The sequence below is a fragment of the Massilia brevitalea genome (assembly GCF_030711405.1).
GTDB classification, from domain to species: Bacteria; Pseudomonadota; Gammaproteobacteria; order Burkholderiales; family Burkholderiaceae_D; genus Telluria; species Telluria brevitalea.
On the sequence record NZ_JAULSI010000043.1, the window covers coordinates 1 to 43,601 of the forward strand.

The 43,601-nt window shown below is 66.5% G+C and carries 37 protein-coding genes and 3 pseudogenes; 16 read left to right on the forward strand and 24 right to left on the reverse strand.

The window, feature by feature from the left end:
• Positions 1-195: 195 nt before the first annotated feature.
• Together QWL29_RS21875 and QWL29_RS21880 are read right to left on the reverse strand one after the other, a co-directional pair.
• On the reverse strand, positions 196-471 hold the full coding sequence (locus QWL29_RS21875; RefSeq protein ID WP_305824972.1) for a hypothetical protein: 276 nt from the start codon (positions 469-471) through the stop codon (positions 196-198).
• A 31-nt stretch (positions 472-502) separates the two neighbouring features.
• Positions 503-1,150, reverse strand: coding sequence for a zinc ribbon domain-containing protein (locus tag QWL29_RS21880; RefSeq protein WP_305824973.1), 648 nt, complete (start codon positions 1,148-1,150; stop codon positions 503-505).
• A gap of 224 nt (positions 1,151-1,374) precedes the next feature.
• Between QWL29_RS21880 and QWL29_RS21885 the strand changes: the two are divergent.
• A pseudogene (locus QWL29_RS21885) lies at positions 1,375-1,818 on the forward strand ((2Fe-2S)-binding protein); the annotation flags it as partial.
• Positions 1,819-1,952: 134 nt separating this feature from the next.
• Positions 1,953-4,184: a xanthine dehydrogenase family protein molybdopterin-binding subunit gene (locus QWL29_RS21890; RefSeq protein ID WP_305824974.1), complete on the forward strand. Its 2,232-nt coding sequence runs from the start codon at positions 1,953-1,955 to the stop codon at positions 4,182-4,184.
• 66 nt (positions 4,185-4,250) lie between these two features.
• Here QWL29_RS21890 and QWL29_RS21895 read toward each other — a convergent pair whose 3' ends face one another.
• The 5 genes from QWL29_RS21895 to QWL29_RS21915 are packed head-to-tail and all read right to left on the reverse strand — an operon-like array spanning position 4,251 to position 9,525.
• Positions 4,251-4,601 carry a hypothetical protein gene (locus QWL29_RS21895; RefSeq protein WP_305824975.1) on the reverse strand — a complete coding sequence of 117 codons (351 nt, stop codon included), beginning with the start codon at positions 4,599-4,601 and terminating at the stop codon, positions 4,251-4,253.
• A 57-nt stretch (positions 4,602-4,658) separates the two neighbouring features.
• The gene (locus QWL29_RS21900; RefSeq protein WP_305825009.1) at positions 4,659-5,063 is read right to left on the reverse strand and encodes a RidA family protein; all 405 of its coding nucleotides are present in this window, start codon (positions 5,061-5,063) and stop codon (positions 4,659-4,661) included.
• 8 nt (positions 5,064-5,071) lie between these two features.
• Positions 5,072-6,250 (reverse strand): acyl-CoA dehydrogenase family protein, encoded by a 1,179-nt coding sequence (locus QWL29_RS21905; RefSeq protein WP_305824976.1) that lies wholly within the window; start codon positions 6,248-6,250, stop codon positions 5,072-5,074.
• Positions 6,251-7,105 (reverse strand): enoyl-CoA hydratase family protein, encoded by an 855-nt coding sequence (locus QWL29_RS21910; RefSeq protein ID WP_305824977.1) that lies wholly within the window; start codon positions 7,103-7,105, stop codon positions 6,251-6,253.
• A gap of 14 nt (positions 7,106-7,119) precedes the next feature.
• Complete coding sequence (locus tag QWL29_RS21915) at positions 7,120-9,525, reverse strand: bifunctional salicylyl-CoA 5-hydroxylase/oxidoreductase (protein WP_305824978.1); 2,406 nt, start codon at positions 9,523-9,525, stop codon at positions 7,120-7,122.
• 190 nt (positions 9,526-9,715) lie between these two features.
• On the opposite strand from QWL29_RS21915, the gene QWL29_RS21920 reads away from it, so the two are divergent.
• A complete protein-coding gene (locus tag QWL29_RS21920; protein ID WP_305824979.1) occupies positions 9,716-10,870 on the forward strand; it encodes a pyridoxal phosphate-dependent aminotransferase in 1,155 nt (384 codons plus the stop codon).
• Positions 10,867-13,153: pseudogene (locus QWL29_RS26845) on the forward strand (hybrid sensor histidine kinase/response regulator); the annotation flags it as partial. The gene QWL29_RS21920 and the pseudogene QWL29_RS26845, both read left to right, overlap by 4 nt.
• A gap of 121 nt (positions 13,154-13,274) precedes the next feature.
• Here QWL29_RS26845 and QWL29_RS21935 read toward each other — a convergent pair.
• Complete coding sequence (locus QWL29_RS21935) at positions 13,275-14,012, reverse strand: SDR family NAD(P)-dependent oxidoreductase (RefSeq protein WP_305824981.1); 738 nt, start codon at positions 14,010-14,012, stop codon at positions 13,275-13,277.
• 11 nt (positions 14,013-14,023) lie between these two features.
• Positions 14,024-15,115: pseudogene (locus QWL29_RS21940) on the reverse strand (family 1 glycosylhydrolase); the annotation flags it as partial.
• On the opposite strand from QWL29_RS21940, the gene QWL29_RS21945 reads away from it, so the two are divergent.
• From QWL29_RS21945 to QWL29_RS21955, 3 genes are all read left to right on the forward strand, one after another.
• Entirely contained in the window at positions 15,112-15,468 is a 357-nt protein-coding gene (locus tag QWL29_RS21945) for an arsenate reductase/protein-tyrosine-phosphatase family protein (protein ID WP_305824982.1), read from the forward strand. The pseudogene QWL29_RS21940 and the gene QWL29_RS21945 sit on opposite strands and share 4 nt — an antisense overlap.
• Complete coding sequence (locus tag QWL29_RS21950) at positions 15,468-16,712, forward strand: carboxylate--amine ligase (RefSeq protein WP_305824983.1); 1,245 nt, start codon at positions 15,468-15,470, stop codon at positions 16,710-16,712. Before QWL29_RS21945 ends, QWL29_RS21950 begins: the two co-directional genes overlap by 1 nt.
• Positions 16,713-16,819: 107 nt before the next feature.
• Entirely contained in the window at positions 16,820-18,451 is a 1,632-nt protein-coding gene (locus QWL29_RS21955; RefSeq protein WP_305824984.1) for a Na+/H+ antiporter, read from the forward strand.
• Between the two features lie 674 nt (positions 18,452-19,125).
• On the opposite strand, the gene QWL29_RS21960 is transcribed toward QWL29_RS21955, so the two are convergent.
• Positions 19,126-20,379 (reverse strand): type II toxin-antitoxin system HipA family toxin, encoded by a 1,254-nt coding sequence (locus QWL29_RS21960; RefSeq protein WP_305824985.1) that lies wholly within the window; start codon positions 20,377-20,379, stop codon positions 19,126-19,128.
• A complete protein-coding gene (locus QWL29_RS21965; protein ID WP_305824986.1) occupies positions 20,363-20,695 on the reverse strand; it encodes a helix-turn-helix domain-containing protein in 333 nt (110 codons plus the stop codon). The genes QWL29_RS21960 and QWL29_RS21965 overlap by 17 nt, the downstream gene beginning before the upstream one ends.
• Before the next feature lie 278 nt (positions 20,696-20,973).
• On the opposite strand from QWL29_RS21965, the gene QWL29_RS21970 reads away from it, so the two are divergent.
• Entirely contained in the window at positions 20,974-22,104 is a 1,131-nt protein-coding gene (locus tag QWL29_RS21970; RefSeq protein WP_305824987.1) for a DNA topoisomerase IB, read from the forward strand.
• A gap of 19 nt (positions 22,105-22,123) precedes the next feature.
• Positions 22,124-23,200, forward strand: a complete 1,077-nt coding sequence (locus QWL29_RS21975; RefSeq protein WP_305824988.1) for an L-dopachrome tautomerase-related protein — start codon at positions 22,124-22,126, stop codon at positions 23,198-23,200.
• Between the two features lie 30 nt (positions 23,201-23,230).
• On the opposite strand, the gene QWL29_RS21980 is transcribed toward QWL29_RS21975, so the two are convergent.
• Entirely contained in the window at positions 23,231-23,689 is a 459-nt protein-coding gene (locus tag QWL29_RS21980; RefSeq protein ID WP_305824989.1) for a DUF4019 domain-containing protein, read from the reverse strand.
• A 142-nt stretch (positions 23,690-23,831) separates the two neighbouring features.
• On the opposite strand from QWL29_RS21980, the gene ppk1 reads away from it, so the two are divergent.
• Complete coding sequence (gene ppk1, locus QWL29_RS21985) at positions 23,832-26,012, forward strand: polyphosphate kinase 1 (protein ID WP_305824990.1); 2,181 nt, start codon at positions 23,832-23,834, stop codon at positions 26,010-26,012.
• The gene (locus QWL29_RS21990; protein ID WP_305824991.1) at positions 25,963-26,430 is read left to right on the forward strand and encodes a SixA phosphatase family protein; all 468 of its coding nucleotides are present in this window, start codon (positions 25,963-25,965) and stop codon (positions 26,428-26,430) included. The genes ppk1 and QWL29_RS21990 overlap by 50 nt, the downstream gene beginning before the upstream one ends.
• Positions 26,431-26,640: 210 nt before the next feature.
• Here QWL29_RS21990 and QWL29_RS21995 read toward each other — a convergent pair whose 3' ends face one another.
• The 6 genes from QWL29_RS21995 to QWL29_RS22020 all read right to left on the reverse strand — a co-directional run bounded on the left by QWL29_RS21995 (position 26,641) and on the right by QWL29_RS22020 (position 34,073).
• Positions 26,641-27,180, reverse strand: coding sequence for an REP-associated tyrosine transposase (locus QWL29_RS21995; protein WP_305824992.1), 540 nt, complete (start codon positions 27,178-27,180; stop codon positions 26,641-26,643).
• Between the two features lie 308 nt (positions 27,181-27,488).
• On the reverse strand, positions 27,489-28,949 hold the full coding sequence (locus tag QWL29_RS22000) for a Ppx/GppA phosphatase family protein (protein WP_305824993.1): 1,461 nt from the start codon (positions 28,947-28,949) through the stop codon (positions 27,489-27,491).
• Between the two features lie 103 nt (positions 28,950-29,052).
• Positions 29,053-31,719 carry a bifunctional diguanylate cyclase/phosphodiesterase gene (locus QWL29_RS22005; protein ID WP_305824994.1) on the reverse strand — a complete coding sequence of 889 codons (2,667 nt, stop codon included), beginning with the start codon at positions 31,717-31,719 and terminating at the stop codon, positions 29,053-29,055.
• A 99-nt stretch (positions 31,720-31,818) separates the two neighbouring features.
• Entirely contained in the window at positions 31,819-32,364 is a 546-nt protein-coding gene (locus QWL29_RS22010) for a hypothetical protein (RefSeq protein ID WP_305824995.1), read from the reverse strand.
• Positions 32,361-33,566 (reverse strand): nicotinate phosphoribosyltransferase, encoded by a 1,206-nt coding sequence (gene pncB / locus QWL29_RS22015; protein WP_305824996.1) that lies wholly within the window; start codon positions 33,564-33,566, stop codon positions 32,361-32,363. Before pncB ends, QWL29_RS22010 begins: the two co-directional genes overlap by 4 nt.
• A gap of 18 nt (positions 33,567-33,584) precedes the next feature.
• Positions 33,585-34,073 (reverse strand): SET domain-containing protein, encoded by a 489-nt coding sequence (locus QWL29_RS22020; RefSeq protein WP_305824997.1) that lies wholly within the window; start codon positions 34,071-34,073, stop codon positions 33,585-33,587.
• 184 nt (positions 34,074-34,257) lie between these two features.
• Between QWL29_RS22020 and QWL29_RS22025 the strand changes: the two genes are divergently transcribed.
• The 3 genes from QWL29_RS22025 to QWL29_RS22035 all read left to right on the forward strand — a co-directional run bounded on the left by QWL29_RS22025 (position 34,258) and on the right by QWL29_RS22035 (position 35,224).
• Positions 34,258-34,575: a nuclear transport factor 2 family protein gene (locus QWL29_RS22025; protein WP_305824998.1), complete on the forward strand. Its 318-nt coding sequence runs from the start codon at positions 34,258-34,260 to the stop codon at positions 34,573-34,575.
• Entirely contained in the window at positions 34,575-34,823 is a 249-nt protein-coding gene (locus tag QWL29_RS22030; protein ID WP_305825010.1) for an MmyB family transcriptional regulator, read from the forward strand. Before QWL29_RS22025 ends, QWL29_RS22030 begins: the two co-directional genes overlap by 1 nt.
• A gap of 92 nt (positions 34,824-34,915) precedes the next feature.
• Positions 34,916-35,224: an MmyB family transcriptional regulator gene (locus tag QWL29_RS22035; protein WP_305825000.1), complete on the forward strand. Its 309-nt coding sequence runs from the start codon at positions 34,916-34,918 to the stop codon at positions 35,222-35,224.
• A 3-nt stretch (positions 35,225-35,227) separates the two neighbouring features.
• On the opposite strand, the gene QWL29_RS22040 is transcribed toward QWL29_RS22035, so the two are convergent.
• A complete protein-coding gene (locus tag QWL29_RS22040; protein WP_305825001.1) occupies positions 35,228-35,701 on the reverse strand; it encodes an AtaL-like protein in 474 nt (157 codons plus the stop codon).
• A 27-nt stretch (positions 35,702-35,728) separates the two neighbouring features.
• Positions 35,729-36,598 (reverse strand): SDR family oxidoreductase, encoded by an 870-nt coding sequence (locus QWL29_RS22045; protein ID WP_305825002.1) that lies wholly within the window; start codon positions 36,596-36,598, stop codon positions 35,729-35,731.
• 117 nt (positions 36,599-36,715) lie between these two features.
• Here QWL29_RS22045 and QWL29_RS22050 point away from each other — a divergent pair, with 117 nt between their 5' ends.
• Positions 36,716-37,603: a LysR family transcriptional regulator gene (locus tag QWL29_RS22050; RefSeq protein ID WP_305825003.1), complete on the forward strand. Its 888-nt coding sequence runs from the start codon at positions 36,716-36,718 to the stop codon at positions 37,601-37,603.
• A gap of 7 nt (positions 37,604-37,610) precedes the next feature.
• Here QWL29_RS22050 and QWL29_RS22055 read toward each other — a convergent pair whose 3' ends face one another.
• A complete protein-coding gene (locus tag QWL29_RS22055; protein WP_305825004.1) occupies positions 37,611-38,525 on the reverse strand; it encodes a LysR substrate-binding domain-containing protein in 915 nt (304 codons plus the stop codon).
• A 111-nt stretch (positions 38,526-38,636) separates the two neighbouring features.
• Here QWL29_RS22055 and QWL29_RS22060 point away from each other — a divergent pair, with 111 nt between their 5' ends.
• Positions 38,637-39,506: an aldo/keto reductase family oxidoreductase gene (locus tag QWL29_RS22060; protein ID WP_305825005.1), complete on the forward strand. Its 870-nt coding sequence runs from the start codon at positions 38,637-38,639 to the stop codon at positions 39,504-39,506.
• A 185-nt stretch (positions 39,507-39,691) separates the two neighbouring features.
• Here the strand turns inward: QWL29_RS22060 and QWL29_RS22065 are convergent, their stop codons facing one another.
• The 3 genes from QWL29_RS22065 to QWL29_RS22075 form a co-directional block, all read right to left on the reverse strand.
• Complete coding sequence (locus QWL29_RS22065) at positions 39,692-41,365, reverse strand: AMP-binding protein (protein ID WP_305825006.1); 1,674 nt, start codon at positions 41,363-41,365, stop codon at positions 39,692-39,694.
• A gap of 107 nt (positions 41,366-41,472) precedes the next feature.
• Positions 41,473-42,024, reverse strand: a complete 552-nt coding sequence (locus QWL29_RS22070; RefSeq protein WP_305825007.1) for a hypothetical protein — start codon at positions 42,022-42,024, stop codon at positions 41,473-41,475.
• Positions 42,025-42,028: 4 nt separating this feature from the next.
• Complete coding sequence (locus QWL29_RS22075; protein ID WP_305825008.1) at positions 42,029-43,264, reverse strand: RCC1 domain-containing protein; 1,236 nt, start codon at positions 43,262-43,264, stop codon at positions 42,029-42,031.
• Positions 43,265-43,601 lie beyond the last annotated feature (337 nt).

The following is a 43,601-nucleotide window of genomic DNA, read 5'->3' on the forward strand; positions in this document are numbered from 1 at the left end:
GGTGGAGTCCATCACATTAGGGTGGGCACTCCGTGCCCACGCGGTAGGTTCGTACCCTTGCACCTCTGGCGGTGAATATTCGCTCGCGAAATGGGCCATGGCCACGCCAAGCAAACCAGCGTCTGGCCTGTCCGCTCAACGAATCTCAGCCGACCCAGATACGCATCAGGATCGCCTTGCAATACCAGCCAGCATTCAGCCTGCTGTCGACAATGCCCGTTTCAAATTGACCATGCTCGAATGTGTTGCGCCGGAAAAGTCTCCAGAAACCTCCAACACCTTGCCGTCTGCACCGACAAACACAAAGATCCCGTAGTGATTATCGACGTCATCAAACCCGACGAATTTGACCAATTGGTCCTTTTTCAAGTGACCCACATCCTCTAATACGAGATACTCGGCGTTCAGCTTCAGGTTAAGTTCCTTTACCGTCCATGAATCACTGAAGTTGTAATCGCTAATTTTCTTCATCCGTTAAGCCCTCCGTGTTCCTGCATTGGCATCAGCTCTGCCGCGTCCCACACTCCGTACAAAACCTGGTACCCGGCTGCAGCAGCGTCGGGCAACTGATGCACGACACCTGCTGCGCCATCTTGAACCCGCATTCAGGACAAAACTTGGCGCCATGGGTCTCCGCCCGGCATTGCGGACAAACCAGCTGCATAGCCTGGGTCACATCACGCCGCGCCCCGCGCACCTTGCCTTCATCGTTCGCAATCTCCGATGCAGCGCTGACTTCGCCCTGCGCCCGTGCCTGCGAAATCTTGACATTGACGTTGGGCGCGCAGTTGTAGCACAGCCCGTTCTGGCCGTCGAAACAGGTGGCGCACACATAATCATGGCAATTGCCGCAGCGGTTGAAGTGAGCCTTGCCGGCCGCAATGGCTTCCGTAAACGCTTCATCGCGCGCACTGTGCCAGCCGGCCTGTGCCATGCCCGACAACACGCTGCTGGCATTGCCCAGCATGCCACCGAACATGCTCGCGCCTTTTTGCAGCCAGCCCGAGGCCTGCGCACTGCGATAAGGCTTGAAGTGCGTGCGCCAGCGGTCGCTGCAGCGCTCACAATAAAACTCGAACTGGAATCCGGCATCCACGCCTTGCGAATCGCTCAAGTCACGGTAATTGTTTGAGAACTGCATTTCCGACATATCAGTGGCCGCTTGTCTGTACAGGGAGAAGCCGATTATATCCACTTAGCAAAAAAACAGCAGCTTTCAGCTGAGCCTGGCAATGAGGCGTCGTATGTCCGCCACGTATCGCCGCGACCGTCGTGAATGCAACAATTTGCCAACAATAAACTAGCTTCCATGTATTTTTTTCCTGCCGGCTTTTGGTAGCATGCTCGGGTTTATCATCCGGCAAGGAACGGTTCATGAGTAAATTTACGCTGAATATCAACGGCAAGCGCCAGCAAGTCGATGTCGAACCCGATACGCCGCTGCTCTGGGCCCTGCGCGATACGCTCGGATTGGTCGGCGCCAAGTATGGCTGCGGCGCCGGCATGTGCGGCGCCTGCACCGTCCATATCGACGGCGTACCTACCCGTTCCTGCCTAATGCCTGTTTCCAGCCTGACCACGCAAAAGATCACTACCATCGAGGGCCTGGACAAGCACCACCAGCACCCGCTGCAGCAAGCCTGGCAGGAACTCGACGTGCCGCAATGCGGCTACTGCCAGTCCGGCCAGATCATGACGGCCTGCGCCCTGCTGAAACAGCATCCAAAGCCGAGCGACGCCCAGATCGATGAAGCCATGGCCGGCAACCTGTGCCGCTGCGCCACCTATACCCGCATCCGCGCCGGCATCCACCGCGCCGCCGAGATCGCGAACGTAGAGCGTGTTAAAAAAACTCCAGGGCAAGGCGCATCGACGAAGACAGTACGGCTGTACGACGAGGCGATGCAACGCCGCCATGGAGAAATTTTTAACACGCTCGGAAAGGGCAAGGCATGAACGCGCCGGCCAACTCTTCGCGCCGCCGCTTCCTTGGCACGAGCGCCATCGGCGCCGGGGCCCTGGTCATCGGCTTCGGTCCGACCGGCGCGCTGGCTGCGCCAAGTGCATCGGGCGCTGCCACCTTCGCCCCGAGCGCCTTCATTTCCATCGACCGCAAGGGCATCGTCACCCTGGTGTCGAAGCAGCCGGAAATCGGCCAGGGCATCAAGACCTCGCTGCCGATGGTGATCGCCGAGGAACTGGAGATCGACTGGAAGGACGTGCGCATCGTCCAGGGCGATTTGAATCCGGCCTACGGCAGCCAGGGCGCCGGCGGCTCGACCTCGACGCCGACCAACTACGAAAACTTCCATCGCCTGGGCGCGGCGGCACGCACCGTCCTGGTGCAGGCCGCGGCCCAGACCTGGAAGGTTCCGGTCAGCGAGTGCAGCGCCGCGCATGGCGCCGTCGTCCACGGCCCGAGCAAACGCAAGCTCGGCTACGGCGCCCTGGTGCCGCTGGCCGCGACCCTGCCGGCGCCGGAAGCGGCGCAGGTGCAGCTGAAGGACCCGGCCAGCTACACGCTGCTGGGCACGCGCATCGGCGGCGTCGACAACGCGGCGATCGTCAGCGGCAAGCCGCTGTTCGGCATTGACGTCCAGTTGCCCGGCATGCTGTACGCGGTGTACGCCAAGTGTCCGGTGTTCGGCGGCAAGCCGGTGAGCGCGAATCTGGATGCGATCAAGGCCATGCCGGGCGTAAAGCACGCCTTCATCATCGACGGTACCGACAACCTGAACGGCCTGCGTCCGGGCGTGGCCATCGTCGCCAGCTCGACCTGGGCCGCCTTCAAGGCGCGCCGCGCGCTGGAAGTGAAATGGGACGAAGGCGTGGGCGCCGGCCACAGCTGGGCCGATTTCGCCGCCCAGGCCCAGGCCGCCGCCGGCAAGCCGGGCGCGACCACCCTGCGCAAGGATGGCGACGTTGCCGCTGCCTTTGCCGGGGCCGCCAAGCTTGTGGAGGCAAGCTACCGCTACCCCTTCATCTCGCATGCCAGCATGGAGCCGCAGAACTGCACCGCCTGGTTCAAGCCGGCGGACGGCACGCTGGAACTGTGGGCGCCGACCCAGAACCCCGGTTCGGGCCAGGCCCTGGTGACCACGACCTTCGGCATTCCGAAGGAAAAGATCACGCTGCACATCATCCGCAGCGGCGGCGGCTTCGGACGGCGCCTGAGCTCGGACTTCATCGTCGAGGCGGCAGCCATCGCGCAAAAGGTTAACGCTCCGGTGAAGCTGACCTGGACCCGTGAAGACGACTTGCAGCACGACCATTTCCGCCCAGGCGGCTTCCACCACCTGCGCGGCGGCGTCGACGCCAACGGCAAGCTGGTCGGCTGGCAGAATCACTTCGTCACCTTTGCCAACCGCGTCGAGCGCGAAGGCAAGAGCATCCTGCAGCCGGGCAGCGGCGGCAGCTTGTCGGGCGACGAGTTCCCGGGCCGCTGGCTGGCCAACTGCCTGCTGGAACAGACCGCCCTCGAATGCCGGATTCCGATGGGGCCGTGGCGTGCGCCGGGCAGCAGCGTGTTTTCCTGGGTCTTCCACAGCTTCATCGACGAACTGGCCCATGCGGCCGGGCGCGATCCGGTGGACTTCCGCCTGGAACTGCTGGGCGACAGGGACATCATGGCGGGCACCGGCGAACGCGGCCAGCCGTACAGCGTGGCGCGCATGCGCAATGTGCTGAAGGAAGTGGCGGAGAAGTCGGGCTGGGGCAAGAAGACCTTCGCCAAGGGGCAAGGCGCGGGTGTGGCCTTCCACTTCAGTCACCGCGGCTACGTGGCGGAAGTGGCCGAGGTCACGGTGTCGAAGACGGGCCAGCTGAAGGTCGACCGCGTGGTGGTGGTGACCGACATTGGCGCCCAGATCGTCAACCTGAGCGGCGCCGAGAACCAGGTGCAGGGCTCGGTGATCGACGGCTTGTCGACCTTGATGTATCCGGAGCTGAACATCGAGAAGGGGCGCGTCGTGCAGAGCAACTTCCACGACTACAATTTGCTGCGCATGCCGGACACACCGACCAGGATCGACATCCACTTCCTGAAGACGGATTATCCGGTGACGGGCCTGGGCGAACCGGTGCTGCCGCCGCTGGCGCCGGCCGTGTGCAATGCGATTTTTGCGGCGACCGGCAAGCGGGTGCGTGAACTGCCGCTCAGCAAGACGGATTTGAGCTGGAGCTGATTGGCGTTTGTTCCGGCGGTTTCATACGGAAACCGACCGGACACACATGGGGCTATGTCATTCGCCCTATGCCAACGACGAGCCGCTGCGCTGGGCCGCGGCGTGCGCCGGATCGTTGTCCTTGCCGCCGTGGTGTTCGATGATCTGGGCCGCGCGGGCTGCCTGCGCCGCATCCGCGGTGGTAACGGTGATGATGCACTTGCCGATCTCCAGCCCCGGCGTGTACACATCCTTGTAATCGGTTCCGCCCTTCACCTCGGGCGAATCGCCCACCGTGAAATTCGCTTCCGAGGGACCGGCTTCGTCGCCGGTATGGCTGATCTCGATGCCGTTCGCATCGAATCCTTCGCCCAGCAGCGCCTGGCGTGCGCGCTCGGCTTCTTCCACAGTTTCCACTACACGTACGATCTGGTTCATGGCTGCTCCATTGTTACGGTTAAAACAACCGTACCAGAATCGCGGAGCCGGCGGCGCTCAGTCCAGGCTCACCTGCGGGATCACTGCGGTGACCTCGATCTCCACCCGCGCCCGGTCTTCCATCAAGGCCGCCACCTGCACCGCGCTCATCGCCGGATAGTGGCGCCCGATGACCTCCCGGTAGGCCGCGCCCAGCGCCGCACCGGCATCCAGGTATTCGCGCTTATCGAGCACATACCAGGTCATGCGCACGATGTGCTGCGGCCCGGCCCCGGCCTCGGCCAGCACCGCCAGGATGTTCGCCAGGGCCTGGCGCGCCTGGCCGACGAAATCGTCGGTCTGGAAGCGCCCCTCGGCATCCCAGCCGACCATGCCGCTGACGTGCACCTGCACCCCGCGCGCGGCGACGCCGTTGGCATAGCCTTTCGGGCGTGGCCAGCCTGGCGGTTGCAGTATCCGCAGCAGCGCGCTCATGGCGCGCTCCCGGCCACGGCTTCGCCCAGCAGCTCGCGCGCGATGATCAGTTGCTGCACTTCGCTCGCGCCTTCGTAGATGCGCAGCGCGCGGATGTCGCGGTACAGCATCTCCACCGGCTGGCCGCTGACCACGCCCAGGCCGCCGAACAGCTGCACGGCGGCGTCGATCACGGCTTGCGCATGCTCGGTGGCGGTCAGCTTGGCCATGGCCGCGGCCTTGGTCACCCGTTGCCCGCGGTCGCGTTCCCAAGCGGCACGGTAGGTCAGCAGCGCGGCAGCGTCGATTTTCGTCGCCATGTCGGCCAGCCTGGCCTGGGTCAGCTGGAAGTCGGCCAGGGTCTTGCCGAACATGCGGCGCGACCTCGTCCGCGCCAGGGCTTCGTCGAAGGCGCGCCGGGCGAAGCCGAGGGCGGCGGCGGCCACCGAAGTGCGAAATACATCCAGCGTGGCCATCGCCACCTTGAAGCCCTGCCCGCCCGCGCCGATGCGCTGGGCCGCAGGAACCCGGCAGCCCTCGAAACGCAAGCGCGCCAGCGGGTGCGGCGCGATCACCTCGATACGTTCGGCAACCGTAAAGCCGGGCGTATCGGCGTCGATAATGAAGGCGGAAATGCCGCGCGCGCCCTCGGCCTCGCCCGTGCGCGCGAACACGACATAAAAATCGGCGATGCCGCCGTTCGATATCCAGGTTTTTTCGCCATCGAGCACATAATCGTCGCCATCGGGCCGTGCTGCGCATGCCATGGCGGCGACATCCGAGCCAGCGTCCGGCTCGGACAAGGCAAACGCCGCAATCGCGGAACCGGCAGCCACGCGCGGCAGGTAGCGCGCCTTTTGTTCCTCGCTGCCGAACAGCGCGATGGCGCCGCTGCCCAGGCCCTGCATGGCAAACGCAAAGTCGGCCAGGCCGGCATGGCGCGCCAGGGTTTCGCGCACCAGGCAGATGCTGCGCGTGTCGATGGCGTCCAATGTCCCGCCGTAGTCGCGCCCGCCGACCGCATGGCGCAGCCAGCCGGCTTCGCCCAGCTCGGCCACCAGCGCGCGGCAGGCGGCGTCGACGTCGTGGCCGTGCGCCATGCTCAGGTGTGCACCGGCCCAGGCATCGAGCTCGCGTGCCAGCGCGGCGTGGCGCGGCTCGAAAAAGGGCCAGTCGAGATAGCTCGTATCCGTCATTTAATCCCCTTCAAAGCGCGGCGTTTCGCGCGCCACGAACGCGTGGTAGGCGCGGTGGAAATCGTTGGTCGCCATGCAGATCGCCTGCGACTGGGCCTCGGCCTCGATGGCTTCGTCCACGCCCATGTTCCATTCCTGCTGCAGCATCTTCTTGGTCATCGCGTGGGCAAAGGTGGGGCCGGCGGCCAGCGCGGCGGCAAAGGCCTGGGCCTCGCCCAGCAGTTCATCCGGCTCGATCAGGCGGTTCAAAAAGCCCCAGCGCTCGGCCTCTTCGCCACGCAGAGTGCGCCCGGTGTAGAGCAGTTCGGCGGCCCGGCCCTGGCCGATCACGCGCGGCAGCAGCGCGCAGGCCCCCATGTCGCAGCCGGCCAGGCCGACGCGCGCGAACAGGAAAGCGGTCTTGCTGCGCGCGGTGCCGTAGCGGATGTCCGAGCCCAGGGCCAGCATGGCGCCGGCGCCGGCGCAAACGCCGTCGATGGCGGCAACGATCGGCTGCGGACAGGCGCGCATGGCTTTCACCACGTCGCCGGTCATGCGGGTAAAGGCCAGCAGGCCGGGCATGTCGAGTTCGGTGAGCGGCCCGATGATCTCGTGTACATCGCCGCCCGAGCAGAAATTCCCCCCGCTGCCGGCCAGCACCACGGCGCGTACGTCGTCGGCCAGCGCCAGCGCGCGGAACAGCGCGCGCAGCTCGGCATAGGAATCGAAGGTGAGCGGATTCTTGCGATCGGGCCGGTCCAGGGTGAGCGTGGCCACGCCCTCCTCTACCTCGAACAGGAAATGCTGGGCCGGATAGCCGGCCAGGCTGCCGCGGTGACCAGGCAACGCGTGCGGCTCGCCCCTCAGGTAACGCATGGTGTGCTCCTCATTCATGTATCGGATGGCCGCGCCGGCGGCACGGCGGCCTGCTGGCGCTCGCGCTCCAGATTGCGCTCCAGCTGCAGCTTGCCGGCCCGGTACTGCTTGGGCCAGGCCGCGCCGGTATAGCCGATGCGCGCCGCCTCGGTCAGGGTCCAGGCCGGATTGGCCAGGTGCGGCCGCGCCACCGCGCACAAGTCGGCGCGGCCCGAGGCGATGATGCCGTTGGCGTGGTCGGCCTCATAGATCGAGCCCACGGCAATCGTCGGGATGCCCGCCTCGTTGCGGATGCGGTCGGCAAACGGGGTCTGGAACATGCGCCCGTACTGCACCTCTTCCAGGCGGCTGACCTGGCCCGAGGAACAGTCGATCATGTCGGCCCCGGCATCGCGGAACAGGCGCGCGATCGCCACCGCGTCGTCCGGGGTGATCCCGCCCTCGACCCAGTCGTGGGCCGAGATGCGCACGCTGATCGGCAGCTCTTGCGGCCAGACGGCGCGCAGGGCCGCGAACACCTCGAGCGGGAAGCGGCAGCGCTTGTCCAGGCTGCCGCCGTAGTCGTCCTCGCGGCGGTTGGTCAGCGGCGAAATGAAGCTCGACAGCAGGTAGCCGTGCGCACAGTGCAGCTCCAGCCACTCGAAGCCGGCCTCGCGCGCCGCCAGCGCCGCGCGCACGAAGTCGGCGCGGATGCGCACCATGTCGGCCCGGCTGGCCTGCGCCGCCCATTGCGATACGCCGGCGATGTACTGCTGGCTTGATGCCGCCACCAGCGGCCAGTTACCCGTGATGAGCGGCTGGTCGATGCCTTCCCAGGCCGGCCGGGTCGAGCCCTTGGCGCCGGCGTGGCCGAGCTGCACGCCGATCCTGGCATCCGAGTTCAGGTGCACGAAGTCGACGATGCGGCGCCAGGCCGCCGTGTGCGCCGGCGCATATAAACCCGGGCAGCCCGGCGTGATGCGGGCGTCGGCCGAGACACAGGTCATCTCGGCCATCACCAGCGCCGCACCGCCCATGGCGCGCGCGCCCAGGTGCATCAGGTGGAAGTCGCCCACCAGCCCGTCGACTGCCGAATACTGGGCCATGGGCGAGACCACGATGCGGTTCTTCAGCACCACGCCGCGCACCCGGTAGGGCGTGAACATCGGCGGCGGCGCAGGATCATGGTCCAGCGCCTCGCCCAGTGTGTCGCAGCGCGGCGGCTGCCCGGCCTGCTCGCAGGCGCGCCGCGCCAGCCAGCGCTCGAAGCCGGCCACATAGGCCGGGTCGCGCAGGCGCAGGTTTTCGTGCGACAGGCGCTGGCTGCGCGTGAGCAGCGAATAGGCGAACTGCTCGGCTTCCATGGCGCTGTAGCGCGCCACGTTCTCGAACCATTCCATCGAATTGCGGGCCGCGCTCTGCAATTTGAGCACCTCGACCGAACGCGCGGCGCGGTAGCCGTCGAGCACGGCGGGCAGCTCGGCCGCCGTGCGGCCGCGGCAGCGCACGGCCAGCTCGATCGCGTCTTCCAGCGCCAGCCTGGTGCCCGAGCCGATCGAGAAGTGGGCGCTGTGGGCGGCGTCGCCGAGCAGCACGACCGGCAGACGGCGGCCATCGGCGTCTTCCCAGTGCACCCACTCGCGGCACACCAGGCGCGGAAAGCGCGCCCACATGGCCGCGCCGCGGCTGTCAGGGCAGTCCTGGCCGCCGGCGGCCAGCAGCGGGTGCCCGTCCAGGTGGCGCGCGAACAGGCGCTCGCAAAAGGCCAGCGTCTGCCCCACATCCAGCCCCTCCATGCCGGCGGCGCGCCACACGCTTTCCGGCGTCTCGACGATGAAGGTCGAGGTCGTGCCGTCGTAGCGATAGGCGTGCGCCTGGAACCAGCCTTCTTCGGTATGCTCGAATGCGAAGGTAAAGGCATCGAAACGCTTGGTGGTGCCGAGCCAGACATAGCGGCAATGGCGCTGGTCGATCTGCGGCTGGAAGGTGGCCGCGTGGCGCGTGCGGATGCGGCTGTGGATGCCGTCGCCGGCGAGCAGCAAGTCGGCATCGTACTGGCGCGCCAGGGCCAGCTCGTCGTCCACCGGGGCATCGAACAGCAGGCGCACGCCCACTTCCTCGCAACGCGCCTGCAGGATGGCCAGCAGGCGCCGGCGGGCGATGCCGCAGAAGCCATGGCCGCCGGAAGTCACGCTGCGGCCCTTGAAGTGGATGGCGATGTCGTCCCAGTGATTGAAGGCGCCAAGGATGGCGTCGGCGCTGGCGGCATCGGCGGCCTGCAGCTTGCCCAGGGTCTGGTCCGAGAACACCACGCCCCAGCCGAAGCTGTCCGCGCGGCCGTTGCGCTCGACCACGGTCACCTCGTGCGCCGGATCGTCCTGCTTGAGCAGCAGCGCAGCGTACAGGCCGGCCGGTCCACCTCCCACGCACACGATCTTCATTGCAGCTCCGGTAGTCGATCCTGCCGCATATTAGATGAGCAATTAGTTTAGATGTCAAATAGTTCGATGAACCAGGACTGCTTTTCGATTGGATGCCTTGATTGGTCGGGAATTTAGTACAATCAGGAAATGTTGTGCCGGCCAGCACACTGAGACACATTTGAAATCGCCTTTTCCTCTTATAAGAACGATGAAGATCTCACAAAGGATTGCCCACTCCCGCCCATTGGCCACCACCGCCATGCACGGCCGCGTCGAAAGCATGCGCCACGCAGGCGAGGAAGTCATCGATTTCTCGATCGCGATCTCGCATTTCCCGGCGCCGGCCGCCGTGCTCGACGCCGTCGGCGCCGCCGTCGGCAACGTGCGCACCATGCCGTACACCAGCGTGGCTGGCGCCGTCGAGGTGCGCGAGCGCCTGTGCGGCAAACTCGCGCGCGAGAACGGCATCGCCGCCGGCGTCGACGAAGTCATCGTTACCAACGGCGCCAAGCAGGCCCTGTACGAAGCCCTGTATGCGATGAGCGACCCGGGCGACAGCGTCCTGATCTTCAAGCCGCACTGGCCGGCCTACGTGGCCACCTGCCAGCTGCTCGGCCTGCGCCCGGTGCTGGCCGACCTGCCCGGAGAAGTCACCCCGGCGTACCTGGCGGCTTGCGAGCCGGCGCGCATCGTCATCATCAACAACCCGCACAACCCGACCGGCAAGGTGTACAGCCGCGCCGAGCTCGAAGCCATCCGCGACTGGGTGCAGGCAAGCGGCGCCCAGGTGATCGTCGACGAAAGCTACGAACACCTGTCGTTCGGCCCGGCGCACACCAGTTTCGCTTCCCTCTGCGACTGGCGCGCGCTCGGCGTGGTGACCATCTTCTCGGCTTCGCAGAGCTACGCCATGATGGGCTGGCGCGTCGGCTTCGCGCTGGCGCCGGCGCCGCTGGTGAGTGCGATGCAGACCCTGCAGGGGCCGATCACCGCCGCCGCCGGCCACCTGAGCCAGGTGGCGACGGCCGCTGCGTTCGAGGCCGGCGTGCAGCGCCACATGATCGACGACTACCGCGAGCGGCGCGACATGGTGGTCCGGCGCTTCGGCGACGTGCCCTGGATCGACATGCACAGCCCGGATTCCGGCCCCTACCTGTGGGGCGACGTGCGCGCCCTCACCCACGACACGGTGGCCTTTGCCGAAGCCCTGATCGAGGAAGAGCAGGTCGCGATCATGCCGGGCGACGCCCTCGGCGTGCCGGGCCATATCCGGATCGGCTACATCTCGGACGACGTCGCCACGCTGCTCGAAGGCGTGCGCCGCGTGATCGCCTTTGGCGACCGCCGGGCCGCGCTCCAATGAAGCCGTCCGCTCCCTTCCTGAAGCTGAGCAGCCTGCGCAGCCGGCTGATGCTGCTGGTCGCGCTGGCGATCCTGCCGCTGGCGGTGATGACCGTGGTCGGCGGCATGCGCGAGCGCGAGCAGGCGGTCCAGGCTTCCGAGGAAAACCTGCGCCGCCTGACCAACCTGGCTGCGGCCAACGAGGCCCAGTCGATCGAGCGCGCGCGCCAGATCCTGGTCGACCTGTCCAGCGTGCCCGACCTGCTCGGCTCCACATCCGGCTGCAACGCCCTGCTGGCCGACGTCCTCGACCGCAACGAAGGCTACGTGAACTTCGGCCTGATCCAGCTGAACGGCGACGTCAGCTGCAGCGCGGTGCCGATGCTGCACCCGGTGAACCTGGGCGACCGCAGCCACTTCAAGCGCGCCATCTCGGAACGCCGCTTCATCGCCGGCGACTATGTATTCGGCCGCGTGATCCGGCGCCACACGATCAACCTCACCTACCCGGTGATCGACCGCGCCGGCAACGTGGCGGCGGTGGTGTTCGCGGCCATGGACCTGGCCGGCCTCGATACCTTCGTGAACGACATCAACCTGCCGCCCGGCTCGGTGCTGGTGACGGCCGACGCCAACGGCACCATCATCTCGCGCCGTCCCGACCCGGAACGCTGGTTCGGCTTGCGCGTGCCGGCCCGCCTGCGCGAAGCGATGCAGAGCGCGGGCCGGCGCGCCGTGGTGATCCAGGACGAGGACGGCATCGAGCGCCTGCACACCTTTGCCCGCGTCGGCGCCCCGACCCTGACCGACTATACCGTGACGATCGGGATCCCGACCGAGATCGTCACCGCCGGCGCGCGCCGCGCCCAGCTGATGTCGCTGGTCGGCCTGGCCGCGACCACCATGCTGGCCCTGCTGGCCGCCTGGCTGGCCGGCGACGTGCTGATCGTGCAGCGCGTGCGCAAGCTGAAGGACACCGCCACCCGCATCGCCGCCGGCGAGCTCGATGCGCGCTCGGGCATCGGCTACGAGCGCGAGGAAATCGGCCAGCTGGCCGAAGCGCTGGACGGCATGGCTTCCATCCTGCAGAAGAAGGAAGCCGCGCGCGGCCTGGCCGAACGCGAGCTGCGCGCCGCCGACCAGCGCAAGGACGAGTTCCTGGCGATGCTGGCGCACGAGCTGCGCAACCCGCTGGCGCCGATCAGCACCGGGGCGCACCTGCTCAAGCTGCTGCACTCGGATAACGCCCAGATCACGCAGACCTGCGCCATCATCGCGCGCCAGGTCGAGCACATGACCGGCCTGGTCGACGNGCACCGGGGCGCACCTGCTCAAGCTGCTGCACTCGGATAACGCCCAGATCACGCAGACCTGCGCCATCATCGCGCGCCAGGTCGAGCACATGACCGGCCTGGTCGACGATTTGCTGGACGTGTCGCGCGTGACGCGCGGCCTGGTCTCGCTGTCGACCCAGGTACTCGACCTGCGCAAGGTGGTCGACGACGCGGCCGAGCAGATCCGGCCCCTGATCGCCACGCGCCGCCACACCGTGGTGCTCGACCTGCCGCTGGAAGCCGCCACCGTCAAGGGCGACCACAAGCGCCTGGTGCAGGTGGTGGCCAACCTGCTGAACAACGCCAACAAGTACACGCCCGAAGGCGGCCGCATCGAACTGCGCCTGCGCCAGGACGACGGCGAATACGTGTTGACCGTCACCGACGACGGCATCGGCATGGAGCCGGCGCTGGTGGCGCGCGTGTTCGATCTGTTCAGCCAGGCAGAGCGCACCCCGGACCGCTCCCAGGGCGGCCTGGGCCTGGGCCTGGCGCTGGCCAAGAGCCTGGTCGAGCTGCATGGCGGCAGCGTCAGCGCCGACAGCCCGGGCCTGGGCAAGGGCAGCAGCTTCACGGTGCGCCTGCCGCGCCACACGCAAGACCTGCCGGTGTCGATCGCCCAGAGCCGCGGCCAGGCCACCGCCGCCACGCCCCTGAAGGTGCTGCTGGTCGACGACAACCTCGACGCCGCCCACACCCTGCAGCTGTTCCTCGGCGCGGGCGGGCATACGGTGGAAGTGGCCTATTGCGGCGCCGACGCGGTCGACGTGGCGCGCGTGTTCGAGCCCGACGTCTGCCTGCTCGACATCGGCCTGCCCGACTTCGACGGCAACGAACTGGCGCGCCGCCTGCGCCGCATGCCGCAGTCGACCGGCGCCACCCTGATCGCCATGACCGGCTACGGCCGCCAGCAGGACCGCGAAGCGGCAATGGCGGCCGGTTTCGACCACTACATGGTCAAGCCGGTGAACACGGTGGAATTGTCGGACCGGCTGGCGGAAGTGGCGGCGCAGCAGCACCCGCGCTAGCGCACGCCATCCGGCAACCGTGAGAAAGCCCGGTCCAGCGAATGCTGTGCCGGGCCTGGAAAATTCACAGCCGCGCCAATCGCCCCCCATCCACGTTCAGCGTCGCCCCGTTCACGAATGCCGCGTCGTCGCTCACCAGGAATGCAATCGTCGCCGCCACATCTTCCGGCTTGCCCACGTCCGCCGTGTCGATCACCTCGGCGCCGGATTTCACGTTCGGGTTATCCCACAGCATCGGCGTGTCCACGGCGCCCGGCAACACGGCATTCACGCGGATACCCCTGGCCTTGCCCTCGATCGACGCCGAGCGTGTCAGCGACAGCAGCGCAGCCTTGGCCGCCGCATAGGGCGCCACCAGCGGCTCCGTCTCCATTGCGTGGATACTCGACACGTTGACGACCGCGCCGCCGCGGCGCATCTTCAGGAACGCCTGCTTGATGAAATAGAACGCACCAAGCAGGTCGACGTCGAGCGTGCCGCGCCAATCGTCCGCGGTCTGCTCCTCGATCCGTTTGAAGTCCATGCGGCCGGCGTTGTTGACGACGATGTCCCAATTGCCGAGCTTCGCTGTCGTGGCGTCGACTGCCGCCGCGACCATCTCTTCGCGCGCCACGTCGCACAAGGCAGTGGCCACGCGGCCCGCAGCTTCCGTCTCCAGGTCGGCCATGGCGGTGTCGAGCTTGTCCTGGTGACGCCCGACCAGCATGACGCATGCGCCGTCCTGCAGCAGCCGGCGCGCAGCGGCAAGGCCGATACCGCCCGCGGCGCCGGTGACGATGGCGATCCGATTGTCCAGTTTCATACGTGCTTTACCTATTCAGTCGTTTCGGTTGACGCGAAAGAGCCGGCGCCGGTTCGCGCGGCATCGCTGCCGTCGGTGCGCGCTGCGGCGTTCGCTTCGGCGCAACAGGTTTCGTCGGGCATCAGGATGGGCACGTGCAGGCACATGCTCTTCGTCGGCAGCACGGCGCCCCAATCGCGGATCAGCTTACGGTAGGCTTCGCCGACGGGACGGATGTTGCGGTCCAAATCGAACAGCCCCAGCGGATTGACCGTGCCCCGCTCTTCGCGCAGCGCAATGTCCCAGTCGACCTGGTCGGTCAGCGAATACCAGGTGAAACCGATGACCGGCACGCCCGAGTTTCGCACCCGCAGCACGTTGGCCCATTGCTTGCGTAGCCAGTGCACGGCCTCGTCGCCGTTCGGCCCCTCGAGCAGATTGGTCTCCGTGTGCATGACGGGCAGGCGATAGCGGTCGTAGTACTGGTGGGTGATGACCGCATAGCCGAAGATCTCGCCCGACGCATGCGTCATGCCGTCGGCGCTGACGTAATGCTCGTTCGTCGGGTAATAATCGTTTCCCATGATGCAGTGGTGCCTGAGGTTATTCTGGAGGAAGAAGTGGTATTCCTCGCGCGTCATCCCGTTGTCCATCAGGTACTCGTACATCCCGGAATCGACGCGGCGGCCGTAGTTCAGATCCAGCGACAGGAAGCGGCGCGCATTGTTGATTTCGGCCGGGCCGATCGCGGCCGGATTCTCGGCGTGGTAGTACTCGGATGATTCGCTCTGCACGAACAATGCATTCGGCCGCACCTCCAGGATTTCGCGCATGGCCAGGATGTTCGCCTTGACGATGTGCTTGAGCGCCGTGACGAACGCCCGGTCGCTCGTCATCTGCTCGTTCCACCAACCGTACAGTGCCGAGAACACGGCGCAGATATGCATCTCATTGATGGGCGTGTAGACCTGGATCCAGGGATAACGCTCTGCAAAGGCGCGGGCGTACCTGGGGAATTCCAGCGCAAAATCGGGATTCTGGAAATTACCGATCCAGTCCGGCACGCCGAAGTGGCACAGGTCGACGATGGGGATGATGTTCAGCCGGCGCAGCTCGGAAAATGCCTCGTCTGCAAACGACCAGTCATACTTGTCCGGAGCTAGCCATGTGCATGACGGCCCACCGCGCCACTTCCTGGCCCGACTTCAAGGTGCAGCCCGGCGATTTGTTCCTGGTGATGGAAGTGCGCCAGGCCCACGAAGTGCGGCGCCGCCTGGGCCCGCGCGACGACGTCCAGGTCGCCCTGCTCGGCATGTGGTGCAAGCCGCCGATGCCGCACCTGCACGACCCGTATAAACTGGGCGACCCGTATTTCGACACCTGCTTCGTGCGCGTGCGCGACGCCGTGGCCAATCTTGCCGCCGACCTGCCGAACGCCCGCATCGATCCACCGACCACCCGTACCAAGACCGCCTGATGGACCGCGCCCAGCTACCTGTCACCACATCGACTTCCACCCTCCCCGCCGTCGTGTTCGGCATCGACACGCCGATCGGCCTGACCATCGTGCGCGACCTCGGCCGCCACGGCGTGCCCGTGTACGGCGTGGCCCGCAACAACGAAGGCCTGGGCCTGTCCTCGCGCTGGCTGCGCCGCGGCCTGGTGCGCGACGCCGGCGAAGAGGCGCAGGTGGCGCAGCTGGTGCAGCTGGGCCGGGAACTCGGCACTGCCTGCCTGTTCGCGGTGTCCGAAGGCGACATCGCCATGCTGAACCGGCACCGCGCGCGCCTCGGCAATTTCAAAATCATGTTCGCCGACCAGGCGCGCCTGGACAGCGTGCTGAACAAGGACCGCACCTACGAAGCGGCCGCGCGCGTCGGCGTGCGCGCGCCGCGCAGCGAGCAGATCACGAACATGGCCGAGCTGGATGCGCTGTGCGGCGTGCTGCGCTTTCCGGTGGTGCTGAAGTGGGCCAATCCGCACGGCGTCGGCGCCAAACTGCGCCCGCATGGGCTCACGGTGGCCAAGACCCATTATTGCGACACGCCCGGGCAACTGCGCGCCTACATGGCGCGCTTCGCGCCGGCCGGCATCTGGCCGCTGATCCAGGAATACTGCGCCGGCTACGGCCTGGGCCAGTTCGTGCTCATGAAGGACGGCCAGGCCCACTACACCTTCCAGCACCGCCGCCTGCACGAGTGGCCGCCCGAAGGCGGCTTTTCCAGCCAGTGCGAATCGGTGGCGCGCGAGCAGCACGCGGCCCTGATGGAGAAGTCGATCGCCCTGCTGCGCGAACTGGCCTGGGAAGGCATCGCCATGGTCGAGTACCGCTACGACCCGGTGCGCGACGAGGCGGCGCTGATGGAAGTGAACGGGCGGTTCTGGGGCAGCCTGCCGCTGGCCTATCACGCCGGCGCCAGCTTCCCGTGGCTGTGCTACCGCCTGTTCGGGCTGGGCGAGAACGTCGTCAACACGTCCTACCGCAGCGGCGTGCGCTGCCGCTTCATGGTGCCCGAGACCAAGCGCCTGCTGCGCATTTTGTTCGGACAGGACAAGATCAAGGACAAGACCATCCGCTTCCGGCGCCTGCCCGAGCTGGCCGGCTACTGCCTGGATTTCGTGCGGCCGGCTAGCCGGTATTACGTGTTCGAGGCGAAGGATCCGAAACCCTTCATCAACGATGTACGCGCCATGCTGGGCAAGGCGCTGAAACGCCGGTAGTCCTACGGCTTGCAGACACCAGCCCGCGCATGAGGTCCTGTTCGGCGCGCGAAAAACTGTCAGTTCGACAATGCCGTATCATGGAGCCCTGAACACAAGGAGACTCGATGGAATCGGTAGGTGTAGTGCTGGCCATGCTGCTGGCGGTAATCGGTAGCGGCTACCTGGTGCGCATGCTGCCTTTCGGCGTGCCGCTGCCCCTGGTGCAGATCGCCCTGGGGGCCGTGATTTCCGGTGTGTTCGGGCATGGCGTGACGCTCGACCCCGAGATGTTCTTCCTGCTGTTCCTGCCGCCGCTGCTGTTCCTGGACGGCTGGCGCATCCCGAAGGTCGGCCTGTTCCGCGACAAGGGTACGATCCTCGAACTGGCCCTGGGCCTGGTGATCTTCACGGTGGTCGGCGCCGGCTTCCTGATCCACTGGCTGGTGCCGTCGATGCCGCTGCCGGTCGCCTTTGCGCTGGCCGCCATCGTGGCGCCGACCGACCCGGTGGCGGTGTCCGCGATCACTTCGCGCATCCACGTGCCGCACCGCCTGATGCACATCCTCGAAGGGGAATCGCTGCTGAACGACGCCAGTGGCCTGGTGTGCTTCCGCTTCGCAGTGGCCGCCGCCATGACCGGCGCGTTTTCGCTGGCGAATGCCTCATTGACCTTCCTGTGGGTGGCGCTGGCCGGCATCGCGGTCGGCGTGGCGGTGACGGTGGCCGTGTCGTTCGTACAGCGCGTGATCGGCCAGCGCTTCGGCGAGGAACCCGGTTCGCCGATCCTGGTCAATCTGCTGCTGCCCTTCGGCGCCTACCTCGTGGCCGAACACATCCACGCGTCGGGCATCCTGGCCGCGGTGGCGGCCGGCGTGACGATGAGCTACGTGGAACTGTCGGGGCGCGCCCTGGCCACCACCCGCGTACGCCGCGCCGTGGTCTGGGACACGGTGCAGTTTTCCCTGAACGGCGGCATGTTCGTGCTGCTGGGCGAACAGCTGCCCGAGATCATCGAGCGCGCGCTGCGCCAGGCCGGCCCCGATGCCTCCCTCACGCCCTGGAAACTGTTCGGCATCGCCCTCCTCATCAGCCTGGCCCTGATCGTGCTGCGCCTGGTATGGGTGTGGGTGTCGCTGCGCCTGACGCTGCTGAACGCGCGCCTGCAAGGCCAGAAAGTCTACAAGCCCAACTTCCGCCTGGTGCTGGCGACCTCGCTGGCGGGCGTGCGCGGCGCCATCACCATGGCCGGCGTGCTGACCCTGCCGCTGGCCCTGCCAAGCGGCGCCGCCTTCCCGGGACGCGACCTGGCGATCTTCTTTGCCAGCGCGGTGATCATCGTCTCGCTGGTCGTGGCCAGCATCGGCCTGCCACGCGTGCTGCGCGGACTGGAAGTGCCCGAGGAAACCACCGAGGAAGCGCAGGAAGACCTGGCGCGCCACAATGCGGCGGTGGCGGCGATTGCCGCGATCGAGCGCGTCGGCCACAGCCACCTGGGCGAAAGCGAGCACGCCGACGTGCATGCCAGCGCAGTGGATCACGTGCGCGGCATCTACGAGCACCGCCTCGGCACCGGGCTGGCGGCGAACGAACCGTCGCGCATCCGCGTGGCGGAACAGGCCGAGAAGGAATACCGGCTGGCGGCGCTGCAGGCCGAGCGCGAGGCGATCCTGGCGCTCACGCACCAGCGCAAGGTGTCGGACGATATCGCGCGCAAGGTGCTGCGGGAAATCGATCTGGTCGAGGCGCGGTATCGCTAGTGAAAACAGCCGGGGTCAAGTCTGACATCCGGACACGAGCTCATGCTTTGGTATGCCGGCAAAGCGCTTTGCGCTGACACTTCAGCAATGCCAGCCTGAAACAGAAATGCCGGCATTGCCATCCGTCGAAGCCGCAATGGCTAATCCTTCGACGGCAATCGCGCTACGGAGCAGGACAATACGCGAGCACCATGAAGCAGTCGAGTTGCTCGTAGCGGCGGCAAGACAGGCTATTGCCGGTTGTCTCGCATTCCTCCTTCCAGGCTGCGCACAGGCCGCAATCCGGCCTGATTGCCCACGAATTCATGGAAAAGCCCAGCCCCAGTCCAAAACTCAGTACGCACAAGGCTTTTTTCAAACTGATCATCACGTTTCCCCTTCATTTTTTTGGTTGAAGAACGACGAAAGACTAGATACGCGGCGAGCCGGTCAATCACTTTTCCGAGTGCGATATGGCTACGTCACTGACTGAGCTCAGCGGCCAGTGTATATATAAAATTTCTGCAAAAGGAGGTTTATTGACCGATTACGCGCGCGCATAAGAAAAGGCGCGAATGACGAAGCGCGTTATGCATACGAGGTGGAATGCTGTCTTTCAGCTACCCAGCCGGAGGAAAAATGCCAGGCCTGATTCTCGCATCGGTGGAGCACGAAGCGCAGCCAGTCCAGCCAGGTCATCTCAGCAGCGCCAGGTTGTACTGCAAACGCTCGGCCAGAAGCTGACGCCAGGCGCCATCGAGCGTTTCCACGGCGTCGTCGAAGGTGCCGCCGATCCGGTCCAGCAGCGCATCGAGCCAGGCAGCCGCTTCCTCGCGGTTGCCAAAGCCGAAACGGTGTGCGTCGGCCAGCACCGCCTCGCGCGTGATGTCGAAACGACCGGTCGACAGCTGCATGGCCAGGTAGGCTGGCGTTTCAACCGGATTTGGCACGACGTCGAATGCCGGCGCCAGGCGCCACCCGCCGCCATCGGCATCGGCATCGAACACAATGGCATGGTTGCGCGGATGGTCGTCGTCGTTGCCGCAGACGGCGTTGAACACCATGCGGCCGAACAATTCGCGCCGGTCCTCGGCCGGCACACCGATCCAGCGCAGTTCCTCGGCCAGGCGCGGATAACTCCAGCGGTCGTTCGACAGGCCGCCCGGATATTCGGTCTGCAGCAGGCTGGCGGCGCTGACGCACATCGCACGCCGTTCCCGGTTGCGGTCGAAGCGCAGTACCCGTACGGCACTGCGGCCGCCCTGTCCTGGCGCAGCGGGGTGCAGGACCGTGGGCGCAAAGCGCAGGCCGCTGGCAGCTCCCCACTGCCGGGCGAAGTGCTCTAAACGCGGGATATCGGCCACGTCGTTGGGGAGGCTGGGTTTTACGAGCCAGTAGCCGCCGTCTTCGTCCTGTAGCGTGGCCTTGGGACGGGCGCCGCCGACGCTGGCGGTTTCCACCAGGCGCCGGCGCAGCCGCGCATGCACGGGCGGCTGCTGCGCATTCAGGGCAGCGAGTTCCTCGACAACCTGTTGCAGCTGCGGCAGTTTGGGGATGGCCAGCGCCGCCACTGAAGGCTTCGGACGCGTACCAACGGCCAGCGCACCCCAGCGGTCGGCATTGCTGGCCAGAACGAGGTAGCGCGCCATCGGCGTGTTCTGTGGAAGCTTGTGTTCACGACGCAGCAAAGCCTGGCCCCAGCCATCCGGACAGGCGTCGCGCAGCACGTCATGCAGGCCGCCATAGCGCGGCGCCGCAATCTCGACGTCGGGGTGAAAGGGCAGGTTCAAGGGATCGATTGCCCAGTTGAGGCCGGCGTCGGCATAGCTCGGCGCATACCTGAAGTAACCAGTGCCTTCGCTACCGGCCTGGTAACGCCCCACCGTGACCCAGTCACCCGTATCGGGGCGCTGAAGATAGACAAACAAAGGTTTAGAAGTAATCAACATTTGTTTTCACCCCTCCATCTTGGCTACGCACTCGCCTATTTCCGGTGTCTTGCCAAAAGACCGGGTCCAGGGCTGGAGCGGCTTTATCGATCACGCCCAGTATCAGCAGCGCCGTCATGTAGATGCCAATGCCAGCCCCGGGGTCGCCACGCTCCAGGCGGCGCAGCGTGGCCTGCGATATTCCCATCCGCTTGCACAGGTCCGCTGCCTTGACGCGCTGGCGCAGGCGCTGGGCATGGATACACCGGCCCCAGACGTTCAGGCGTTCAGCAACCAGACTCGGCAAATCCTGATTATCGAGCAGCTTTTTTGGCATCAAGATCCCTCATAGATAAGCAATTATAGGCTATAAAAGTAGTTCTATAATAAAAATACGGATATACGCATGCATATAGTTGATGGGTTAAAAGGCTTAAAATGCTATCTATAATTGTGTGAAAAGCGCTACATGTCGGCATCGGTACGAGTAACCCCATCGACTGGCAGACGCCTGTCTGCTGTCTCGTACTGTCTTGTACAGTGCGGTACCGAACAGTGCGCAAAAACGGAAAGCGTAAGATCGGTCCCAGGCACCACTCCTGACCGGTACACACGATGAGCGCAGACCCAGCCGTAGACACCGCCCTCCCCCTCGCCGACCCGCCGGCCGCCGCGAAAGCCGCCGGCCTGCGCTACGTGAACGACAGTAAACCCGGCATCCGCCGCGACAAGGAGGGCGACACCGTGCGCTATCTCGACGCCAAGGGCCAGCCGGTCGAGGACGAAGCCACCCTGAAACGCATCAAGTCGCTCGTCATTCCCCCGGCCTGGACCGACGTCTGGATCTGCCCGCAGGCGAATGGCCACCTGCAAGCCACCGGCCGCGACGCGCGCGGGCGCAAGCAGTACCGCTACCACCCGAAGTGGCGCAACGTGCGCGACGAGGTCAAGTACGAACGCATGATCAACTTCGGCAATGCCCTGCCAACCATCCGCGCGGAAGTGGACAAGACCCTGAAGCAGCCCGGCCTGCCGCGCGAGAAGATGCTGGCGACCATCGTCTACCTGCTGGAAGCGACCATGATGCGGGTCGGGAATGAGGAGTATGCGCGCACGAACAAATCCTTCGGCCTGACCACCCTGCGCAACCGCCACGTGAAGGTCGATGGCAGCGACGTCGAATTCAAGTTTCGGGGAAAAAGCGGCGTCTACCACAAGATCCACGTGCACGACCGGCGCCTGGCGCGCATCATCCGCAGCACGCGCGATTTGCCCGGCCAGGAACTGTTCCAGTACCTCGACGAGGACGGCGAGACCCACAGCATCGATTCCTCGGACGTGAACGACTACCTGCGCACCATCACCGGCGAAGACTACACGGCCAAGGATTTCCGCACCTGGTCGGGCACGGTGCTGGCGGCGCTGGCGCTGCAGGAATTCGAGAAGTTCGATTCCGAGACCCAGGCCAAGAAGAACATCGTGCGCGCCATCGAGTCGGTGGCGGAAAAGCTGGGCAACACGCCCTCGATCTGCCGCAAGTGCTACGTGCACCCGGCCGTGCTCGACGCCTATCTGGAAGGCTCGGTGCTGGAAGCCATGCGCGAGCGCACCGAGCAGCATCTGAGCGAAGACCTGCATGCGCTCCAGCCCGAGGAAGCAGCGGTGCTGGCCATGCTGCAGCAACGTCTGAAACACGAACAGGAAAACCCATCGCCGCCAACACGCAGCCAGCGCAAGGCGGCCTGACCCTATCGAAAGGAAACCCATGACGCAGCAGGCAGATTTCAAACAAGGCAGCTTCACCATCGAGCAAGTCGCGGCATTCGACCACCAGGTCACCGGCGTCTCGGTGTCCGAGGACAACCGCATCTTCGTCAACTTCCCACGCTGGACCGAGGACACCGCGGTGTCGGTGGCCGAAGTGCTGGCCGACGGCGGCATCAAGCCTTATCCGGACGAGGAATGGAACGCCTGGCGCAACGCGAAGAAGGACGACATCTCGCCCGAAGACCACTGGGTCTGCGTGCAGAGCATCGTCGCCGACGGCCGCGGCAGCCTGTGGGTGCTGGACCCGGCCGCGCCGGCGCAAAGCCACATGGTGTCCGGCGGCGCCAAGCTGGTGCAGATCGACCTGGCCAGCAACAAGGCTGTGCGCACCATCGCCTTTGACGAAGACATCGCGCCGCAGGGCTCCTACCTGAACGACGTGCGCTTCGCCCCCGACGGCAAGTTCGCCTACATCACCGATTCCGGCGTGGTGGGCGCCATCATCGTGGTCGAACTGGAGAGCGGCAAGCAGGTGCGCCTGCTCGACGGCGACGATTCCACGCAAATGAAGGAGGGGTTGAACGTGAAAGCCGATGGCGAAGTGCTGCGCCGCCCGGACGGGCGCGGCGTCGAGTTCTCGGCCGACGGCATCGAGCTCTCGAACGACGGTGCGTTCCTGTACTGGCAGGCGATCAAGGGCGACACCCTGTACCGCATCCCGGCCGAGGTCCTGCAGACGACAGGCATGGCTGGCGGAGACGTATCAGGCAGCGTCGAGGAATACGGCCTGAACGGCGTGGCCGACGGCCTGCTGATCCCGCAGGGTACGAACGTGATGCTGCTGACGTCGGTGGAGCACGACGCCATCCGCGCCCGCAACCTGGACGAAGGCCCGCAGGCCGCCATCCGTACGCTGGTGCAGGACGAGCGCCTGCGCTGGCCGGACACGTTCAGCCAGGGTCCGGACGGCACGGTGTATGTGACCACTTCGCACATCCAGGACTCCGCATTCTTCAAGCCGGAGGCGCCGCCGGCGCTGCCGACCCAGCTCTGGAAGCTCAGCGCAAAAGGCTGATCAGCGGATCACGAATCAGCGGATCACGAATCAGCGGATCAAATACGTCGTCACCTTCCAGCTGCCGTCCGGCAGGCGCATCGGGACCACGGTCTCGGTGACGCCGGCGCGGTTGGCGAAGTCGGTGGCGTACTGGATCACGACATACTCGCCTTCCGGCACGCCCGGCAGGGTCTTGGTGAAGTTGGCCGAGGTCTGTTTGCGCGACTTCACGGCGCCAAGCGGTGCGCGGGCGTCGGTGCCGACCTTGTTCCACATGTCGCGCGTGATCGCGGACTGCATCACGGGCGCGCCGGCATCCCAGGCTTCGGCAGCCTTGCCGGCATCCATCACGGCAAGCCAGCGGGTGGCCGCTTCACTAGCGGGGGCGATCTGGGGTGCGGCCTGGGCAGCGGCTGGGGACGCAGCGTCCTGCGCGTACAGGGCGGGCGAGGCGAAGGTGGCAGCCGCGGCAGCGGCGGAAAACACGATTGCGGCGATGGCTTTCAAGTCGTTCTCCTTGATTGGTGGCTTGCAGGATATGCAAGCACGAGGATAACAGAAGCCGCGCCCTGCTCTGCCGATACAGCGGTAACGATGCTGTCATATTTGCTACCTACACTGGCATCTTCGACTCACTCCGTGGCCTCGCATGGACAAGAAGGTGCAACCCGAATCGCTGCCTGTCCCGCTTTCGCTGGACGCCGGCGCCCCATTCCTGAACCGCGAACTGTCGCTGCTCGAATTCAACCGCCGCGTGCTGGCCCAGGCCGAGGACGAGCGCGTGCCGCTGCTGGAACGCCTGCGCTTCCTGTGCATCGTCAGCAGCAACCTCGATGAATTCTTCGAAGTGCGCGTGGCCAGCCTGCTGGCAACCCAGCAGCTCGAAGGCGGCCCGGACGGCGTCGCCGATAACCTCGACGTGACGCTCGGCCGCGCCAGCGACGAATGCCGGCGCCTGATCGCGCGCCAGTACGCTTTGCTGAACGACACCATCCTGCCGCGCATGGCCGAGCAAGGCATCCGCCTGCTGCGCCGCAGCGACCGCAACGCCGCCCAGCGCGCATGGGTCAAGCAGTACTTCGACCGCGAAGTACGGCCCCTGCTCACGCCCGTCGGCCTGGACCCGGCCCACCCCTTCCCGCGCGTGATCAACAAGAGCCTGAACTTCATCGTCGAGCTCTCGGGCAAGGACGCTTTCGGGCGCGGCACGGGCATCGCCATCATGAAGGCGCCGCGCGTGCTGCCGCGCGTGATCCGCCTGCCCGACGAACTGTCCGACACGCCGGGCGCCTCCTACTGCCTGCTGTCCTCGGTGATCCAGGCGCATTTGCCGGACCTGTTCACGGGCCGCGAAGTGGTGGCCTGCTCGCAGTTCCGCGTCACCCGCAACAGCGATTTGTGGGTGGACGAGGAAGAAGTGAAAAACCTGCGCCAGGCGCTGCAGAGCGAACTGCACAGCCGCCAGTACGGCTTCGCGGTGCGCCTGGAAGTGGGCCGCAATTGTCCCGCGCATTTGTCGGACTTTTTGCTGGAGCAGTTCTGCATCGACCGCACGCGCCTGTTCCAGGTCGACGGCCCGGTGAACATGAGCCGCCTGCAGGAGATCGCCAACAACGATGGCCGGCCCGACCTGAAGTTCCCGCCGTTCGCGTCCAGTTACCCGGTGCGCCTGGCCAGCCACGACATCTTCGCCTCGCTCGGGCGCCAGGACCTGCTGCTGCACCATCCCTTCCAGTCCTTCCAGCCGGTGATCGATTTCATCCAGGCCGCCGCCAGCGACCCGGCGGTGGTGGCGATCAAGCAGACCATCTACCGCGCCGGCATGCACTCGGATTTGATGGAAGCGCTGATCGGCGCCGCCCGCCGCGGCAAGGAAGTCACCGTCATCGTCGAGCTGATGGCGCGCTTCGACGAAGAGGCCAACATCAACTGGGCCGAGCGTCTGGAGCACGCCGGCGCGCAGGTCGTCTACGGCGTGGTCGGCCTGAAGACCCACGCCAAGATGGCCCTGGTGCTGCGCCGCGAACCGGCCGGCCTGCGCCGCTACGCCCACCTCGGCACCGGCAACTACAACCCGACCACGGCGCGCTTCTACACCGACTTCGGCCTGCTGACGGCGGACGCCAACCTGACCGCCGACGTGAACGAGGTCTTCATCCACCTCACCAGCCTGACGCGGCCGAAAGCATTGGCCAGCATCTGGCTGGCGCCGTTCTCGCTGCAGAAGGACATCGTGCGCGCGATCCGCAACGAGGCCGGCATTGCGCGCGAAGGCAAGCCGGCGCGCATCATCGCCAAGATGAATTCGCTGACCGACGAAACCGTGATCCGCGCGCTGTACGACGCCTCGAACGACGGCGTGCGCATCGAGCTGATCGTGCGCGGCGCCTGCGCGCTGCGGCCGGGCGTGAAGGGGCTGTCGGAGAACATCAAGGTGCGCTCGATCGTCGGGCGCTTCCTGGAGCACACGCGCGTCTACTACTTCCGCAACAACCTGAAGCACGACGTGTACCTGAGCAGCGCGGACTGGATGAACCGCAATTTGCTGCGCCGTGTCGAGGTGGCCTTCCCGGTGCAGTCGCCGGCGCTGAAGAAGCGCGTGCTGCGCGAGGGCCTGCATCCCTACCTGAAGGACAACGTGGCGGCCTGGGAGCTCGGCAGCGACGGCCACTACCGGCGCCGCAAGCCGCGCGCCGGCCAGGCGCCGTGCAGCGCGCAGCAGGTGCTGATGGACATGCTGGGCGCAGCCGCGCCGGGCGAACCCGACAAGGAAACCAAGCATGGAACTGATCCTGTGGCGCCACGCCGAAGCCGAACCCGGCGAACCTGACGCGCAGCGCGCCCTGACCTCGAAGGGCATCCGCCACGCCGCGCGCATGGGCGCCTGGCTGGACCGCCAGCTGCCGGAGGGCTGCCGCATCTTCGTCAGTCCCACCGTGCGCTGCGTGCAGACGGCCGATGGACTGGGGCGGCGCTACACGATCCACGAGGGCCTGGGGCCGGAGTCGACGCCGGAAGCGATGCTGGCGGCGTGCGGGTGGCCGAATCACCGGTTTCCGGCCTTGCTGGTCGGGCACCAGCCGCAGCTGGGGCAGACGGCGGCGCTGATCCTGGCCGGCGAGAGTCAGCCGTGGAAGATCCGAAAGGGTTCCGTATTGTGGTTGCGCGGCCCGGAGCCCGAACCTGACGGCGACCCGGCGTTCATCAAACTCGCCGTGGGGCCAGAACTGATCGGCAAGCTCCGCTAGTTGGTGCGCTACCGCTTTTAGTAGGGTGGGCACTTGTGCCCACGCGGTCTCACCGGTTGTGACCGCGGGACGCGTGGGGCGATGGCCTGCCCGGATGCGGTGGTGGTTCCCATCGGTACCATACCGCGTGGGCACAAGTGCCCACCCTACGGACCACAGTATGGTACCGATGGAGACACCACCGTATCCCGGCACTCATACTCCTGCCCCCTACTCGATCAACATCTCGCCGATACCCGGCGCCCCGCCCCAATCCTCCGGGTACACACCCTGCCGCACATACCGATGAAACGTCGAATGCGGCCACTCCCTGACCTGCCCCACATACCGGTGCTTCACTGGATTGAAGTGGACATAGTCCATGTGCCGTTCGAAATCCTTCTCGTCCCGAATCTGATGCTCCCAAAACCGGCGTTGCCAGATCGTCGACTCGCGATGCTTGCGGCGGGATGCGGTCAACAGAGATGCATCATGCAGGGCCTGTCCCGCCCCGCTCGATACGAAGCGCTTGATTGCGAACCAGCGGTTCGAATAATTGGCGTCACCTTCCGGCAAGGCCCAGATGCAATGCATGTGATCGGGCATCAGCACCCACGCGTCGATAACGAACGGCCGAGAAGCGCGCACAAGGCGAATCGCTTGATGAAGGCCGGCACGTATTGCCGGGTCGCAGAAAATGGGACGCCGCCGGTACGCAACGACCGTGAAGAAGAAGGTGGAGCCAGCGATGGCGCGGCGGTAGCGAGACATGGTGCGGCATCGTATTACCGCTGGACGCATGCATTCATGTGATTGGTCAATCGTGCATTTGTGGACGGCGGATCAGAAGCGTCGTCGATATGCGGTGAATCGACTACCGCTTTTCGTAGGGTGGGCACTTGTGCCCACGCGGTATGGTACCGATGCGCACCATTACCACGAAACAAAAGCGGCGGCGCGAGCGACACGATGGTTTTCACGCCACGCCATAGTCGAATGGTGAGACCGCGTGGGCACAAGTGCCCACCCTACGTTGGATGGGCACGATTCACCCCGACAAAGTTCAGCATCCGTACCGATCACACCCCGCGCAGCACGAATTTTCGCCCCAGCTCTTCCCACGCCAGCCGCTCGCGCTCGATCCACGCGCTCAGGGTCGGGTGCCGGTCCAGCCAGTCCACCTCCACGGTCAGTTCGATGCGCGAGCCCATCGACAGCCGTACGCCATCGAGCTCCCCATCCACGCGCGCGTGCATGCAGGCCACGGCCAGGCGCATCGCCAGCACCATGCGCGCGAACGCCGGTTCGGACAGCGACTCCTTCACCTTGCGCAGATTGCCTTTGTGTCCCAGCACCAGCGTCGCCATCAGGCGCTGCTCGCGCGTGGTAAACCCCGGCAGATCGGCATGCTCGACGATGTAGGCGCCATGCTTGTGCGCCCCGGTGTGCGACACCGCCAGCCCGACTTCGTGCAGCAGGCAGCTCCACGACAAATAATCCAGGCAGCTCGCATCCACCGCTTCCAGCTGCAGGTAAAAGTGGCGCGCGATGTCGGCCGCGCGCCGCGCGCGAGCAGTGTCGGCGCCGAAGCGGCGCATGCAGTCGCCGATGGCCAGCGCGCGCCGGTCCTGGTGCTTCGAGCGCAGCTCGAGGTCGGACAGCACGCCCAGGCGCAGGCCGGCGTTGATGGCCGTGAGTTGGGTCACGCCGAATTCCTCCATCGCCCCGATCAGCACACTCGCGCCGCCCAGCACCGCCACCACGCGCTCGCGCTTCAGGCCGGGCAGCGCCACCGCGTCCACGTGGCCGAAGCCGAGCAGGCGTTCGCGCAGCGCGTACAGGCTGGGGAGCGAGAGCAGGCCGTCGCCCAGGTTATTTTTGGCGATGGTGTCGGCGATCGCGCGCATCGTGCCCGACGAGCCATAGGCCGGCCCGCCCGTGTAGTCGCGGTAGTTCGGCGCCGCGTCCTCGAACACGGCGCGGGCGGCAGTGACCGCGGCGTGGAAGGCGCTGCGCGCGATGCGGCCGTCGCCGAAGAAGCGCCCGGCCTGGGGCTGGGTGCCGATACTGAAGGATTCCACCTGCGCGATGCTGTCGCCATGGCCGGCGATGACCTCGGTCGAGCCGCCGCCGATGTCGATCACCAGCCGCGCCTCGTGCTTGCCCAGCGCACGTGCCACGCCCATGTAGATCAGGCGGCCCTCTTCCTCGCCCGAGATGATTTCGATCGGGTGACCGATGGCCGCCTCGAACTGCTTCAGCACCTCGGCGGCGTTGCTGGCCACGCGCAGGGTGTTCGTGCCGACCACGCGCACCGCGTCGAGCCGGTATTCGGCCAGGATGGCGGCAAAGCCCTGCAGGCTGCGCACACCGATGCCGATCGCGGCCTCGCCCAGGCGCCCGTCGGGCTGCAGGCCGGCGGCCAGGCGCACCGGGTCGCGCGCGCTGCGCAGGATACGTATTTCGCCGCCATCGCCGCCGGCCGGCTCGCCGACGTGCAGCCGAAAACTGTTCGATCCGAGGTCCACTGCTGCGAACATGGTGTGCTTTCCAAAGGTGATACGGGAAGTATATCGGGCAAGCGCGAGGGCGGCGCTACGCAACGTGGCCCCTGCGCGAATTCAGCCCAGTTTCAGCTTGGCTTCAGGCGCAGGCTTCGACCGGCGGCGCCAGGTAGCGCCCGGCGATGTCGTCGGCCCCGAGCGGCCGCGAGATGAAGTAACCCTGCACCTCGTTGCAACCGAGCTCGCGCAAGACCTGCAGCTGGGCCGCGGTCTCCACGCCTTCCGCCACCACCGCCATGCCCAGCGCATGCGCCATCGAGACGATCGCCTCGAAGAACACCCGCCCCTCGCCGCCGCCATCTAGTTCCGCCGTAAACGCGCGGTCGACCTTCAGCACGTCCATGCGCAGGGTGCGCAGCTGCGACAGCGAGGAGTAGCCGGTGCCGAAGTCGTCGATGTGCAGCTTGACGCCGAGCGCGCGCAGCGCTGCCAGTTCGGCCAGGATGTCTTCGCGGTGGTCCATCATGGCCGACTCGGTGATCTCGACTTCGAGCAGCGCGGCCGGTACGGCGTGCTGCTCCAGCGCCGCGGCGATGCGGCCGGCGATGCCGCCCCGTTCGAACTGGCAGGCCGAGACGTTGATCGACACCGGCACCAGCCGCGCACCCTGGCGCCGCCAGGCGGCCAGCTGGGCGCAGGCCTGCTCGATGACGATGTCGCCGATGGGCACGATCAGGCCGCTGGCTTCGGCAAACGGAATGAATTCGCCCGGCGCCACCATGCCCCCCTCCGGATGGCGCCAGCGCAGCAGCGCTTCCATGCTGAGCAGGCGGTTCGACACCGGGTGGACGCGCGGCTGGTAGTGCAGCACGAACTGCTTGCCGGCGATCGCGTCCAGCAGTTCCTGCTTCAGGCGCGCGCGCTTCTGGATCCCGCCCGACAGCTTCTCGTCGTAGAAGCGGTGCTGGCCCTTGCCCTCGTTCTTGGCCGCGTACATGGCGATGTCGGCATGGCTGATCAGGGTGCCGGCATCGGCGCCGTCGCGCGGGAACATGGCGATGCCGATCGAGGCGCCGACACTGGCTTGCAGTTCTTCGCCCAGCGCGAACGGGCGCGCAAAAGCGGCCACGATGCGCTCGGCCACCGCCGCCACCTGGAAGGTGTCGCGCGCCGGACGCATCAGCACCACGAATTCGTCGCCGCCGAAGCGGACGATCTCGTCGCCTGGCCGCACCAGGGCGCCCAGACGGCGCGCTGCTGCGACCAGCAGCGCATCGCCTGTGATATGGCCATGGGTATCGTTGACCTGCTTGAATTCGTCGAGGTCGACGAACAGCAGCGCCAGGCCGCCTTCGCGCGCGGCGGCGTCGAGCAAAGTCGGCACATGCTTCAGCAGCCAGCTGCGGTTGCGCAGGCCGGTGAGCGGGTCCTGGTTGGCCAGGCGCTCCATTTCGGTTTCGTATCGCTTGCGCTCGCTGATGTCCTGCAGCGTGACGGCCAGGCCGTCGCCGACGCGCACCAGGCGCCGCCGGCCCCAGGCAAAGGCGAGGCGGGTATCGACCGGCATGCGCCGGTCTTCTTCAAAAAAGCCGGTCGCCATCGCCGTGCGGTAGGTGGCCACGATCTCGGCGCCGGATGCGCCGCGGTCCATGGTCGACACCGCGCGCCCGACCAGGTCGCCGCGCGTCATGCCGTAGAAGGAGGCGCCGCGCTCGTTGCAGTCGACGATGCGGAAGTCGACGATCTGGCCCTTGCGGTCGCGCACCGGGGCGGCCATGTAGAAGCCGTCGTTGGCGCTTTCGGTGGCGGTGCGGTAGGCCAGGCGCACGGCTTCGTGCTCGCGCGCCCGGCCCGCCGCCCGCAGCGACAGCAGGCTGGCCAGGCCCGCCATCAGGGCCAGGGCGATGCTGCCGGCCACGGCGCGGTCGCGGCTCTCTTCCCAGTAGGCCTGGGCCGCGGCGCTGCCGTCGCGCTGCGACAGCGCCACCATCGCCACCACCGGATACACGGCCGAATCGCGCCAGCCCATGGCGCGCGCGACGCCGTCGACGAAGCCTTCGCTCGGCACCAGGCGCGGGCCGCCGGCGCGCGCCGCAACGCTGCGCTGGTCCAGCACGCGCGGCCCGCCGGGACGGCCGGTCTCGTCGCCGGCCTGCTCGATCCAGAAGCGGCCGTCGGTGTCGGCCATGGCCAGCAGGCCGTCGGCGCCCAGGGTCGACTGGCCGACGAAGGAGGTGAAGTAGGCGGCGTCGACCGCCATCACGACGATGCCGTCGAACTCGTCGTCGGCCCGGTCGAGGCGGCGCGTGAACAGCACCACTTCGCGCGTGGCGTCGAAGGCGGCGGGCGCGATGTCGACCCGCAGCGCGCTCGAATTGCTGTTCCTGTGCCGGGTGAAGTAAGCCGCGTCGAACATGGTGTCGGGCAGGCCGCTGCGCCGCGTTCCGGAGCGCAGCTTGCCGTCGGGGCCGACGATGCCGACCGCCACGAAGGCATGGTCGGTGAACATGCCGTCGGCACGCATGTCTTCGAGCAGGGTCTGGCGCTGGCCATGCTCCCAGCTGTGCTTGAGCTGCATGGTGATCTGGTCCATCTGCGCGATCGAACGCGTGACGTACTGCTCGTAGGCCTGGGCGTAGGTATCGGCTTCCTTGAGCAGCAGCAGGCGCGCGCGCTCGGCGTCGCCGTCGGCGCGCAGGATGGTCGCGGCCCAGAGGGCCGCGCCGCAGAGGACGGCAAGGACGGGCCAGACGATGGCCAGGATGGTGTTGGTGCGGGACGGGCTGGGAGCGGCTGGTTTTTTCATGCGCGGTCAAGGGGCAGCGGTTGTACCCGCTGGCCACTTGGCCACCATGGCGGGCAGCGCAGCTTAAGCCCGGAATGTGACGACGTGATGACGGGCGCGCTAGCTGCGCGGCGGCTGCATCCCCTGGAACTCGCTCACCGCCTCGCGGTACTGGCGCGACTCCTGCAAACGGTTCATGTAGCGGATCGGCCGGCGCGCCTTGCGCTCGACGGTATAGCCGCTGAGGGTGCCGCGCGCGCCGCACTTGGCGCGGCAGGTGGCGGCGCCGGCGGCATCGCGGTCGTCGAGCACGATCTTCCCGGGCTTGACGTTCACCTTCAGCGTGCACGGCGCCTCGCCCGCGGCCGGCATGCTCTGCTGGCGGTAGACGAAGTCCTCGCCCTCGCGCCCGGCGATGCCCCACACGCTGCAGGTATGGCCGTTGGCGAATTCGAGGTAGGCGCGCAGGTAGACGTGGTCGCCGTCCTGGCGCACGATCTCGACCACGTCCTCGGCCAGGTAGCGTTCGGCCGGGCGGTCGGCGCCGGCATTGATCGTGTTCATGAAGCGGCGTTTATAGACGCCCTCGATGCTGCCGGCGACGTCGTCGGCAGCCAGGGCGGGCAAGGCCAGCAGCGCCGCGCACAGTAACAGCGTGCGCTTCATGGCTGGCCCCCGCGCTGCTCCGGATGGTTGAACACCTGGCGCAAATAGGCCAGGAAGGTCTCGTCGTTGCACTGCGATTTCCCTGGTGTGTCGGACAGCTTGGCTACCGGCTGGCCATTGCAGCGCACCAGCTTCATGACGATGTTGATGGCTTTATACGGCGTGTCGTTGGTGAGCTGGGTGCCGATGCCGAAGCCGAGCATGACGCGGTCGGCGAAGTGGCGGTACAGCGCCAGCGCCTTCGGCACGGTAAGCGCGTCGGAAAACACCAGGCGCTTGGTGCGCGCATCGATGCGCAGCCTGGCGTAATGGGCCAGGGCTTTTTCACCCCACTCCATCGGGTCGCCCGAGTCGTGGCGCAAGCCGTCGAACAGCTTGGCGAAATAGAGGTCGAAGTCGTTCAGGAAGGCGTCCATGCCGACCACGTCGGTGAGCGCGGTACCCAGGTCGCCGCGGTATTCCTGGACCCAGTCTTCCAGCGCCGCCTTCTGGAAATCGCGCAGGCGCACGCCGAAGGACTGGAAGGCCTGCATGTATTCGTGGGCCATGGTCCCGATCGGCACCAGGTTGTACTTGCGCGCCAGGTAGACGTTCGAGGTGCCCTTGAAGAACTGCGGCAGCTCGCGCTGCAGGGTCTCGACCACTTCGTCCTGCCACTCGCCCGAGAAGCGGCGGCGCACGCCGAAGTCGAAGAAGGCGAAGTTGTTGGCGCGCTTCGGTTCGAGTTCGAAGGCGCGGAACTGCTCGACCTTCTCGGCCAGGCGCACGCGCGCTTCGCGCAGGGCGTGTTCCTTGTCGAAGCGGCGGAAGTACAGCTCGTTGACGATGTAGAGCACGTAGATCTCGAAGCCCATCACATGCACCACCGGGCCGACGGCGCGGATGCGCAGGTGCGGGCCGTCGGTTTCCACGGTGATGAACTTGCGCTGGAAGCGGAACACCGTGAGGAAGTCGGCGAAGTCGCTTTTGATGAAGCGCAGGCTGCGCAGGTAGCTGATCTCGTCCTCGCTGAACAGCATCTCGCACAGGTGGTCGAGTTCGCGCTCGACTTCTTCCTTCAGCTCGGCCAGCGGATAGGCCGGCTCGTTACGGCAGCGGAATTCGTATTCGCCATGGGCGTTCGGATGCCGGTGCAGCAGCGCCTGCCACATGGTGAATTTGTACAGGTCGGTTTCGAGCAGGCTGCGAACGATGGGCTTCATGGGTGCGATCCTTGGACTTCAGGTTTTCTTTTTTTGTCGGCGTTTCGGCGCCAGCATGGTGCCGCTGCAGCCGGGCGTGCCGCAGCGGCATTCGAACTTCTTCTTCAGGGCCGGCGTGTGGCGCTCGTCGTAGATGAGGGCGTAATTGTAATTCAGTTCCTGCCCGGGCTCGATGGGATGCAGCGCATGGATGTAGACGCGGCCGTCTTCCTCGTAGGCTTCGCAGTTCGGGCTGCAGGCATGGTTGATCCAGCGCGCCTCGTTGCCGCGCCGGCCGCCGTCGATCACGCGGCCGTCGGCCAGGCTGAAATAGAAGGTGTGGTTCACCGGGCCGCCGGCTTTTGCGGCGCGCTCGGTGGCCTCAATCCAGCTGATGCGCTCGCCCTTGTATTCGACGATGCGCTCGCCGGGCTCGATGTGGCGGCTGGCGAAGACGCCGTTGCCGTGGACGGGGGACTGCTTCACTTCATAGGCTGGGTCGGCCTTGGCTGAGGATGTGGTCGGCATGAGGGAGTGATTATTGGGCGGCAAAGTGTTCGAACAGCATTGTTACCATTATTGTACGATTTTCGGTTTTGTGCCGCACATTCGTTCGCACGCCATCCCTGTCATTACCTGGGAGGTAATCGCCGCGCCGCGTTTCCTTCGCCAGAATGGGTCCGTCATTCACCCACCTCCAACGGAGCAGACCATGGACACCGCCAGCACCCTCGCCCGCCACTACCTCGACGCCTGGAACGAACGCGATGCGCCCGCGCGCCGCGCCCGGGTCGCCCGCCTGTTCACGCTCGACGCCCGCTACCTCGACCCGATGATGGCAGGCGCCGGCCACGACGGCATCGACGCCCTGATCGCCGCCGCCCAGCAGCATTTCCCCGATCACCGCTTTGCCCTGCACGGCACGCCCGACGCCCACCACGACGTGCTGCGTTTCGGCTGGACCTTGCACGCGCCGGACGGGATCGAAGTCGTGCGCGGCATGGACGTGGCTACCGGATGGGCGCGGTGATGCAGGCACTCGACTTCATGCTGGCCCAGCAGGCGCCCTACCCGGCGCTGGTGGTCGACCGCCTGTGGAACCTGGTGATGCACAACGCGCCGGCCGCGCGCCTGATGCGCTGGCTGCTCGGCATGCCGGCCGACGCAGCCATCCCGCGCGACGGTTCGGTGAACGTGCTGAAGCTGATGCTCGATCCGAACGGCATGCGGCCCTGGTTGGCGAACTGGGAAGATGTGGCGGCGGACCTGCTGCAATGAGGATGTGAAAAAAACGTCAGGGCAAGGGATACGGCCTACCGGCGCTGAGTCGAAGACAGTACGAGAGTACGGCAAGACGAAGCAACGCAGCCATGGCGATTTTTTCACATCCTCAATGGGTGCAGCGCGAGGCGATGGGCGATGGTCCCGGCAGCGAAGCGACGCGGCTGCTGGACGAGTTGATGGCCCTGCCCGGTATCGCCGGGGCGGTGCGTCAGCCCAACCTGGAGCGCGCCGCCCTGCCCTTCCTGCCGATGCAGCTGCGCAAGGATGGGGTGGCGCTGAACCTGTTCACCACGATTACCACGCTCGGCACGCCGCACGATGTGACGGTGCACGAGCTGCGGCTGGAATCGTTTTTTCCGGCCGATGCGGCCAGCCGGGAGTGGTTCCTGGCATGAGCCTCACAGGCGGCCTGCCGCCAGCAGCTCGCGGGTACGCTTCAGGGTCGACAGCAGCGCGGCCCGGTAGCCCTGGTCGCTGTCCATCATCGCCTGTTCCGCCTGTTCTTCGATGCTGCCTGGGGCTTTGCCGCGCAGGCCGAGATAGCAGTAGAACCGCAGTTGCAGCGCGCCCTCGGCATCCTCGAACAGCTCGTTGACGATCACGCCCTCGCGCGGGCCGCCCGCCTGGAAAAAGGAGACCTTTGCGTTGTCCTCGAAGGCGATGAGCTCGCGCAGCGCCTTGCCGCCGATGGTGGCCTCGCGCACGATGTGGTCCTTGCCCTCTTCCACGACCTCGCAGCGCGTGCACAGGCCGGGCGGCAGGAACAGCCTGGCGTCGCGCGCCTTCAGCACCAGGCCGGCCCAGGCCTGGGCACGGGTCAGCGGGATTTCGCCTTCCGGGTTGACCGGAACGGTGGCAGTCGAAAAGATCATGATGGACTCCTTGTTATTGAACGGTGATCAGGCGGAGGCGGCGACGCGGGCAGCGAAGTCGCGGTAGGAACGCAACGGCCGTTTCAACATCTCGGTCAGGCGCGCGACGTCGCCGGCTTCCGGCACCATGCCGTCGCTCTGGAAGCGCTCGGCCATCAGGCGCATGTCGTAGGCCATCCAGGGCGGCATGAACCCGCGCAGGTTCTGCTCGAAAGCGGCGCTGTCGTCGCCGCCGTAGGCTACCGGACGCTCCAGCACATCGGTCCAGATTGCGGCCACATCCGCGCCAGTCAGGGTGTCGGGGCCGACCAGGTTGATGCGCTTGATCGGCAGCGGGCCGGCGGCGCTGTCGCGGCGCAGCAGTTCGATGGCGGCGATCTCGCCGATGTCGCGCACGTCGATCATTGCCAGGCCTTTCGAACCGATCGGCATCGGATACACGCCGTAGTTGCGCACCACGTCCTTGACGGTGACATCGTTGTCGATGAAATAGGCCGGGCGCAGGATGGTGGCCGAGAAGCCCAGGGCCTCGATCATGCGCTCGACACCGAACTTGCCGGCGAAGTGAGGCACGTTCAGGTAGACGTCGCTGTGGATTACCGACAGGTAGACCACGTGTTGGACGCCGGCTTCGTGCGCCAGGTTCAGGGCGATCAGCGCCTGGGTGAATTCGTCAGGCACGACGGCGTTCAGCAGGAACAGCGTCGACACGCCCTGGAAGGCGTTGCGCAGGGAATCGACGTCGAGCAGGTCGCCCTGCACAACGTCGACGCCCGATGGGAAGTCCGCCTTGGCGGGGTTGCGCACCAGGGCGCGCACGCGGGCGCCGCGCTGCACGAGTTGGTCGACAACGTTGCGGCCGACATTGCCGGTAGCGCCGGTAACGAGAATGGTCATGATGTGAACTCCTTTGGGTGGGTTGAAAGTGTCGGTTGACGCTTTGCATGGTAGATGTCCCACGGGCGACGCGATAGCCGTTAGAATTCGACATACTGTCTCGCTCATGGAACACCTATGGACCTGCTCGCCCTTGCCGATTTCAACCTTGTTGCCCGCCATGGGGGCTTTGGCCGCGCCGCGCGTGCCAGCGGCAGGCCGAAAGCCACGCTCTCGCGCCGCGTTGCCGAACTGGAGAGCAGCCTGGGCGTGCGCCTGCTGGAACGCGGCGCGCGCGTGCTGAAGCTGACGCAGGAAGGACAAGCGCTGTACGAGCGTACCGGCGCCCTGCTGAGCGAGATCGACGAGGCGGCGGCGGACGTGGCCTCGGGCGGTGCCGCCCCGCGCGGCCGGTTGCGCATCAGCGCGCCGCTGCTGTTTTCGCAGACCGCGATGGGCAAGCTGGCGGCGTCGTTTGCCCTCGCCTATCCGGAAGTGCGGCTGGAAGTCACGACCGAGGACCGGCCGGTGGACATGGTCGAGGAAGGCTACGACCTGGCGATCCGCGTGAACCCGGCGCCGGATGCGAACCTGGTCGGCCGCATCTTCCTGCGCGACCGACTGGTGGTGGTCGCCCCGCCCGCGCTGGCGCGGCCGCAGGACGGCGCGCCGGTGCCGGCCGTGGTGCGCGGTGCCGCAAGTGCTACGTCATGGGCCTTGAAGGAAGACGATGTGGACATCACGGTCGACCCCGTGCTGCGCCTGTCTTCGCTGGTCATGGTACGCGACGCCGTGCGGGCCGGGGTTGGGGCTGCCACCTTGCCGATCTCGTTGGTTAGTTACGATATTGGCGAAGGACGCCTGGCACAATGGGGCACCCTGGAGGCACCCGAGATCGCAGTCTGGGCGCTGTATCCTTCGCGCCGCCTGCTCAGCACACGCGTGTCGGCCTTCATCGATCACCTGAAGTCCGCCTTCCCGCTCGGGACGCCGGACGAACTCGCGGCCCACATCCGAGCTGCCTAGCGGCGCGTCATGGCGCCGGCGGCGCCGCATCGCTGCGAATGAAATCGACAAACGCGCGCAGCGGCGCCGGCAGCAGGCGCCGGCCCGGGTAGTAGAGGAAGGGACCGGGAAAGCTCGGCCACCACGGCTCCAGCACCGGCTCAAGCTGGCCGCCTTCGATATACGGCCGCAGCCAGTCCTCGAACAGGTACACGATGCCGGCGCCGGCCAGCGCCACGTCCACCGTCAGGTCGATGGCGCCGCCCACCTGCACCAGCAGCGGGCCGGGCGGGTCGACCGTCACCGTCTCGCCGCCCTGCCCCAAGGTCCAGCGGATCATCGCGCCGCTGGCAAAGCGCGCGCGCATGCAGGTATGCTGCAGCAGTTCGCGCGGATGCGCCGGCCGCCCGTGCCGCGCCAGATAGTCCGGCGACGCCGCAGCCGCCATGCGCTGCACGCGCGGCCCGATCGGCACCGCCACCATGTCCTGCTCCAGCCTTTCCTCGTAACGGATGCCGGCGTCGCAGCCGGCCGCCAGCACGTCGACAAAGCTTTCGTCGGCGATGACTTCCAGGCGGATTTCCGGATACGCCGCCAGGAAGCGCGGCACGATGGACGGCAGCACCAGCCGCGCCGCGCTCACCGGCACGTTCAGGCGCAGCGTGCCGGTGGGCGTGTCGCGAAAGCCGTTGACGACGTCGAGCGCACTCTCGACTTCGCTCAGCACCGGCTCCAGCCGCGCCAGCAGACTCAGGCCCGCTTCGGTCGGCACGACGCTGCGCGTGGTCCGGTTCAGCAGGCGCACGCCGAGCCGGGTTTCCAGGCGGCGCACCGCATCGCTCAGGCCCGAGGCGCTGCTGCTGGTCGCCCGCGCCGCGTCGCGAAAGCCGCGGGCGCGCGCCACGGCCACGAAAGCGGACAGGTCACCGAGATCGGCTTTCATCGCTCATCCTTATTGTTCGTTTTTGCGTACAACCCATCCTGACTATACCGGATTGTCATACGGGCGTTCCGGATTTATCGTGGCTGCACTGACAACCAAGCGGAGCACACCATGACCAGCATCGACAACACAGGCACTTATCAACTCGGCGACCGCATTGTGCGCCGCCTGGGCTACGGCGCCATGCAATTGGCCGGCCCCGGCGTGTTCGGCCCGCCACGCGACCGCGATGCTGCCCTGGCCGTGCTGCGCGAAGCCGTGGCGCTGGGCGTGAACCACATCGACACCTCGGACTTCTACGGCCCGCACATCACGAATGCATTGATCCGCGAGGCGCTGCATCCCTACGCCGGCGAGCTGACGATCGTCACCAAGATCGGCGCGCGGCGCGATGCGGCAGGCGCCTGGCTGCCGGCGTTCTCGAAGGAAGAGCTGCGCCAGGCCGTGCACGACAACCTGCGCAACCTGGGCCTGGACGTGCTGGAGGTGGTCAATCTGCGCGTCATGTTCGACGTCCACGGCCCGGCGGAAGGCTCGCTCGACGAACCCCTGAGCGCGCTGGCGGACATGCAGCAGCAAGGGCTGATCCGGCACATCGGCCTGAGCAACGTCACGCCGCGCCAGGTCGAGCAAGCCCGGCGCATGGTGCCCATCGCCTGCGTGCAGAACATGTACAACCTCGTGCACCGGAATGACGACGCGCTGATCGATGCGCTGGCGCGCGACGGCATCCCTTACGTGCCCTTCTTTCCGCTGGGCGGCTTCTCGCCGCTGCAATCGGATGCCTTGTCGAATGTGGCCCGCGACCTGGGTGCGACGCCGATGCAGGTGGCGATTGCCTGGCTGCTGCGCCGTTCGCCGAACATCCTGCTGATCCCCGGCACCTCGTCGGTAAAGCATGTGCGCGAGAACCTGGCGGCGGCCGACCTGGTGTTGCCGGACGAAGCGATGGCAAGCCTGGAGCGCATCGGCACGGCGTAGGGTGGGTTCTTGAACCCACCAATCACCGCGCGATCATCCACTGCGCGTTTCGACGCGGCTCGCCGTGCCGGTGGGTTCGAGAACCCACCCTACACAAACCGGCATCCGAGCGCCACGATATTGGCGCCCGGTAGGTAGGGTGGGTCGGTCCGCGTGCGGCTCGAACCCACCGTTCCACCACAAGATCAGCCGACGTCCTCTTCGCGAAATTCCATGCCCGTCGCCGTGTCGTCGCGCGCCGCTTCCACCTTGCGCAGCTCGACGCGGCGGATCTTGCCTGAGATGGTCTTCGGCAGCTCGCGGAACTCGATGCGGCGAATCCGCTTATACGGCGCCAGCCGTTCGCGCGCAAAGGCAAAGATCTCGCGCGCCAGCTCGCGCGACGGTTCCACACCCTGGCGCAGCGTAATGAACGCCTTCGGCACCGACAGCCGCACCGGGTCCGGACTCGGCACGATGGCCGCTTCCAGCACCTGCTCGTGCTCGATCAGCACGCTCTCCAGCTCGAAGGGGCTGATGCGGTAGTCGGACGACTTGAACACGTCGTCGTTGCGGCCGACGTAGAAGTAATAGCCGTCTTCGTCGATGGTGGCCGTGTCGCCGGTGTGGTAGAAGCCGGCGCGCATGACTTCCGCCGTCTTCTCCTCGTCGCCCTCGTAACCGAGCATCAGGGCAATCGGCTGCGCATCCAGCTGCACCGCGATCTCGCCCTCCTGCGCCGGCTGCTCGTCGATGTCGAGCAAGGCGATCTGGTAGCCCGGCAGCGGGCGGCCCATCGAACCCGGCTTGACCAGCTGCCCCGGCGGATTGCCGATCTGCGCCGTGGTCTCGGTCTGGCCGAAGCCGTCGCGGATGCGGATGCCCCAGGCGCGTTCGACCTGTTCGATCACTTCCGGGTTCAGCGGCTCACCGGCGCCGACCAGTTCGCGCAGCGGCGGCTGCCACTGGCTCAGGTCTTCCTTGATCAGCATGCGCCAGACCGTCGGCGGCGCGCACAGCGAGGTCACGCCGCAGCGCTGCACGGTTTCCAGCGCGGCCTTGGCACTGAAGCGTTCGTAGTTGTAGATGAAGACCGTGGCGCCGGCGTTCCAGGGCGCGAAGAAGCAGCTCCAGGCATGCTTGGCCCAGCCGGGCGAGCTGATGTTCCAGTGCACGCCGCCCTTCTCCAGGCCGATCCAGTACATGGTCGACAGGTGGCCCGCCGGGTAGCTCTGGTGGCTGTGCAGCACCAGCTTCGGGCGCGCCGTGGTGCCAGAGGTGAAGTACAGCAGCAGCGGATCGCCGGCGCGGGTGACGCCCTTCGGTGCAAACACGCTCAGCACCTGGCGGCACTCGTTGAAATCGCGCCAGCCGTCGATGCTGCCGCCCACCGCAATGCGCGTGAAGTTGCCGGTGATGCCCTCGAACTTGTGGGCCTCCGACACCTGGGCGATGACGTGCTTCACCCCGCCGCGCTCCATGCGGTCCTGCAAATCGGCGGTCGACACCAGCATCGTGGTCGGCACCAGCACGGCGCCGAGCTTGATCCCGGCCAGCATGATTTCCCAGAGTTCGACGCGGTTCGGCAGCATCAGCAGCACACGGTCGCCGCGCTTGACGCCGCAGTCTTGCAGGTACTGCGCCACCTGGCTGGAGCGCGCGGCCATGTCGGCATACGAGATTTTCTGTTCGCTGCCGTCTTCTTCCACCACCCACAGCGCGGGCGTTTGGTTTTCTTTCGCTTCCTGGTCGAAGAAGTCGAGCGCCCAGTTGAAGTTGTCGAACTGGGGCGGCTGGTAGCCGGCGTAGGCGGTGTCGTAGTCGCTACGGTGCTGTTGCAGGAAATCGCGCGCCTGCGCGAAACGCTGGTAAGGGGTCATGCTGTCTCCTGTACGCGGATGTCGATAAACGGGCGGTGGCCCGGCCATGCCTTGTTATTGTCTGTTTGCGTACATTGTGCCACGGCTGCGCGGCGGCAGCGCCAGGCTTATTGCGGGCCGCCGAAGGCTGCCATGCAGATGAAGGAATACCGCGTTGCGCCTGGCGCCACCTTCCCGGTCATCGGGTCCATCCGGCCTTCCGTCACCAAATACTGCATCTCCTTGCCCTTCCTGCCCAGCACCACCCCCGGCATGCCGGCGTCCGGGTCCTTGTCGAGCGCGATGCCGGCGCCGGCCAGCGCGGCGCTGAAGTCTTCCAGCCGCTTGTTGCAGATGTCGCCCTCGATCATGGCGACCCCGAAGCCGCCTGCGACCGTCACGTTGCTCAGGCATGCCTGGCCCAGCGTGACGGGACCGGCGATGCGCTGGCCCTGGTCGCGCGCGAGTGGCTCCGCGGTCGCGTTGAACCAGTCGACTGCCTCCTTGTACGCCTCTGGCGCCGGGTTCGGCATGTCGCAGGACAGGAAGCGCAGCTTGGCGTCATCCGGGGAAGCGGCTGCGATGCTGCAGGGTCCGGCCAGCAAGCAGGCCAGCAGCGAGCGGGAAAGCCAGGAACGTGGAGGCCTGGGTGTCGCTTTCGTCATCGTGGTCGAGATCATCGGTTTATTGGCTGGCGCAGGCATCGGCCGGCAGCGGCAGGCTGGCGTCGACCAGGTTCAGCGCGCCCTTGCCGCCGCCAAGCGGAACCGGCATGAAGCGCTGGACCTCCATCTCCTTGTCGCCCGGGTCGGTGGCGCCGTACATGTTGTCGCCCATCGTGCAGACGAAGCCGTCGGGCCGCAGGGCCAGGATGCTGGAGTAGGAAGACAGGGAGGCGATGTTGGCAAGGCTGGGCTGCCGGCGCGCGCCGGGCGTGGGGAATAGCGCGCGGAACCAGGTCACGGCCAGGCCTTGCCGGGTCAGCGCGGACGGCGCGCGGCCGCCGCCCAGCGTCGCCGCCCCGTCCAGCGTGGCGATCCGGCGCGCGACGAGGGCATCCGGTTTGTTGTCGGGGTTGGCGTCTTTTGGCAGCGCCTGGTCGCGGCTCCAGCTGCTGCCCCAGGCCCACACGCTGCCATCGGCGCGCAAGGCATAGGTGCTGTCGGCGAAGGCCGCGATGGCGATGGCGCCGCTGAAGAATGGCGTCGGTCCCGGGTTCTCGCAGAGCTTCGCCGACTGATCGGGCTGGTACGAAATCGCACCGCCGGACGCACCGCCCCAGCCAATGACGACACCGTCATCGCGCAAGGCCACGCCGTGGAACTGGCCGAGCGCAATCGCCTTGATGCGCTCGAGGCCGGCGATTTTTGTCGGGAAGGCGCCCGCCCCCCAGCAGTACACGTGGCCGTCGCGGGTGACGATCGCGGTATCGGCGTCGCTTGCCGCAATCGCCACCGCCGGCGGCAAGCCGGGAATGCGCATCGGACGTTCGACGAACATGCGCTCCTTGCGCGCGGCTTCGGCTTCGCCGCAAGGATTTTTTCCGTGCCCGCCACTGAGGATGGCGGCAACCACGCACGGCCCCAGCGTGGGCTGCAGCAGGTAGACCTGGCGCATGCGGTAGGGGCTGAAACCCCATTCGTAGACGCTGCCGTCGCGCGTGATGGCGCTGCTGTGTTCCCAGCCCGCCGCTACCGCCACGACGGGTGGCAGGCCTTGCACCTGGCGCGGGAAGACGGGCGGCCCGCGCTTCGCGTGGCCGAACTCGGTGCCCCACCAGAGCACGCGGCCGTCGCTTGTCAGGCCCAGGTTATGGTAGCGGCCAGCGGCAACGGCAGGTTGTGCGGCGGCCGGCAAGGCGTGGGCAATGGACGCCATGCAGGCAATGGCGCCAGCCAAGCGGCGCAGATGGGAAATCATGGTCACGCGTGTGCCTCCGTGCGCCTGGCCGGGTAGCGGCCTGTCGTTATTTGTTGTCGATTATGCACATTGTGCCATGGCTCAGTGGCGGTGTGCAGATGGCATACCCGCGGCGCGAAGGGAGATCGTTGACGGCGACCGTAGGGTGGGCACCCCGTGCCCACGCGGATGCCGGCGTGGTGTTGGCTCAATCAGGACCGCGCCAGATAATCATTGTTGGCGTCTCGAATGATCATTCGAAACGTTTCGACCTTCGCACGACGCGTTACCGAATCAGGCCAACAATGGACGGCGTTCCGCGTGGGCACGGGGTGCCCACCCTAATGTGATGGACTCC

Coding starts and splice junctions, on each gene's coding strand:
- QWL29_RS21875 (WP_305824972.1), bottom strand. CDS start 471: ATGAAGAAAATTAGCGATTACAACTTCAGTGATTCATGGACGGTAAAG.
- QWL29_RS21880 (WP_305824973.1), bottom strand. CDS start 1,150: ATGTCGGAAATGCAGTTCTCAAACAATTACCGTGACTTGAGCGATTCG.
- QWL29_RS21890 (WP_305824974.1), top strand. CDS start 1,953: ATGAACGCGCCGGCCAACTCTTCGCGCCGCCGCTTCCTTGGCACGAGC.
- QWL29_RS21895 (WP_305824975.1), bottom strand. CDS start 4,601: ATGAACCAGATCGTACGTGTAGTGGAAACTGTGGAAGAAGCCGAGCGC.
- QWL29_RS21905 (WP_305824976.1), bottom strand. CDS start 6,250: ATGACGGATACGAGCTATCTCGACTGGCCCTTTTTCGAGCCGCGCCAC.
- QWL29_RS21910 (WP_305824977.1), bottom strand. CDS start 7,105: ATGCGTTACCTGAGGGGCGAGCCGCACGCGTTGCCTGGTCACCGCGGC.
- QWL29_RS21915 (WP_305824978.1), bottom strand. CDS start 9,525: ATGAAGATCGTGTGCGTGGGAGGTGGACCGGCCGGCCTGTACGCTGCG.
- QWL29_RS21920 (WP_305824979.1), top strand. CDS start 9,716: ATGAAGATCTCACAAAGGATTGCCCACTCCCGCCCATTGGCCACCACC.
- QWL29_RS21935 (WP_305824981.1), bottom strand. CDS start 14,012: ATGAAACTGGACAATCGGATCGCCATCGTCACCGGCGCCGCGGGCGGT.
- QWL29_RS21945 (WP_305824982.1), top strand. CDS start 15,112: ATGCCTCGTCTGCAAACGACCAGTCATACTTGTCCGGAGCTAGCCATG.
- QWL29_RS21950 (WP_305824983.1), top strand. CDS start 15,468: ATGGACCGCGCCCAGCTACCTGTCACCACATCGACTTCCACCCTCCCC.
- QWL29_RS21955 (WP_305824984.1), top strand. CDS start 16,820: ATGGAATCGGTAGGTGTAGTGCTGGCCATGCTGCTGGCGGTAATCGGT.
- QWL29_RS21960 (WP_305824985.1), bottom strand. CDS start 20,379: ATGTTGATTACTTCTAAACCTTTGTTTGTCTATCTTCAGCGCCCCGAT.
- QWL29_RS21965 (WP_305824986.1), bottom strand. CDS start 20,695: ATGCCAAAAAAGCTGCTCGATAATCAGGATTTGCCGAGTCTGGTTGCT.
- QWL29_RS21970 (WP_305824987.1), top strand. CDS start 20,974: ATGAGCGCAGACCCAGCCGTAGACACCGCCCTCCCCCTCGCCGACCCG.
- QWL29_RS21975 (WP_305824988.1), top strand. CDS start 22,124: ATGACGCAGCAGGCAGATTTCAAACAAGGCAGCTTCACCATCGAGCAA.
- ppk1 (WP_305824990.1), top strand. CDS start 23,832: ATGGACAAGAAGGTGCAACCCGAATCGCTGCCTGTCCCGCTTTCGCTG.
- QWL29_RS21990 (WP_305824991.1), top strand. CDS start 25,963: ATGGAACTGATCCTGTGGCGCCACGCCGAAGCCGAACCCGGCGAACCT.
- QWL29_RS21995 (WP_305824992.1), bottom strand. CDS start 27,180: ATGTCTCGCTACCGCCGCGCCATCGCTGGCTCCACCTTCTTCTTCACG.
- QWL29_RS22000 (WP_305824993.1), bottom strand. CDS start 28,949: ATGTTCGCAGCAGTGGACCTCGGATCGAACAGTTTTCGGCTGCACGTC.
- QWL29_RS22005 (WP_305824994.1), bottom strand. CDS start 31,719: ATGAAAAAACCAGCCGCTCCCAGCCCGTCCCGCACCAACACCATCCTG.
- QWL29_RS22010 (WP_305824995.1), bottom strand. CDS start 32,364: ATGAAGCGCACGCTGTTACTGTGCGCGGCGCTGCTGGCCTTGCCCGCC.
- pncB (WP_305824996.1), bottom strand. CDS start 33,566: ATGAAGCCCATCGTTCGCAGCCTGCTCGAAACCGACCTGTACAAATTC.
- QWL29_RS22020 (WP_305824997.1), bottom strand. CDS start 34,073: ATGCCGACCACATCCTCAGCCAAGGCCGACCCAGCCTATGAAGTGAAG.
- QWL29_RS22025 (WP_305824998.1), top strand. CDS start 34,258: ATGGACACCGCCAGCACCCTCGCCCGCCACTACCTCGACGCCTGGAAC.
- QWL29_RS22030 (WP_305825010.1), top strand. CDS start 34,575: ATGCAGGCACTCGACTTCATGCTGGCCCAGCAGGCGCCCTACCCGGCG.
- QWL29_RS22035 (WP_305825000.1), top strand. CDS start 34,916: ATGGCGATTTTTTCACATCCTCAATGGGTGCAGCGCGAGGCGATGGGC.
- QWL29_RS22040 (WP_305825001.1), bottom strand. CDS start 35,701: ATGATCTTTTCGACTGCCACCGTTCCGGTCAACCCGGAAGGCGAAATC.
- QWL29_RS22045 (WP_305825002.1), bottom strand. CDS start 36,598: ATGACCATTCTCGTTACCGGCGCTACCGGCAATGTCGGCCGCAACGTT.
- QWL29_RS22050 (WP_305825003.1), top strand. CDS start 36,716: ATGGACCTGCTCGCCCTTGCCGATTTCAACCTTGTTGCCCGCCATGGG.
- QWL29_RS22055 (WP_305825004.1), bottom strand. CDS start 38,525: ATGAAAGCCGATCTCGGTGACCTGTCCGCTTTCGTGGCCGTGGCGCGC.
- QWL29_RS22060 (WP_305825005.1), top strand. CDS start 38,637: ATGACCAGCATCGACAACACAGGCACTTATCAACTCGGCGACCGCATT.
- QWL29_RS22065 (WP_305825006.1), bottom strand. CDS start 41,365: ATGACCCCTTACCAGCGTTTCGCGCAGGCGCGCGATTTCCTGCAACAG.
- QWL29_RS22070 (WP_305825007.1), bottom strand. CDS start 42,024: ATGATCTCGACCACGATGACGAAAGCGACACCCAGGCCTCCACGTTCC.
- QWL29_RS22075 (WP_305825008.1), bottom strand. CDS start 43,264: ATGATTTCCCATCTGCGCCGCTTGGCTGGCGCCATTGCCTGCATGGCG.